Annotated in this window: 47 protein-coding genes (1 of these 47 running past the window's edge); 34 read left to right on the forward strand and 13 right to left on the reverse strand. The window is 41.0% G+C overall.

Translation table 11 applies throughout. The features are described from left to right. Positions 1-1,152, reverse strand: the 5' portion of a protein-coding gene (locus IFO69_RS13240) for a purine-cytosine permease family protein (protein WP_192010599.1). Its footprint begins 297 nt before the window's first position; only the first 1,152 of its 1,449 coding nucleotides appear in the window; the start codon lies at positions 1,150-1,152; the stop codon falls past the left edge of the window. A gap of 94 nt (positions 1,153-1,246) precedes the next feature. Next, positions 1,247-2,296: a GntR family transcriptional regulator gene (locus IFO69_RS13245; protein ID WP_192010600.1), complete on the reverse strand. Its 1,050-nt coding sequence runs from the start codon at positions 2,294-2,296 to the stop codon at positions 1,247-1,249. Between the two features lie 562 nt (positions 2,297-2,858). On the opposite strand from IFO69_RS13245, the gene IFO69_RS13250 reads away from it, so the two are divergent. Further along, complete coding sequence (locus IFO69_RS13250; protein WP_192010601.1) at positions 2,859-3,437, forward strand: YdeI/OmpD-associated family protein; 579 nt, start codon at positions 2,859-2,861, stop codon at positions 3,435-3,437. A 384-nt stretch (positions 3,438-3,821) separates the two neighbouring features. Here IFO69_RS13250 and IFO69_RS13255 read toward each other — a convergent pair whose 3' ends face one another. Continuing rightward, the gene (locus IFO69_RS13255) at positions 3,822-4,208 is read right to left on the reverse strand and encodes a heme-binding domain-containing protein (RefSeq protein WP_192010602.1); all 387 of its coding nucleotides are present in this window, start codon (positions 4,206-4,208) and stop codon (positions 3,822-3,824) included. Positions 4,209-4,442: 234 nt separating this feature from the next. Between IFO69_RS13255 and IFO69_RS13260 the strand changes: the two genes are divergently transcribed. The 12 genes from IFO69_RS13260 (at position 4,443) to IFO69_RS13315 (ending at position 14,516) form a co-directional block, all read left to right on the forward strand. Beyond that, positions 4,443-5,093, forward strand: a complete 651-nt coding sequence (locus tag IFO69_RS13260; protein WP_192010603.1) for an outer membrane beta-barrel protein — start codon at positions 4,443-4,445, stop codon at positions 5,091-5,093. 200 nt (positions 5,094-5,293) lie between these two features. After that, positions 5,294-6,031 carry a helix-turn-helix domain-containing protein gene (locus tag IFO69_RS13265; protein WP_192010604.1) on the forward strand — a complete coding sequence of 246 codons (738 nt, stop codon included), beginning with the start codon at positions 5,294-5,296 and terminating at the stop codon, positions 6,029-6,031. 72 nt (positions 6,032-6,103) lie between these two features. Then, positions 6,104-6,637 (forward strand): dihydrofolate reductase family protein, encoded by a 534-nt coding sequence (locus tag IFO69_RS13270; RefSeq protein WP_192010605.1) that lies wholly within the window; start codon positions 6,104-6,106, stop codon positions 6,635-6,637. Between the two features lie 573 nt (positions 6,638-7,210). Beyond that, positions 7,211-7,864, forward strand: a complete 654-nt coding sequence (locus tag IFO69_RS13275; protein WP_394354473.1) for a DUF6266 family protein — start codon at positions 7,211-7,213, stop codon at positions 7,862-7,864. Positions 7,865-8,150: 286 nt separating this feature from the next. After that, positions 8,151-9,044 (forward strand): polyphosphate kinase 2 family protein, encoded by an 894-nt coding sequence (locus tag IFO69_RS13280; RefSeq protein ID WP_192010607.1) that lies wholly within the window; start codon positions 8,151-8,153, stop codon positions 9,042-9,044. A gap of 488 nt (positions 9,045-9,532) precedes the next feature. Then, positions 9,533-9,673, forward strand: coding sequence for a GxxExxY protein (locus IFO69_RS13285; protein WP_192010608.1), 141 nt, complete (start codon positions 9,533-9,535; stop codon positions 9,671-9,673). Then, positions 9,663-10,244: a Crp/Fnr family transcriptional regulator gene (locus IFO69_RS13290; protein WP_192010609.1), complete on the forward strand. Its 582-nt coding sequence runs from the start codon at positions 9,663-9,665 to the stop codon at positions 10,242-10,244. The genes IFO69_RS13285 and IFO69_RS13290 overlap by 11 nt, the downstream gene beginning before the upstream one ends. A 55-nt stretch (positions 10,245-10,299) precedes the next feature. Further along, entirely contained in the window at positions 10,300-10,638 is a 339-nt protein-coding gene (locus IFO69_RS13295; protein WP_192010610.1) for a hypothetical protein, read from the forward strand. Positions 10,639-10,654: 16 nt separating this feature from the next. After that, positions 10,655-11,233: an NAD(P)H-dependent oxidoreductase gene (locus tag IFO69_RS13300; protein ID WP_192010611.1), complete on the forward strand. Its 579-nt coding sequence runs from the start codon at positions 10,655-10,657 to the stop codon at positions 11,231-11,233. A gap of 213 nt (positions 11,234-11,446) precedes the next feature. Next, positions 11,447-11,875, forward strand: a complete 429-nt coding sequence (locus IFO69_RS13305) for a YIP1 family protein (RefSeq protein WP_192010612.1) — start codon at positions 11,447-11,449, stop codon at positions 11,873-11,875. Positions 11,876-12,327: 452 nt separating this feature from the next. Continuing rightward, the gene (locus tag IFO69_RS13310) at positions 12,328-13,119 is read left to right on the forward strand and encodes a hypothetical protein (RefSeq protein WP_192010613.1); all 792 of its coding nucleotides are present in this window, start codon (positions 12,328-12,330) and stop codon (positions 13,117-13,119) included. Positions 13,120-13,139: 20 nt separating this feature from the next. Further along, positions 13,140-14,516 (forward strand): hypothetical protein, encoded by a 1,377-nt coding sequence (locus IFO69_RS13315; RefSeq protein ID WP_192010614.1) that lies wholly within the window; start codon positions 13,140-13,142, stop codon positions 14,514-14,516. Between the two features lie 252 nt (positions 14,517-14,768). Here IFO69_RS13315 and IFO69_RS13320 read toward each other — a convergent pair whose 3' ends face one another. After that, positions 14,769-15,077: a helix-turn-helix domain-containing protein gene (locus IFO69_RS13320; protein WP_192010615.1), complete on the reverse strand. Its 309-nt coding sequence runs from the start codon at positions 15,075-15,077 to the stop codon at positions 14,769-14,771. A gap of 415 nt (positions 15,078-15,492) precedes the next feature. Between IFO69_RS13320 and IFO69_RS13325 the strand changes: the two genes are divergently transcribed. The 6 genes from IFO69_RS13325 to IFO69_RS13350 all read left to right on the forward strand — a co-directional run bounded on the left by IFO69_RS13325 (position 15,493) and on the right by IFO69_RS13350 (position 21,511). Next, positions 15,493-16,290, forward strand: coding sequence for an RNA polymerase sigma factor (locus IFO69_RS13325; protein WP_225444133.1), 798 nt, complete (start codon positions 15,493-15,495; stop codon positions 16,288-16,290). Position 16,291: 1 nt separating this feature from the next. Beyond that, entirely contained in the window at positions 16,292-17,389 is a 1,098-nt protein-coding gene (locus tag IFO69_RS13330) for a hypothetical protein (protein ID WP_192010616.1), read from the forward strand. A 358-nt stretch (positions 17,390-17,747) separates the two neighbouring features. Further along, complete coding sequence (locus tag IFO69_RS13335; RefSeq protein ID WP_192010617.1) at positions 17,748-18,116, forward strand: hypothetical protein; 369 nt, start codon at positions 17,748-17,750, stop codon at positions 18,114-18,116. 492 nt (positions 18,117-18,608) lie between these two features. Next, positions 18,609-19,817 carry a hypothetical protein gene (locus IFO69_RS13340; protein ID WP_192010618.1) on the forward strand — a complete coding sequence of 403 codons (1,209 nt, stop codon included), beginning with the start codon at positions 18,609-18,611 and terminating at the stop codon, positions 19,815-19,817. A 6-nt stretch (positions 19,818-19,823) separates the two neighbouring features. Continuing rightward, positions 19,824-20,201, forward strand: a complete 378-nt coding sequence (locus IFO69_RS13345; protein ID WP_192010619.1) for a hypothetical protein — start codon at positions 19,824-19,826, stop codon at positions 20,199-20,201. A 347-nt stretch (positions 20,202-20,548) separates the two neighbouring features. Continuing rightward, on the forward strand, positions 20,549-21,511 hold the full coding sequence (locus IFO69_RS13350) for a hypothetical protein (protein WP_192010620.1): 963 nt from the start codon (positions 20,549-20,551) through the stop codon (positions 21,509-21,511). Between the two features lie 334 nt (positions 21,512-21,845). On the opposite strand, the gene IFO69_RS13355 is transcribed toward IFO69_RS13350, so the two are convergent. Next, on the reverse strand, positions 21,846-22,268 hold the full coding sequence (locus IFO69_RS13355; RefSeq protein ID WP_192010621.1) for a helix-turn-helix domain-containing protein: 423 nt from the start codon (positions 22,266-22,268) through the stop codon (positions 21,846-21,848). 282 nt (positions 22,269-22,550) lie between these two features. Next, positions 22,551-23,555: a helix-turn-helix transcriptional regulator gene (locus tag IFO69_RS13360; protein ID WP_192010622.1), complete on the reverse strand. Its 1,005-nt coding sequence runs from the start codon at positions 23,553-23,555 to the stop codon at positions 22,551-22,553. 474 nt (positions 23,556-24,029) lie between these two features. Here IFO69_RS13360 and IFO69_RS13365 point away from each other — a divergent pair, with 474 nt between their 5' ends. From IFO69_RS13365 to IFO69_RS13385, 5 genes are read left to right on the forward strand one after another with little or no spacing between them, the layout of a single operon-like run. Then, positions 24,030-25,199: a reverse transcriptase family protein gene (locus IFO69_RS13365; RefSeq protein ID WP_192010623.1), complete on the forward strand. Its 1,170-nt coding sequence runs from the start codon at positions 24,030-24,032 to the stop codon at positions 25,197-25,199. Further along, the gene (locus IFO69_RS13370) at positions 25,200-26,423 is read left to right on the forward strand and encodes a hypothetical protein (protein WP_192010624.1); all 1,224 of its coding nucleotides are present in this window, start codon (positions 25,200-25,202) and stop codon (positions 26,421-26,423) included. Then, the gene (locus IFO69_RS13375) at positions 26,420-28,648 is read left to right on the forward strand and encodes a response regulator (RefSeq protein WP_192010625.1); all 2,229 of its coding nucleotides are present in this window, start codon (positions 26,420-26,422) and stop codon (positions 28,646-28,648) included. Before IFO69_RS13370 ends, IFO69_RS13375 begins: the two co-directional genes overlap by 4 nt. 51 nt (positions 28,649-28,699) lie before the next feature. Continuing rightward, a complete protein-coding gene (locus IFO69_RS13380) occupies positions 28,700-30,907 on the forward strand; it encodes an ATP-dependent DNA helicase (protein WP_192010626.1) in 2,208 nt (735 codons plus the stop codon). Continuing rightward, complete coding sequence (locus IFO69_RS13385) at positions 30,897-32,408, forward strand: DUF7017 domain-containing protein (protein WP_192010627.1); 1,512 nt, start codon at positions 30,897-30,899, stop codon at positions 32,406-32,408. The genes IFO69_RS13380 and IFO69_RS13385 overlap by 11 nt, the downstream gene beginning before the upstream one ends. A gap of 202 nt (positions 32,409-32,610) precedes the next feature. Here the strand turns inward: IFO69_RS13385 and IFO69_RS13390 are convergent, their stop codons facing one another. Both IFO69_RS13390 and rhaM read right to left on the reverse strand, forming a co-directional pair. Further along, positions 32,611-35,412 carry a glycosyl hydrolase gene (locus IFO69_RS13390; RefSeq protein WP_192010628.1) on the reverse strand — a complete coding sequence of 934 codons (2,802 nt, stop codon included), beginning with the start codon at positions 35,410-35,412 and terminating at the stop codon, positions 32,611-32,613. 162 nt (positions 35,413-35,574) lie between these two features. Beyond that, on the reverse strand, positions 35,575-35,889 hold the full coding sequence (gene rhaM, locus IFO69_RS13395; RefSeq protein WP_192010629.1) for an L-rhamnose mutarotase: 315 nt from the start codon (positions 35,887-35,889) through the stop codon (positions 35,575-35,577). A 546-nt stretch (positions 35,890-36,435) separates the two neighbouring features. Between rhaM and IFO69_RS13400 the strand changes: the two genes are divergently transcribed. From IFO69_RS13400 to IFO69_RS13415, 4 genes are all read left to right on the forward strand, one after another. Continuing rightward, positions 36,436-39,597 (forward strand): SusC/RagA family TonB-linked outer membrane protein, encoded by a 3,162-nt coding sequence (locus IFO69_RS13400; RefSeq protein WP_192010630.1) that lies wholly within the window; start codon positions 36,436-36,438, stop codon positions 39,595-39,597. A 19-nt stretch (positions 39,598-39,616) separates the two neighbouring features. Continuing rightward, a complete protein-coding gene (locus IFO69_RS13405; protein WP_192010631.1) occupies positions 39,617-41,131 on the forward strand; it encodes a RagB/SusD family nutrient uptake outer membrane protein in 1,515 nt (504 codons plus the stop codon). Between the two features lie 94 nt (positions 41,132-41,225). Further along, positions 41,226-42,296, forward strand: coding sequence for a glycoside hydrolase family protein (locus IFO69_RS13410; RefSeq protein ID WP_192010632.1), 1,071 nt, complete (start codon positions 41,226-41,228; stop codon positions 42,294-42,296). Between the two features lie 7 nt (positions 42,297-42,303). Continuing rightward, positions 42,304-45,963 (forward strand): DUF4450 domain-containing protein, encoded by a 3,660-nt coding sequence (locus IFO69_RS13415; protein WP_192010633.1) that lies wholly within the window; start codon positions 42,304-42,306, stop codon positions 45,961-45,963. A gap of 208 nt (positions 45,964-46,171) precedes the next feature. On the opposite strand, the gene IFO69_RS13420 is transcribed toward IFO69_RS13415, so the two are convergent. After that, entirely contained in the window at positions 46,172-47,596 is a 1,425-nt protein-coding gene (locus IFO69_RS13420; RefSeq protein ID WP_192010634.1) for an aminotransferase-like domain-containing protein, read from the reverse strand. A gap of 163 nt (positions 47,597-47,759) precedes the next feature. On the opposite strand from IFO69_RS13420, the gene IFO69_RS13425 reads away from it, so the two are divergent. From IFO69_RS13425 to IFO69_RS13445, 5 genes are all read left to right on the forward strand, one after another. Next, positions 47,760-48,827: a branched-chain amino acid aminotransferase gene (locus IFO69_RS13425; protein ID WP_192010635.1), complete on the forward strand. Its 1,068-nt coding sequence runs from the start codon at positions 47,760-47,762 to the stop codon at positions 48,825-48,827. Positions 48,828-48,871: 44 nt separating this feature from the next. Beyond that, complete coding sequence (locus IFO69_RS13430; RefSeq protein ID WP_225444134.1) at positions 48,872-49,660, forward strand: SGNH/GDSL hydrolase family protein; 789 nt, start codon at positions 48,872-48,874, stop codon at positions 49,658-49,660. Positions 49,661-49,875: 215 nt separating this feature from the next. Beyond that, on the forward strand, positions 49,876-50,418 hold the full coding sequence (locus IFO69_RS13435; RefSeq protein WP_192010636.1) for an RNA polymerase sigma factor: 543 nt from the start codon (positions 49,876-49,878) through the stop codon (positions 50,416-50,418). Continuing rightward, positions 50,399-50,668, forward strand: a complete 270-nt coding sequence (locus IFO69_RS13440) for a hypothetical protein (protein ID WP_192010637.1) — start codon at positions 50,399-50,401, stop codon at positions 50,666-50,668. Before IFO69_RS13435 ends, IFO69_RS13440 begins: the two co-directional genes overlap by 20 nt. A 2-nt stretch (positions 50,669-50,670) precedes the next feature. Beyond that, on the forward strand, positions 50,671-51,327 hold the full coding sequence (locus IFO69_RS13445) for a ClpP family protease (RefSeq protein ID WP_192010638.1): 657 nt from the start codon (positions 50,671-50,673) through the stop codon (positions 51,325-51,327). 169 nt (positions 51,328-51,496) lie between these two features. Here the strand turns inward: IFO69_RS13445 and IFO69_RS13450 are convergent, their stop codons facing one another. The 4 genes from IFO69_RS13450 to IFO69_RS13465 form a co-directional block, all read right to left on the reverse strand. After that, positions 51,497-52,531: a serine hydrolase domain-containing protein gene (locus IFO69_RS13450; protein ID WP_192010639.1), complete on the reverse strand. Its 1,035-nt coding sequence runs from the start codon at positions 52,529-52,531 to the stop codon at positions 51,497-51,499. A gap of 298 nt (positions 52,532-52,829) precedes the next feature. Then, on the reverse strand, positions 52,830-53,387 hold the full coding sequence (locus IFO69_RS13455; RefSeq protein ID WP_192010640.1) for a YcxB family protein: 558 nt from the start codon (positions 53,385-53,387) through the stop codon (positions 52,830-52,832). Between the two features lie 111 nt (positions 53,388-53,498). Further along, entirely contained in the window at positions 53,499-54,227 is a 729-nt protein-coding gene (locus IFO69_RS13460; RefSeq protein WP_192010641.1) for an ankyrin repeat domain-containing protein, read from the reverse strand. A 227-nt stretch (positions 54,228-54,454) separates the two neighbouring features. After that, positions 54,455-55,957: a rhamnogalacturonan acetylesterase gene (locus IFO69_RS13465; RefSeq protein ID WP_192010642.1), complete on the reverse strand. Its 1,503-nt coding sequence runs from the start codon at positions 55,955-55,957 to the stop codon at positions 54,455-54,457. A gap of 211 nt (positions 55,958-56,168) precedes the next feature. On the opposite strand from IFO69_RS13465, the gene IFO69_RS13470 reads away from it, so the two are divergent. Beyond that, positions 56,169-57,557, forward strand: coding sequence for a glycoside hydrolase family 88/105 protein (locus tag IFO69_RS13470; protein ID WP_192010643.1), 1,389 nt, complete (start codon positions 56,169-56,171; stop codon positions 57,555-57,557). The last annotated feature ends 114 nt before the right edge of the window (positions 57,558-57,671 follow it).

Consider the following 57,671-nt stretch of genomic DNA (forward strand, 5'->3'; position numbering starts at 1 on the left):
CCCTAATGGCATCAATACCAATCCATAAAGGGCTACAAAATCCAATAACTTCATCATCAAGGCAGGAAAGCAGGCTGCAATAGTCGTAATCATTCCCACAAAAAGGGTGACTTTCCAAGTCTTCCATTTGGGATTGATAGACTGTATGGCCAGTCCTGCCCGGTACAAGGTAGGGTTAGCTGTAGTCCAGCCGGCAATGATCACACAGATGGCACCAGCAATCCCGACAGCCTCATAGGCAATGGGGCCTGGGGCAAAGGTCAAGCTGTTGTCGGATTCCAAAAGAAATAAGGAATAAAGAATACCTGAAGCGATCCATGCCACATAATGCCCTAAGAACACACCCGTGGAGGTCGCAAATCCAGCAGTCCATTTTTTAGCATATCTCAGGATGGACATGTCTGCCATTCCGATATGCATGGCCATATTACAGAACCAAGCAAAGAACATGACATGCCAAAAGGTGAATTTGGTATTTCCTTCCAATGGTACACCTGACCAGATGGTCTCTTTGGCTACCGGCCAGAAATCACCGATAGAATTAATCCCCAATCGAGGCAATACTGTCACTGCAGCAGCAATAAAGATCATGATCATCCATGGGGCTGCGATATTGGCAAACTTCACCACTTGGTTAAAACCAAACATGGCAATAACCGTGGTGATGGCCCCAACCCCAAATACGGTCAGGACAAAACCCAAACTGGTGGGCAAGGTATCGTTCAAAGCAGGCATGGCCATGTCAAATGGAATCCCTACAGCAGTGGCCGCCACTGTGATCATGGAGCCAGCCAAAAAGCAGAAGGCTACCGCATTGACCAGGTTATAAATCATGGTAAATCGACTTCCTGCTATTTTTTCCAATTGGTAATATAAGGTCAGGCGGGTTTTGGTGGCCGCTTTTCCAGTAAAAAATGCCCAACTCAATACTGCAAGGATATTCCCGATCAAAAGTCCTGTAACAATGTCTACGGCACTGGCACCATGCGCCACAAACAAAGGCCCTAAGACAAATTCAGTCCCAGCGGTATGCTCTCCGGCATAGGTGCCCACAAAGCTCTTCCAGCTTTTCAGTTTGCCTTTAGGGATAGGCTCTCTTTCGTATTCATTGACAGCCTCTAATTTTTTGACAAGATTGTTTTTTTGCGACATGATGACTTTAATCGTATTTTGGGTACGAGTGAAATTAAAAAAGTACAGGAAATATGCTGTCCTGTACTGTTATGGATAATGCTGTGCTAAACTATTAAATAGATCCCCGGTCAATGAAGTTGAAGACGTTCTTTACCACTTCTTTTTTGCGCTTTTTGATCATGTAAGCGGCGGTTTCCCCCATGACCTTGAAGTCCGTGGACATCACCGTGATGCCCAATAGTTCTTTAAGTGGCGTATCATTATAGGAGATCACACCCACATCTTCCCCCAGCTCGTATTCTTCGTCCCGAATTTGACGCATCAGGTTGACCAGGTCATTTTCCTCAATGACAATATAAGCATCATTGGGATGGAGCTCCATTTCTGGATAGATGGTATTGATGATCTCAAAGTCGAGGTCAAACTCCACGCAGAACTTCTTGAACCCTTGTTTGATCTCTTTGGGATAAGGGTAGATTGTATTGTCAGGATAAACCAGGATCAGTGTATCGTATTTTTTCAACCTGGCAATTCCCTCTTTCAGTGCTTTATAAATGTCCATCTTAAAATCCTGATAGATGGAAGCCACCTCGTCTCCCAAATCGGGCAGGTAATTGTCCATGATGATGACCTTATCGGGAGAGATTTTTTTCAGGCACTGGATGACCTCATCATTGTAATTGTTATGATGAAGCTGTTCATCTTTGAAATGGGGCATGACCACATAATAGTCATATGCGCCAGCATTTTCATTCAGCAGGTTGAGCAGGTTTTTTGGTTCGCAATGGTAGATGTTCAGGTCTACCTGGGTTTCCGGCCCAAGACTGTTGACGAAGGAGTTGTAAATGCGAAGTTTATAATTGGAGAGTTTGTTCAATAGAAATAAAACCTTGATCTGGGATTGGGAAACATTGCGGGCTACATAATAGCCTTTCCCCTTGACGGATACAATGATTTTCTTCTTCTTCAACAGGTTATACGCCTTTTCTACCGTGTCACGGGAAAGGTAATATTCTTCGCTGATTTCATTGATGGAAGGGATTTTCTCTCCTACGGAGAGGTTGCCCTTTTCGATGTCCTCAATGATGGAGTTCACGATCTGCTGATATTTCGGAATCCGCGACTCCGAATCTATTCGGATGGATGTTGGAGCTTCGATCATTTTTGGGGTTACAGGTTAATTGCGCAATCGATTGTAATATAACTATAACTTGATATACTAAGCAAGTACCGAAAATTATTTTATATAGACGGACATTTTTTAGGTTAGCATAATTTGGTTAAATGGCTCGTCTTAATTCTTATAAGTCCTATATTGACGGTTTTAGGTAAAATATTCTTTGGGAGAACTCCTCAAATAATTTAATGAAATAATATGGGATAATAAAGCCTAGTTAATTTTTTGTAGTCGCTTTAAAATCCAACAACTTTTTATAGAACGTCAGAAAAGCAATTTATTGTGTAATCGATTGCGCATAGGAATTTACTTTTGTTTATTAGTCCGTTACTATGGCCACCACCTTGCTGTTAAACACTTTTCGTATTGGTTGGCTTTAAGTTTTTCACCGAAAGGACTATTCTATTGATCAGTTTAGGCGATGTTTAACGGGAAGTTCGGGATGGCGAAATGAAAATTTTGAACCTGGTTAGTTAATGGAATCAGATTGGTTAATTTAGATGGACAGAACTCCCAGACGGCTGGGGCAATCTAAATGATAAAATAAATGAACGGCGAAATCGAAAGCTTTGATCCTGCAGACAAAAAGGCATGGCGGGAATGGTTGGAGAAAAACCATAAGATAAAGGATGCTGTTTGGTTAATCATTCATAAGAAGGGTTCTTCTAAGCCCAACCTGTCTTGGAGTGAAACGGTTGATGAGGCACTTTGTTTTGGATGGATTGACAGTACCAAGCGGCCAATTGATTCGGAAAAGTATATCCAGTATTTTGGAAAGCGGAAGCCAAACAGTATCTGGTCAAAAATAAACAAAGATAAAATCGAACAACTGATTACATCAGGTCTTATGAGCGAATCAGGCTTGGAGAGTGTCAAAATAGCCAAGCAAAATGGTTCCTGGACCCTGTTGGATAGCGCTGAAAAGCTGGAAATACCAGTAGACTTGGAGGAAGCTTTTGGACAAAGACCTGCGGCCAAAACATATTTCTTAAGTTTAAGTAAGTCTTCCAGAAAGTCCCTACTGCAATGGATAGCCATGGCAAAAAGGCCTGCAACCAGGGAGAAAAGAATCAGTGAACTGATAGAGAGCGCAAGTAAAGAAGAGCGGCCCAAGCAGTTTAGGTGATGAAGAGGCGGCTTATGATTTGAGAGGATGGTTCCTGATGATACGCCCACATTTCAACCGCGTTTGCAACGCGGTTGAAATTTGAATTATAGCGTCCAAAATGCTTAAATTTAGGAGTCCTCGTTGCAAACGAGGACTAGAATGGGTAATAGAAAAACATCGTTCATATCCCTTACTTCTTAGTCGTGAAAAAGTGATAGTAGTGATCAGGATCGGACCCCGCGCTAAACCGCGTTTGCAACGCGGTTTGCTAAATCCGGGCATTTGCAATGCGGCTCATTGAATAATCATGGTGTTGATAAACACATGCCTCCAAGCTGACCCTCGTACATCATGGGGGCCGTATTAGAGGCATGAGCCGAATAATTTATGGATGGCTCAGGCTTACTTCTTTTTAACGGCGCTCCATTTCATTAAGGCAGCGATTTCTTCTTCGGACAATTTCCCTTCAGGTTTATTTTCCAAGAATCTTTTGGGTGGCATATCCCCTTTTGCGAGCACTTCATAGATTTTTGCTTTGGCATCTATCTGCTCAGACTTTTTGGTAGCTTCCAGCGCATCCCAGTCTAACTTGGACTTGGCCTTTTCGCTCTTTGCATTGGCATTGTGGCAGCCATAGCATTTTTCATCGACGATGGCCTTGACCTTTTTGGGCATTTTCTTCATGACGGCATGGAGTTCTGGGCTGTCAGGAGTTTCAGATTTTTGGGTCCCTTGAAAGAACAAAAGGCCGATAATGGCGGCCATAGGAATTAAAAATAGCTTTTTCATATGGTGGTTGAAGGTTTGTACAAGGAATAATAGATAATATTATGCATTAGTGCAATTGTACGATAATTTATTTTGACGCTTTTATATGTATTAATGCTTTTTAATGAATTGAGGTGATGATTTTGTGTTTATGTTTGGCGGATTTAATTGTTGTGCCATCCTTTTCTAAACCACATTTATTTACTGTAGCAGTTGAGCAGAAATTAACGTCTTGGGTAAAAACAAATTTTAGTTATGATGAAAAAGCTTCTTTTACTATCCTTTTTCCTGATCCAAACTGGCCTTTATGCCCAAGAAAAAGGCCAGTGGGGTTTTGGTATTGAGTTTTCAGTGGATAAGATGGATTTGGCCATGGAGCGTTTCCATAACAACTATTTGGTGACGGATGGAAATGTAAATGGATATGGGGTTGATTTTGATCAGTTTAATTTCAGTTTGGGCTTATCAAGTCAATATCATATTCAGAAAAAGTTAAGCCTGTCTTCAGGGATCCTTTTTTCCAACAAAGATTTTTCTGGGACTTATAACTGTGCTTCATGCTTAACACAATTCAGACTTGCTTATCCTGAAGTAGTCTTGGTGAAACAACAATTTTTAACCATTCCCTTGTCCATAAATTATAGCCTTTTAACAGGCAGGTTAAGGCCAGTATTGACGGGTGGATTTAGAAATAATATTGAAGTCAAAAATGACCTTGAAGAATTAAGTAATGGGTATTTTTTAGAAGGTTTCTTTGGCGCAGGAATATATTATGCACTGGCAGAGAAGCTCGATGCAGGAATCGGCTATCGCTATCAAACCGCCCTGTCAGACCTGTACAAGACCGATGAATTTAATCTAAGAAGTAATAGCATCTTTTTGCAGGTGAGTTACTCTTTAAGGTAGGGGGCATTATTTAGGCTTTTTAAGCCATGTTTGTATCAGGGGAGGAATTCATTGCATTTGGAGTAGGGTGATTGAGGTGAACTTATGACCTTGAAAAGCCGGGATTTAATCGTCCTCCTTGCAAAAGAAGAGGAAATTGAGATAAATAACTACAGGTTACCATCCCCAGGATATTCACCATTATTGTGTATTATAAATAGATGAAGTACCAAGAAACAAAACCGTGTAATCAGTTAAAGGATCATGTACATTCTTTTTGGGAGCTAAAGGGCGAAGAAAATGATAGTGCTTGGGAAAGAATATTTCCTGATGGATGTCCAGGCCTAGTGGTCAATCTTGGAGATAGTTGTATAACTGATAATGGTGAGCTTGCTATGGAGTATGGAAAAACCTATGCAGTGGGAGCAATGACAACTTTCAAAGAAAGTTTTGTGGATGAGAATACACGTCTAGTCGGCGTTTGTTTCAAGCCTTCTGCATTTTCATCTTTTTACTCTTACGCATCTTTAAATGACCTGAAAAATCAAACGGTCCTATTTGACCAAAGCCTTTCTTTTGATAAAGATAAGCTTTATGATGAAAATCATTATGCTTATTTAAACCGATTCCTGCTTGAAAGAATGAACTGTAAATACAATAGAATAAATCCTTTGTTACAAGATATACATCAGTCAAAGGGCCGTTTAAACATTGAAGAATTATCCAAGAAAAACCATATCTCAATAAGACAGGTAGAAAGGATATTTAAAGAGTTTGTTGGGCTGACACCAAAGGAATATTCCAAAATCATCCGGTTTCAAAGCGCCTTAAGGCTAATTCAATCTTCAAGTGAGCGTCGAAGTATATTGGATATTGCGTTTGAATGCGGATATTATGATCATTCCCATCTCAACCATGAAATCAAGCGTATTACTGGACTTGCACCATCACAGCTATAATTTGTCGCTTTTTTACAAAGTACCGATAATGCTCAAGTGTTACTTTTGTAATATCATTAAAACTTAAGAGACATGCGTAAAGTATCCCTTTTCATTGCCAGCAGTTTAGATGGTTATATTGCCAAGCCCAATGATGATCTCAGCTTCTTGAAGCAGGTAGAAAAGGAGGGTGAAGACTATGGGTATGCCCAATTCACTGAGACCATTGATACCTTGATTATCGGTAGAAAGACCTATGATTATGTACTTCGAGAAATAGGACCATCTCACTATGATAATGGACAGCGAGATGTATATGTCATCACCAGGACCCCAAAAGCAAAAATAGGCAGGACATCTTTTTATACAGGAAGTTTAGTGGAATTGGTGAAGGAGCTAAAGTCTCAAAAAGGGAAGCATATTTATTGTGATGGAGGTGCGGAGGTAATCAATGAACTGCTAAAAAATGATTTGATTGATGAGTTGATCATTTCTATCGTTCCTGTGTTACTGGGCCATGGAACGAGATTATTTAAGGACGGAAGGCCCGAGCAATTGCTTGAATTTATAAAGGCAGAAACATTTGATACAGGACTGGTCCAGTTATGTTACAAACGAAAAAGGTAGAGCCTTTTCTAAGCCGCATTTTCAATGCGGCTTTGGGATAAATTATGGTTTTAGAAACGCAAAGATTTATAAGTCCTCCTTGCAAACGAGGACTAGGTTTGGTTTTTCAGTCTAGCGTCACACATCTTTCCCTACCCTCGCTAACCCGTGTTTGCAACGCGGGTTGCTAAATTAGCGCATTTGTAATGCGGCTTTAGGATAAATTATGGCGTTAAAAACGCAAGGATTTATAAGTCCTCGTTACAAACAAGGACTAGAAGTGTGAATTGTGCCCCAGGTATATTTTAGTATTTTTTTGGTTCTATTTTATTCCCCCCAACTCCCTTATAGTCCTTACACATCCTTTACTTCCATTTGGGTGAAAACAGAATAATCTTCGGATCACTCAGGGATCTCCTTCGGATCACCTTCGGATTAAGCTCGGAAATACCCGAGTGAAATCCGAAGATAATTTGGAATTGTTCCTTGATCAATCCAGAGGAAGTGTAACGTAAATACTTGACTGGTGTAAGGTAATTGCTTAACTTATTGAGACTTATTGTTAGCCAGTTTTAACTTTAACCTTTTTTAATGATGGCAAAAGCAGATGGAATATTCAGTAAACTCAGGGGGAAAGTAGGGGGAGTTGTTTTTTATGTAGTGGACGGAGAGACCTATGTCAGGGAGTATGTAGAGGAACCCAAGGTCGGTGAGCCTTCCCCCATCCAGCAACTTTACAGGAACAAATTCGGCATGGCCTCCCATTTTCTCCGGCCCTTAAAAGTGCCCGTGGAATTTGGTTTTCAAGATTTCCGTAAGGGTATGCGCACGGGGATGAACGCGGCCATAGGGCATGCGGCGAAAAATGCCTTTTATGGAGGAGGTGTGGATCCACTTCAGCTGATCCCTGCCCAATTGAAAGTAAGTATGGGGCCACTGACCGGGGCGAGAAGTGCCCAAGTGAGCTGGTTGGATGATGAACATGTCCGCTTTTCCTGGGAAAACAACATTGGCGAAGGCAGTGCCAGACATTTTGATCAGGCTATGCTTGTCCTCTACAATGCCGAAGATCAAAGGGTAGAATATGTCCTGGAAGGAAGTTATCGGTCTAAAGAGCATGAGGATGTCAAGGTCTTAAGAGGCAAGGAACATGAGGGGAAACTACATGCCTATATCAGTTTCCATCATTATAGCCGCAGGACCAAGAAAAGAACTTTTTCCGATAGCGAGTATTTGGGATTGGTGTAGGGGGCGGTCTAAATTAACCCTTCCTAACCCGCGTTTGCAACGCGGGTTGCTAAATACTAGTATTTGCAATGCGGCTTTTGGGCAAAATGTGGCGTTGAAAACGCATGGATTTAGGAGTCCTCGTTGCAAACGAGGACTAGGGTATGATAGCTGTTTAGCGGTGGCTTTCCTCCTTAGGTGGACAAGATTTGGATAGATAATAACGGTGAAATCATGCTGATAAAACCAATTTTAGCATCTATTATACATCATATAGAACAATATCATTTACCTTAAATCTAAGATCATGAGTAAAAAGGAACATAAACTCGATCATGCCCATTTTTTGGTTCCTCCAGGAAAAAAGGTAAATCTCAAGGATTATGCCCCTGGGTTTACTGGAGGATTTCACGGTAAAAAGGAAGCGAAAAGGGCTTTGCTGGAAGATGTTTCCGAGTTGGCAGAAGCGCAAGAGCTGCTTTGGGCCAGTGCCCAGAAATCTGTGCTGATCATTTTACAGGCCATGGATGCTGCAGGAAAGGATGGGACTATCAAACATGTTATGTCAGGAGTGAATCCACAAGGGGTTGATGTACATAGTTTTAAAGCCCCCAATGAAGCAGAACGTTTGCATCATTTTTTATGGCGGTTTATGCAAAGGTTGCCGGCTAGGGGAAGGATTGCGATTTTTAACCGGTCCTATTTTGAGGAAGTATTGGTCGTGAGGGTACATCCTGAATTTTTAGAGACCCAGCATATTTCCTCCAAGCAGCAAAATATACCACTGGACCAACTATGGCAAGAAAGGTATGATATCATCAATGAGTTTGAAAAAGTAATAGATCGGCAGGATGTGTGTATCATAAAATTCTTCCTTCACCTATCCAAGGATGAACAGAAGGATCGATTTCTCGATCGACTGAACGATGCAGATAAACACTGGAAGTTCTCTGCTGCAGATTTAAGTGAACGCAAATATTGGGACGATTATCAAAAGGCTTTTGAAGATATGCTTAGCGCCACAAGTACGGCACATGCACCATGGTATATTATTCCTGCCGATCACAAATGGTTTTCTAGGGCGGCGGTAGCAGATATCATTACGGCACGTATTCAGGAAATGGAGCTCGAACCTCCTCAAGTTGACGATGAACAACGTGCTTTGTTAAAAATCGCCAAACAAAAGTTGCTCAAGGAGTAAGCTTTAATTTTAAAAATGACTATTCGCAATGTTGCACGTAGCTATATTTTCTTTGGTTTATGCTTTTATGATTCTTTTTCTGTCCTTTTATTCAGGCATTGTTTTATTTTTAATGGTCTTCATGAATACTCCGTATTTCCATTGATGAAAAGGACCAAATCCCGATAGCTATCGGGACTAGGCCGGTGGTGCGGCATTTAAATTGGGTATACCGATTTATCTTTAATATAGGAATCCTTTATCCCTTGCTAACCCGCGTTTGCAACGCGGTTTGCTAAATCCAAGCATTTGCAATGCGGTTTTAATACGAATTGTAGCGTTTAAAACGCTTAGATTTAGGAGTCCTTGTTAAAAACGAGGACTAGAGAGGGAATGATGTAAGGGTATTCCTTCACAAATGGGGATTTTTAGAATTAATTGAACCACATAGACACAATAGCAATCATAGTGTTCTCTGTGCCTCATGCGGCTAAAAAAATAATACAGATATGCGAACCACACAGAAAGCGATAGATGAGTTGACCTACAAAATCATTGGTTGTGCTATTGAAGTGCATAAGCAGATTGGGCCGGGTCTTCTAGAAAGCGTATATTCACTTTTCAAAGCAAATTTGAAGAATGGACGCTGAAAAAGTCATCAAGAATATTGAAGAAATATATGCTCCCTTATCCACCGAGTGCCGGCAGGAACTTATTGCTCATTTAAAAATTGGCAAATATAAACAAGGAGAGTTGGTAGTTCGTGAAGGACAACTTTCAAAGAAAGCATATTTAATTGCAGAGGGCTGCGCTAGGGCATATTACTTAAAGGACGGCAAGGATATTTCAGATTGGTTTACCTTTGAAAACCAGTTTATGGCCCCCGTCGTCAGCTTTTTTAGTGAAAAACCAAGTCCACATTACGTTGAGTTTGTTAAAGATTCGACGGTTTTTGAGTTTTCTAAAGATTTAGTGGATGAACTTACGAATAAGCACCACGATTTTGAGCGTTTTATTAGTAAAGTGGTTACTGAAACCATGTTGGGACTCTGTGAAAGGCTTTACACTATCCAATTCAATAAAGCAGAAGAAAGATATAGGCACCTGTTAAGTTTATATCCTGACATAACCAATCAGATTCCTCTTACCCACATTGCCTCTTATTTAGGAATTACATTGGAGACCTTAAGCAGAATAAGAAATCCCAAGTACCAAATTTGATCTATATCAAATGATAACTCTTCCATTTGAAGAACCTTTGTGAAAAGGATAAAAAATGGAAGAAAATTACCGACAACTAGCGCCAATTTGGGGAAGTCAGTGGCAAGCTGTGAGAAAATGGTTTTACCCTGCCTGGCTTATTTACGAAACATCATATCGTTTTTATGATTACTCAATATCCGTTTATAAATATATTGAGGGGTATCAAGAAAGTGTTTTCCCGATTCTTGGAGAAACTGGTACTCCTATATTAGCCGCTTTTTGTGGGATGGTCACCTTTGCCATCTGCACGTTTTTTTTAACAGTGCCTAGCTCTTTTATGCTGTATACATTTTTTAAAGAGGACAATTTAACGGAGACCAGATTTGAAGAAAAATTAAAAAGACTACTATAATTTTTGAAAATCGATAATGAAAAAGACACTGATTATAAACGGACACCCAGATAAAGAAAGTTTCAGCTTTGCACTTGCAGCAGCATATAAGAAGGGACTGGTAAAGTCGAATGCTGAAATAAAGGAAATTAATATCAGGGAGTTAGATTTCAATCCAAACCTTCAGTACGGATATCGGAAGCGAACAGAACTCGAACCGGATTTATTGGATGCCCAAGAAAAATTGAAATGGGCAGAACATCTAGTTTGGGTTTATCCAGTTTGGTGGAGTTCAGTTCCTGCAATCATGAAAGGTTTCTTGGACCGGGTTTTACTTCCTGGTTTTGCCTTTAAGAAAAGAGAAAATTCCTTGTTTAGTGATAAGTGCCTAAAGGGAAAGACAGCGCGGATTATTAGTACCTTGGACCAACCTGCCTGGTATTATAAGTGGATTTATAAAAGTCCGAGTCATAATGCGATAAAAAAGGGGACATTACATTTTATAGGTGTAAGAAAGGTAGGGATTACGACTATTGGACCGATAAGGCTATCTAAAGAAGCGTATAGGGAAAAATGGCTGCAGAAAATTGAAAAATTAGGGGAAAAGAATAAATAATGGCAGACAAAGGTGGGATAGGGTTTTAGGGGTAATTGAGGTAAATTATTGGTGAATTTTGTTTTTTGCAATTGTAAATCGGCTAGGATATTAGGGTGTAATTGCAAATTACCCCCAGCCGCCATAGACAGTTTATTCTACACCTAGGTGGGGAGGAGCATAGTTGGGTAAATGACTTTTTGATAATTATGATCATTTGGACATCTTTGAAATATGAATGTATATAGAACTATCTGGTTAAAACCTTCACCTACTTTTGAAGAGATAGCCAATAAGAAGGAGCAATCCCTTCAGGCCTTACCGATAATTTTATTCGGTTTGGTATTTGGCTTGGATATGTACCCAGATATGATCTTGTTATTGGGCGAAAAAGCAAAAATATGGGCTTTGGTTTTGGGCTTATTCCTTGGAATAGGATTCTCATTTCTATCTCTTGGATTGGTAATGCCCGGCCTGATTAGAATCTTTGGTAAATTATGGAAAGGCAAATCATCGATGAGACAAATGGTCAATATTTGCTCCCTTTCGTTTTTGCCATTAAGCATGGTATTGGTTTACCAAGTTTCCATTTTTATTTTTGGATTGGAGCCAACGATCTACAACCTTAATGCAGGAATTGTTTATCTATTATGGCTTTGGTGATTTGGATATCTAGTAATTGGCGTGGCTAAAGTCCAAGGATTTAAGTATGGTATGGCATTGCTCAATATATTAATGAGCTATTTGCCAATTTTACTTTTGAGTCTATTAAGTGACTGAATAGGAAAGGTAAAGTACTCCTTTCTAACGTGTGTTTGCGACGGGGTTGTTAAATCATAGCATTTGCAATGCGGCATTAGAATAAATTATGGCGTTGATAAACGCAGGGATTTAGGAGTCCTCGTTGAAAATGAGGTCTAGGGCTGGGTGTAATTGCAAATTACACCCAGTCACCATAGACGGTTTATTCTACACCTAGGTGGGCTTACTTAATGCGGGTTTTGGTGCTAAATTGGGAGTAAATGAATATTAATAAACATATCGCTATGCCTAAAATAAAGTGCTTCTAAAGCCCGCCTGCTCATAGCCAAACCGTTAGCAAGTCGCTACAACAATTGAACGAGAAAGAAAATATGGAGCAGAACTATTTCTCAAAAAAAATGACACCAAAGTCTGATTCAGAACTGATTGAGATAATTTCAAGTGATAGTTTTGTAGCGGAGGCAAAGCAGGCAGCTGCTTGGGAGTTGGATAAACGGAAAATCGAACATGACTACAAATTTCCAGAACCAAAACAGATTAGGAATGATTTTGAAAAAGATTATGATTTTAAACCCAAAGAAAGTAAAGGGTGGAAAAAGTATCACGAGAATAGACTGTTGTTTTTTGGATTAGCTTGTTTAGTAAGTGCGATTTATATAATTGCACCGACAATTTTTACGTTTAAAACCTCTTTGACACGCATTGATGGTAGCCTACAAAGTGCTGACATTTTGATTGAAGAAGTGTCTAGTCGCAATAGAGTTGGATATGAAGCTAAAAGTAGAAGAGCAACGCTATATTTTTCATTGATTGGAATTAATAAGAGATTTGAGTTAATGGAAAATATTGGACAGGATTATCGGCATGAGAAATTTTCTAGTATAAAAAAGAGGCTGAGAAATTCACAACAAATAACTGTATGGATAAAAAAAGGAGAAAAGGAAATTAGTAAACCAAAAGTATTTCAAATTGACGTTGATAGTAAAACAGTTCTGAAATTCAATGAAGTAAAAACTGAACATACTGGGATTTTTGCTTTTTTACTAATTCTTGGATTTGGAAGTACAGGATTTGTATTGTGGAGAAGGTATCCAGATAAATTTGAAAGGATTTTCAATGGAAAGCCAGCCGCTAACAATAATTAGCAACCATATAAAACGACACATTGAAAAGAATTACACCACTTAAAATATTAGGATTCCTTTCTGTTATTCTCGGACTGACAGTTGCTATTCTGACAGGTGGTTATCTCATTATTCTTGGTACGTGTTTGATTGGATTTGCTCTGCTGCTTTTCCTATTCGATTGGCTGATTAAGAATACTAAAACCAGCAAGACATTTTGGATTTTACAGGCTGTACTTTCGCTTTCATACATTGCCTTCTTGACTTTCTCATATTTAGATTGGAACAAACACAACCTAATTGTTTTCCCGAATGAATTTCAGGGAGATGGTGGAATTGTCTTTGGAATTGAAGGTTATCCTGAACTACCTGAAATGAAATATTGGGTAAGGACAATTGAAATACCCTCAAATGGGGTACTGATTACATCAACCAAAGAAGAAGAGTTGCCAAACAATTTCCAATTTCAATATAAAGATGGTAGTAGTCTTGATTTCATAGATTCCACTTGGATCTTCTCTCACTCAACTGAATTCCCTTGTATTCTTACCAGTTCGATAGTAAAGCATTACTCATTTAAGATTGGTAACAACTCAAGCTCAAATTTTCAGGAATTACTCTCTAATCTTTGCGACTCAATAAATCAAGGAAAACTTGTAACTGCTTATGTTTCGGAATATTCACCAATAGTGAAAGAAGTCGAAATACCTTATTTGAATTTGCAGAACGAAGGGCTCTCAAAATTGCCTCAGAATATCAATACTCTTCAAGTAAAGGAAATCATTTTGACAGGAAATAATTTTACAGAGTTTCCAACCGAAGTGTTGAGTATGCCACAACTTGAAGAACTTCTAATTGGTCATAATCCTGTTTCCAAACTGCCTGACAACTTGGAATCCTTCAAAAACCTCAAAAGACTTTCGATAAATAATACTCAAATAAAGGAGTTTCCATCTGACTTATCAGCACTTGAAAGCCTTGAAACAATCGGGTTAGACCATAACGAATTCAAAAAAGTGCCAGAGCCAATCCTGACGATTCCAAACCTTAAACGACTTGGACTTAACAACAACAAACTGACCAACTTGAAGTTTATCGATGAACGTCTTGAAAGACTTGAGTCAATTTATTTGTACAGCAACGAATTAAAACAAATTGACTGCGAAATTAAAAACCTGAAGGGTCTGAAAGAACTACTAGTTTTTGACAATGAAATCGATTCAATACCTGACTGTATCGCGTCATTAACAAATCTTGAAAGATTAGAAATATGGAGCAATCCAATAAAATATGTTTCACCTGAAATTCAAAAGCTGACTAAACTGAAATCTATGCGAATGGAAAAAGACGATTTGACAGAAGAACAAATGGAAGAAGTAAGAAAGTGGCTTCCTAACACAGAAATAAACTTTCAATGAAAGAAAAAAATACGTTTGCCAATAACTAAGCATTCTGACAGCTTGAAGGCTTCCCCCACTGGGTGAATATTGGCGGAGGACTAGGTGTAGATTGTGCTTTACCATAGCAGAAGATTTAACATCAATACCCCTAGGGCCATATGAAAATCGGTCGAAAAACCGTAAAAAATAGCGAAATAAGCGAATTGTCAACAGGGCATATTTGTCTTAATCTCGAATGAACGCCTATTTAATAAATCACATAAAGTATTTCTATCTAATAATATTCTCTTTTTTATTCTTGCTTTTTTTAGCTAAGGATATATACTTTTTCATGTCAAAGTTATAGAGCTCCTTTAAAGATACTTTTACTTGTAACGATATTTTTAAGAGGGTTTCGTAGGTAGGATTTGTATTACCTCTCTCAATCTCACCAATTGTTTTTTTTGCAAAACCGGTACGATAACCCAATTCTTCCTGTGAAAGTGGTTTATTTGTTTCAGCGTCAATAACTTTCTCTCTAAGTTCTCTAATTCTATACCCTAAAGCCTCTTTCTCTTCTTTGAAACTATTCTCTTTCATGAGAATAAAATTCCTGCTTTAAAACCGAAAAAAAGGATACATATATGTATCCTTTAAATATTTTTTTTATCTTTGATATGAATACATATATCTGCAATTCTTCAAATAGAAAATACTAGAAGCAATTGCTTTGAGTCTACAATCGGAAAACTGGCACTTTTCTTTTAGGAACGAGATGATAAGCAGATTTGCTCACGACCCGGGCGTGGGCTCTCTTATCGTTCCAATGGTATGCCAGTACCTCCGATTAGATAAGTAGAGTTCCACGCCTTCCTATTTTATAATCCATGGGTGTTCGGAATGTGCTTCTCCTCCAAAGCAAAGGTTTCTGCATAGGATCATTATGAAGTCTTGCAAGGGAATTCTTTAACCTTAAGTATTCCAAAACAAACGCTATCTGCAAAACTTTATGCTTATGAAAAGTATGCACAAGCCCTTGGAAAAGTATTACGAATTATTAAAAAAAGGCGAGCCTTCTGCTTTAGAAAAAATTCATACCCAATATCGTGGCATCGTCTTTTGGGTCGGTAGAAGAATACTGAATGATCAGTTTGCAATAGAAACTTTAGTTCAGGATACTTTTTTAAAATTATGGTTTTATAGGGACAGAATAGAAAGACCTGAGCATATTCTCTATTTCCTGAAGTTTGTGATGAAAAGGAAATGCATCTCCTACTATTATAAGCCCAAAAATAAGTTTTTAAGGGAAGTCAATTCATTAGAGGATTATGATAATTACCAGAACTATATGGCTGGGTACGACCCGGAAAGTGTGTCTGAAAATCTGAAAGACCAGGAATCGGAACAAAAAGCCTTCGACCGAATCCAAACTATATTGCCATTGCTCAATGCAGAAAGAAGGAATTTGATTGCACTCTGTTTAAAATATGGCTTTCAGTATAAAGCCATTGCCCAGGTTATGGGAAAGGGTATCACTGAAACCAGTAATGAGATAAAACGGGCTATTCAGGACATTAAAACCATTGTACATCATGGCGATACAAGCGCAAATAAGCAAAAATCTCCTGGTAGTGATATAAAAGGTCCAGAGGAGATGACCGAGGAACAGGAAAGGATATTGGAACTCAGATGCCATATGAAGTATTCCTTTGCGCTAATTGCCGAAGCGCTGAACCTGTCTCAAAAGGAAGCTCACAAAGAATTTGTTACCGCTTATAAACTATGGAAGAAAAAACAGTTCGAATCCGTTTAGCATGGAAAACCCTACACTAAAATTAACAAGGAAGATCCAGTTATTGGTTGACCTGCCCACCAAAGAAGAAAAGAAGGAGGCATTGAGTACGCTTTACCGATGGCGGAATCGATGTTTTAGAGCAGCCAACCTTATCGTTTCTCATTTGTATGTACAAGAAATGATTAAGGATTTTTTTTATCTCACAGAAGGGGTCAGGTATAAACTGGCCGATGAAAAGAAAGATGTAGATGGCATCTTGGAACGTTCCCGTATCGGTAGCACCTATCGGGTGGTGTCAAATCGCTTTAAAGGCGAAGTGCCTACCGATATCTTGTCATGTATGAATAACACCTTACTTTCTACTTTTAATAAAAATAAATTGGAATATTGGAAAGGTCTACGTTCTCTGGAAAACTTAAAACGAGACATCGCTTTTCCATTTAGGCCAAGGAACATAAAAGGGCTATCCTATGAAGAAGAAAAAAAAGCTTTTTGCTTTCATTTATTTAAAATTCCATTTAGGACCTATTTAGGTGGAGATTTTACCGACAAAAGACAACTATTAGCGCGTTTGCTAAATGATGATATTAAGCTATGCACTTCACATATCAAACTCGAAGATGGAAAAATCTTTTGGCTGGCAGTATTTGAAATTGAAAAGGAAGAGCACGGCCTGAAACCCGAGGTAATAGCAGAAGCATCACTCTCCCTGGAATGCCCCATAGTGGTAAAAACCGGTAAGAAAAAACTTACTATTGGAACCAGAGAAGAGTTTCTATACAGGAGGTTGGCCATACAAGCAGCCTGTAGAAGGGCACAGGTGGGCGCTACCTACTGTAAATCAGGAAAAGGGCGTAAACGAAAACTTAAAGCGGTGAACAAGTTTCACCATATGGAAGCTGATTATATACGTGATCGCATACATCAATACAGCAGAAAACTCATTGATTTCTGTATTAAACATCAAGTTGGAACACTCATTTTATTAAATCAGGAGGATAAGATCGGAATAACTAAGGAGGAAGAATTTGTATTACGGAACTGGAGTTATTATGAACTCATGACCAAAATAAAGTACAAAGCTGAGAAAGCAGGGATTGAACTTATTGTAGATTAACAAATGTATCGAGGGTGCTTGTTCACCCGTAAAGTGAGGTCTACGACACTCACTAAATGCAAACAGCATATACAACAAAAACCCGATCTAATTAAATCAGCAGGGGCTTCTACTTAAGTTTATCCTGAGCTAAGTCGAAGTGGCTCAGCCTGAATCCCTTGCTAACCCGTGTTTGCAACGCGGTTTGCTAAATCCAAGCATTTGCAATGCGGTTATAATATGAATTGTAGCGTTTAAAACGCTTAGATTTAGGAGTCCTCGTTACAACGAGGACAAGACAGGATTGAACTTATTGTAGATTAACAAATGTATCGAGGGTGCTTGTTCACCCGTAAAGTGAGGTCTGGACACTCACTAAATGCAAATAGCATATACAACAAAAACCCGATCTAACCCGGATCATGCATTAGCAGTCGTAGTGAGGGCTGAAAATGCAAGAAAATCAGGCTGTTTGGAGACTGAGGCATCCGCCATGGCGGATGGTGAACCTGTCTACCATCAGGTAGAGTCGAAAACAGCAGCAAAGCGGCTGATTTTAAAGCATTTTAAGTCCGTAATAGATAAGCTAATGCATGTTTCGGGTTTAACTAAATTAGCAGGGACTTCGACTTATCTACTTTTTTCCCCCGAAAGTTTCTTGGATCGGCTATTGATGAAAAAAGTAGCAAAACCCCAAAATGGGTTAGGAATCCGTCATTGCGAGAGGTCAACATTTTATCAAATATAAAAGAGTTGAATGACGTGAGCTTCAAATCGATGTCATGCTGACGATAGGAAGCATCTCTTCCAGTAACGATTAGGAAAAGAGATCCTCTCGCCGCGGCGAGTGACTTTGATTCACGTCACTGTCAATGGTAACGAAGAGAAACGTAGTGAAGCCTGCCCTCCCCTGGAAGGCAATCTCAAATATAGAATCCTAGACGTTTTAATATTTAGGCATCTCAAAATGAATTGCTCAAGAACAGATCCTCCTGTTCCTCCTTTCTACTCCTAAATTAAAAGTCCAACCACACTAAAAGACTGAAATTTTACCAATTATATCTAAAAATACCCCATCTGGGGTATTTTTAGTTTTACAAGGAATGGTTATGTTTGGGATTAGTCAATTTTCAAACGTTTATAAGTGAATATAAATGCTTGAAAATGGGAAAAATATAAGAGATATAAACGTAATGCGTTTATTCACTCCTTGGCAGCAAGCTAAAAAAGACAAGACATTATGATGGGAAACCTGTTCAATAAATACTATTTGAGTGAATTTATAAAAGCCTACCGAAAAAAACTTCAAGAGGATATTGATAAAATTGAAGCGACAGACACAACAAATATTGATGAGTTGGTTGAGAGATTGAAAGCACGTGCGACAATTAGTACAATTGAACTACAAGATCCCAGACCATCCGAACCGAAAGAAACCACCAGACCGAGAAAAAATATGTTTGGGGAATCTTACAATGAAAAGGTTTACGAAATCTATGTTACAATTCCGTTTGAAGGAAACAAAGACCTTTTTTATTGCAGTCCTTCAACTTCAACAGTTGTTTATTTAGATAAGAATTTCACCATAAATTCCAGTTCAGTTACAGGGACAATAGTTTTAACTGATTTGGACGCAAACACCTATAATTCAGAAATAAGTAAAGTAGTTGGAACTTTAAAATCAAACCTCCCAAGAGTTCATGCTGAAATCAAACCTTGGAATGATGGACTCGAAAACCTCATTAGACAGTCCTTGGAGTGCAGGAAAGGAGTTGTGGCAAAAAAGCATGACTTTATGGAGAAAATCGGGCTTAAAGTAAATCCAACTTCTGACGATTACTTAGTACCGAATCCGGTTGAAAAAAGAAAAATACCAAAGCCTGTTGCTAAAAGTACAGCACCAACAAAAAAGGAACTTGTACCGATACTTCAAGAAGAGGTTTATAGGGATATAAAGGAAGTGTTATATAATGTAGGAGAAGCAATAGAAAGAAAGCCGTCATTATATAAGGACAAACATGAAGAGGATTTAAGGGATGTATTTCTTCTTTTTCTGGAAACACGATATGAATCTACTTCAGGTGTTGGGGAGGCTTTCAATAAAAAAGGAAAAACAGACATATTGCTCAAATACGCTAAAGATGGAAGTAATCTATTTGTAGCTGAATGCAAGTTCTGGAAAGGACAGAAGAAATTCTTAGAGGCAATTGACCAACTTTTGGGATATCTAACGCATCGTGACTCTAAAACCGCATTAATGGTATTCATCAATCAAAATGAACCTTCTGCATTGATTGAGACCGCAAAGACAGAAATTAAAAATCATCCTCAATTTAAAAGACACATAAAAGATAATCATGACACGTCAATGAGTTATGAAATGACATTGCCAGATGATTCGAAAAAGATAATTCAAATGGAGGTGATGTTTTTTCATTTCCCAAAATAACTCGTTATGGCTACATTATTCGACATTAAAATCTTATGGACGGTCTTTAAAGATGTAGGCTCGTATATCACGGGACAAGCTTCCAAAAAGAAAGAAGGTATAGCAAAGGCGCACAATTCAATCAATCAAGCATTCATTAGAACTTATGACTACTTGCGAAATAATCAAGGTGATTATCTTCCAAAGCCTGAATTAGCAGAAGTTTGGAGTCAAGCAGCTACGGATGTAATGAATATTGACCGTGGACTTGGAGAAATGCTTTACAATAAATCAAGATTTTGGCTTGACCCTGAATTATATTTCAATTTGAACAGACAATCTGAGATTATTGAATTGAATCAGCTCGTTGACGAAATGGAACGTTTAAGAATGAAACTAAAATAAAAAGCCAGCTGCCAACAATGGCTTCCATGAATAACCTTTAGTTCCCCGTATCCCTTTATTTTTTCCTTTTTAGGCGTTTTTTGTCATTAGCTATGGATCCGTACCGTTCGGGGCAGCCAAGAATGGGCAATGCGGGGCAATGCGGGCGGATTGCCCACCTTTGGTCGGCAGGCCCACTCGTCTTGTTCTTGACGGGGACCGAAAAGGCCCTGGCTAACTCGCCTTTGCAACGCGGGTTATTGAGTCAGCGCATTTGCAATGCTGCCTAAGTCTAAATTATAGCGTTAAAAACGCAGATTGGTAGAGAAAAGTATAGTTATAGTCATTATTTATTACATTTTCATTTTATGGATACACATACTCATCTTTTTGAAAAAAATAAAGAGGAATTAATAAATCTTATATCAAGAATACTTGAACTGGATTTTGACAAAGTATTAAACCTTAAACAATTAAAGAGAGGGACTCAATCATATAGTTCTGATGAAATAAAACTGATTGTTAAAGACTTCATATCAACAATTGAATCCATTTCTTCACATAAGGATAAAGTTGAATTTTTATCATATGAAGATTTAAAATCTTTGAATATGTCATTAAAGAGGTTTTCTAACAACTATCAAAAAACCATATTAAATGAGGCTAATCCAGAAATCTCAAATGTTTTTGGTGCTTTTGATGCCATTAGGGAGATTAACTCGATTATTAGATCCACGGGACTATATAATTTTATTTACCCAAGTGGAAATATTATTGATTATGAAGGTAAACTAGATCAATTAATTGCATCATCAGAAGATATTTTAAATCAAGCCACATTAAATGCCAAAACTATTCGTAATCTTATACCAGAAGCGGCAGCGAGTTCTCTTTCAAATACTATTTCTGATAGGGCTGAATTAATCAAAGGAAATGTTAATAAATGGCTTATAGGTACCATTGTATCTGTAATAGTGTTTTTTCTGGTTTCTTTAGTTTTTTTATATGGAAATGGAGATGATGACTCAATTGAATGGTGGATAAAAAAAATAATTACCTTGTCCCCTTTAATTTATATTCTGATATTCTGTCTTAAACAATACAATAGGGAAAGGAAACTTTTGGAAATTTATGAACATAAAAAATCCATTAGTCAAGCCTTGCCAGCATATATTGAACAAGCTCAAACAGAAGAGTCAAAAAATGAAATATTGTTGAGAGGATCATCTATGATTTTTACTTTACCGGAAAATCCAGAAACTCCAGTTCAGGGAAGTGATGGACTAGATCTAGGAGAAATTGAGAAGATCGCTAAAATCATTAAGTCTTAAATTAATTTTGATTTCCTAATGATTCATAATTGCAGAAAAAATGAACCCAAGCAATATTAGTAAAAGTATCTATAGACAAATTATTTAAAGATTTATTCCAACTAGGTATGAAAAATGGCGGGGAAGTTTTAGATACATTCATTGAAACAGGATGTCATTTACTGTTTAAAATTTAGCTAATTTCTGAAGGTTAAAGAATTGAACTTCCCTTGCTAACCTACGTTTGCAACGAGGGTTGCCAAATCAGAGCATTTGCAAAGCGGCTTTAGCATGAATTTTGGCGTTAAAAACGCAAAGATTTACAAGTCCTCGTTACAAACGAGGCCTAGAGCCCTTACTTCATCATCAGCTTTTCCAGCCTTGCGATCATCTCACCTTTTTCCTTTAGCATACGCTCATATAGGACGATTTTCTCTTCGTGTAATTTTTTGATTTCTTCTAAAGGATTAATGTTGAAGGTTGGTTTTGAATTACCAATGTATGCTTCCTTTTCAATATTAAAAGTATTCGCAATAATATTTACCGCCTGTTCTTCATCAAAATTCTGGAAGGCTTCTACCGGAATATGGAGAATTTCTGATACTTGACGCAGGATATCCTCTTCTATGGTTTCCTTTTGTTCGAGCAAGGAGATTTTCTTTTGGGACCAGTCATCACCCAGTTCATGGGCGAGCGCATCTTGTTTGATGCCGAGCATTTCACGGAAGCGTTTGATATTTCGGCCTTGGTGGATATTATGTGAAGCGGAGTTTGTCATATTGATGGCTACTAAAAAACTAAAGGACAAGTTACATAAAAAGTCTATAATAGGAAAGGGGAGTGTTTAGAAGGAATGTTTGCTATGCTGGAAAGGAGCTATAGGTTCTTGGAGCTAAGGTCTTTTTATTAACTGGGTAACTCTTTCCAACCCGCATTTGCAATGTGGGTTGTTAAATCAGCGCATTTTAAATGCGGCAATTGATGGGATGAACTATGGCGTTGATAAACGCAAAGAATTAAAAGTCCTCCTTGCAAAGGAGGACTAGAGAGGGATATAGTTTCAGTAAGAGCGAATGGCCGAATTGAGTCGATGAGCAATACGTTCTTTGAAATCTTGAGGAAATATTACTTCAACTTGTTCTCCGAACGACAGTACCAATCGTTCTAATTCAAAATTTGGAATGACTTTGATTCTGACATCAAGACCTGAAGGATCATTTTTATGCTTTTGACTTGGGTGAATTGGTTTGGTTATGACATAAGACGAAACTTCGGGTGTAAATTTCAATACAATTTCCTGTAACTCGACACTTTCCGGACGAGTAACTCCGACTAAATCATAAAAATACTCTTCCCAATCTGTTTTGGATGGTTTATACTTCAAACTCGTTTCTGATAAAGATTCAATTCTATCCAATGCGAGATTCCAATTGGGTACCAGATTATCAGAATTAAGTCCAAATGCAAACCACCGATTGTTGTACTGTTTCAAAAAATAGGGGTGAAAAGTTATTTCATAAGGTTCTGAGCTTTTAAAGTCCTTGTATGTGACTTTCAAAACCCGTTCATTAATTATACTATTAAATAATGGTGTTAAGAAATGAAGTCCTTTCAAATCTATATTGCTTTCAAAGCTTATGACCTCATTTTTACGCTCAATCAAGCCAAACTTTGATTCTAGCATGGGGATCATTTCATTGACCCATTCAAATTGGGGAGTGCCTGAGAAACGAGAAAATATTTGAAGTGCTGATTTTATCTGTTCTGCTTCCGAATCATTCAACGGTTGGTTATTAATGGAGAAAGATAAATCGTTATACCGGTAATAGACTTTCCGACCATCACGAATTCTTTTTAATGAAATAGACCAGCCTTGCTCGCTCTCCATAAAACGAATATCATCAAACAGCTGTCTTCGCTGTATGCCTACACTACTTGAATCAAAATCAGCTAAAGCTTTATTACATTCTTCCAAAAGATCTTCCCAAAAATACTTTCGCCCATTGTTGCGGAAGCACCTATCCAATACTTGGTAACGAATAAGAGCATTTTTATTGATAGACATTTCTAAAATTTTCGATGCTTTAAGCTATATATTTAGGATAAAATTACTTGTATTAGCTGATAATGCAAGTAATAGAATTGAATTACAACTTAGGTTTTCAATACTAATTTAATCAATATATTTACAGTGCAGAAAGAGTGCATAGACACACTCTACTTTTGTTGAAGTTCTTTGAAACACCTGTCCGAAGATATTGATTCGTGGATGCTGGCTTATTCATTTAAGTATGGATCGAGCAATGATCGGCATCTTTTCCCTACCATTTGGGTTGGCCAGCCCGGTAGGGAAGAATGTTTCTACTTGAATAATTAATGGTTTTCATCTTTAGTTATATTAGCTATTGAACTTGACTGTTATTATTTATGATATTGATGTATTTTCTGGAGTTTAAGCTAATTTATTTTAGCACAGAATCATCATCCTTACAAAAAGAGTATCCGACAGGTGTTTTCAAAGTCTTTTACACTTCATATTATGAATATAGAACCTTTTCAGAAAGAACAAATAAGGAAGAATTTTGCTGAACTGCAGAATAAAGAAGACTTGGTAAACATTTTAAGCGATGCCCAACGTATGCTTTACGGTGAGAATTGTAAGGATGTTCAATTGAAATCCTTGACCTACTATGCCAATCCGGAAATTTGCAAGATGCGATACCAAACCTTTACCATCAAGAAGAAATCTGGTGCAGACAGAACCATTCATGCACCTGTAAAAGGGTTAAAATCTATTTTGCGCTCACTGAATTTTGTGTTCCAATGCATATCAGAACCTCATGAAGCAGCAACGGGATTTGTCTTGGACAAGTCGATCGTAGATAATGCCAAAAAGCATGTTGGGAATCATTATGTTCTCAATATGGACTTGAAAGACTTCTTTCACTCGTTTGACCGCAACAGGGTGAAAATGGGCTTAATGTATGAGCCTTTCAGTCTTGGCGGAGACAAGGAACCATTGGCTTTTTTGCTGGCAAGCTTATGCACCCACCCTTTTGAAATTGACGGAGAAGTAAAAACTGTCCTTCCGCAAGGCAGTCCAACATCACCCACTATCACTAATATTCTATGCAAGAAGCTTGACCGCAGATTGAATGGGCTTGCCAATCGGTTTGGAGCAACTTTTACCCGTTACGCAGACGACATTACTTTTTCCTCACCGCATAACATCTACAATGATGAAACATTCATCAAAGAATTGAAGCGAATCATTGAGGAAGACCAAAACCTGGTAATTAATCCAAAGAAAACACGATTACAAAAAGCAGGCTACCGACAGGAAGCAACAGGATTGATTGTAAACGACAAGGTCAATGTCCGCAGGAGATATGTAAAGCAAATCCGAATGTGGCTGTACTATTGGGAAAAGTACGGGTACGAAAAAGCGGAACAGATTTTTAAACGGGATTACATGGCAGATAAGGGCCATGTGAAAAATGTGAATGCTCACTTGGTCAATGTGCTGGATGGAAAATTGGAATTTCTGAAAATGGTAAAGGGTTCTGAGGATGGGACTTATCAAAGGCTCAAAGAGAGATTTGATTTCTTAGTTGGTTTTACAGAACCAATAAATGATGTATTGGATATTTGGGAGAAATATGGAATTGACAAAGCTATGGATGTTTATTACAAAAATAAATTGGGGTAAATGGCAAAGAATAAATATGATTTTATAAAAGAACTTCTCGATGATAAAAAACTCAATCAAAGTCAACGAGAAAGAATTCTGGCACTAGCATCAAAGGAAATTAGCCTTGAAGGAAGTCTAGAGGAGCGTGTTCAAAAAATTGAAGAAATCATATACAATCAGTCTAACGAAACTAGGGTGCTTCAAACTGAAAAACTAAGTAAGTCTGAAGGTTTGAGCCTTCCTAAATACATTGACCCATATCATTTATACAAATTTCTTTTTGAATATAACCAGAACCCTGTTCTTCGCTCTACCTGCCATGATATTGATTCGGAAGAACTGAAAAAAATCAATGAATACTGCGAGTCAGAGTCTTATGACTTTAAGAAGCACCGAAAGAATATAATAGAAGCTTTTATTGAACATGAAAAAAAGTTCTTTGCGCCTGGAAAAGCAAAAGCTCTTATTAGAGGATACTTAACTGGAAAAGATTATAAAGGCAATCCACTCAAAAAGGGATGGAGTTTTACAGACGAAATTAAAATCAATTGGTCTTCAGATAAATTATTTGAGTGGGTTACTAAAAACCCAAATACTCCACCCAACCTTAATGAGAACATAGCAGCAGATCAAGAGATTGAGCTTTTTAATATAGAGCCTCAGATCGATTCACCAATCACAAATGAACCTATTCAGAGCTTTACTCAACTAGTCTTGCATTTTAAGAATTTATTTCATTTAAAAAGCGGTAGTCAGGGTTTACGAGCAATATTGGAAAGAGTAAATTCCATGGAAAAATGGAATGAAAAAGTTGAGTTTGATATTCCTAATAAGGATTTCCCAAATAATCTTGAGCATTTTACTGACGTAGACAAGCTGGTTACAGCATATGACAGCCTTCTCCGACTAATCATTCAGCAACACCAGCGTGATGAAAGACCAAAAGTGAAACTCCGACTTTATCAAGAGAGTCAGAAGGTATACTTATCTATTCACCATCTAAATGGACAGTATAATAAGACGGTTCAAAATTGCATAGACCGCCCTCATGGACGTGACTACAAAAACTTAATTAGCTTAAAAATCAACGGTTTATGCAACCTTTATTTAAAAGCAGATTTTGGTAATCAAGAATTTGCAACGATCAATTTATGGAATGGAAAAGAACTTGAGGCACAAAAGCTAAATAGATTCATAGGAGTTGAACACATACTAGAATTTCCAAAAATCAAAGAATCATGATTTACCTGATAGACGATAAAAAGACAAGGCAAAAAGATTTTGGATGGACTGAGGAAAAGTTTGCTCAATATGCTAGCTACCTTATACCTCTTTACAATATTGATGATGTTGCCAACATTGAAGAGAATCTTTATAATGATGGAAATATAATTCTATATCATGAGTCTTTCCTTGATTTTACAGGTGATAAAGATAAGGCTGTAGGACAAAGAAATAAACTAACAGAAAAAGCTGAAACTATTAAAGGCCTTTCCGTTGCTTTTTTTAGTGGAAGCCAAAGCTCCAGATCTCTGCATGATAATGTGGCTTATGTACCGGTAGCCATTGTATACCAAAATCTAGAGGTCTTGATTCAGCAATACAAGCAACAAAGCAAGCATCTTAAATACCTTCTATTTGGAGAGACTCCAGAGATTGAGGAAAAGCTAAACGAAAAACTTGCTCAAGCAAATAGAGAGATAGAAAGCGATGCTGCAGTTATATCTGGCAACAATTTATTCATTCGTCCAAATTCGAGATATATACAAAATGCAATTGGGGGTACAACAGAGGTAACGATATTTACGGATGTTTCAGATGAAAAGCTCTCAGAGAAGATAAATGATTGGTTAGGAGAAAGAGAATATGACAACATTTTCATTCCTCTTTGTTTTGGACAGACTTTATCTGATTACAATGGATTAAGACTAGCTACTTATATCCGTTGCACCGAAACACCAAATCAGGTAGCTCGAATTTTTATTTATGGATTTGTCGGATTAGATTTTTTGATAGATAATGAATACTTCAATATTCTAAAAACCAAAAATGTTGAATTAATACCTTACAGCAAAAAAGCACTTGCTGAAGCCGCAAATGGAGAGTTTAAAGAACTCAAAGAAGAAGAGATGGCACAAGAAATCGCAAAGCTAAAACTTGACCCTCCATTAAATTATACTGATTCCCACTCAATAGCTAATGAATGGGCAATTCATCAATGGGCAAAAACAATTGGGTGTGACGAGACAGATGAACTAGCAAAGGTTTTTCAAAATATTAAGACTAATCTTTATTTCAAATATCTAAGAACGATAAATCCGATATCAGAAGGTGACGAAATTTCTCCTGAGAACTTAAAAATCAATCACGAGGACAAGCCAAAAGTTCTTTTAATTGATGATGAAGCGGAAAAGGGATGGTATGAAATTTTCGCATATCTATTGGGTGACCTTAATGAGATTTATACCGATTATCTCGGTGACGATTTTAAAAACCAAAGTCAGGAAGAGATCATTGATAAATCAATAAAGAAAATCAAAGAAGATGATATAGATGTAGTTATCCTGGATTTCCGACTCAACCCTAACGATTTTATAGGCTCAAACCCAAAGGATATTTCAAGTATTCGATTATTAAAAAAAATCAAGGGGCTTAACCCAGGTATCCAAGTCATTATTTTTTCCGCAACCAATAAAGTATGGAATTTACAAGCCTTGCAAGATGCGGGTACTGACGGGTTCATATTTAAGGATGGCAGCGAAAATATTCATCAAACCATTAATAGTCTTATTGCAAATTTGAAAACTACTCTTGTAAAGGCGTCTTGGTTGAAGCCGATTTACAAATCTTTCGATAAAATAAAGACCAATGCCAAAGATTTAAGCGATCACTTTAAAGTAAGCTTAGAAAACAACCTTTCAATTTGCTTCGAACTACTTATCAAGTCCTTTGAAACGGAGAAATATATAAACTACGCCTATCTCCAGTTATTTCTTATAGTTGAAGAGTTCATTAAGGAAGATTCCATATTTGAAAGGGGCAATAATTGTTATGTAGTTACTCCTTCTTTACGTTATTTAGTTTTATCCAAAAAGGATCCCACTAAAGAAAACTCGCCATATAAGTCGGCTTTAACATGGGCGAATGGACACTATAAAGTAGGTGAATCAGAATATAAGAGACGAATTGATACGAATTTTATGATGTCCTCTATACTACTTTTTCGAAACGGTTTACCAACATCTGGAAGCGAAAACTGGTCTAAGATTTACTCTATTCGCAACAAAAAAGCTGCCCACCCTGAAGTTGGTATAGTTGAACTTAGAGAAATTAATATGCTGTCTAAATTTTTGGAATTCATCCTTGATGAATCGAATATTAACCCCATTGAATCAAGCCATGCTTTGGAGGAACAATCACGAGAAGAACAGGTAGAAAATTTAAAAAAAATTTGGGGAGCTAGGTAATGCAGATACACCGCACAGATAAAAATAACCTTTGTATTAAATAAAACAGTAATGAAAATCTTTGACCATTTCCAACATATCACCATCACCAATGACCAGCGCAATGCGTTGGAGAAGCTTCAAGCTTTTATAGAAAGTGATGATAGGGTGTTTATCCTACAGGGATATGCAGGAAGTGGTAAGACCACCTTACTAAAAGGCTTTGTTGAATACATTCTATCCATCGAGAAGCAATATCAATTGATGGCTCCTACTGGAAGGGCTGCAAAGGTCATCAATCAAAAAACAGGCTTTGAATCTACCACCATCCACAAAGGTATTTACAGCTTTGAGGAATTGCAGGAAATCAAACAGGGTGAGGATGAAAATGATGTTTCGTTTTTGTACCAATACAAAATTAGAAACAATCCAGAGGTTCATGATTCGGTTGTGATAGTGGATGAAGCATCTATGGTCAGTGATATATTGAGCCAAGGCGAGTTTTTCCGCTTTGGAAGTGGGCATTTGTTGCGAGACCTAATGACCTATGGAAGAATTCAAGAAGCTATCGCAACCAGTAAAATCATTTTTATTGGTGACCCTGCACAGCTGCCACCAATTGGAATGAACTTCTCTCCTGCACTTGATCAAAATTATCTTAGTGAGACTTACAAGATTTCTGTTTCGCAAGCGGAAATGAAGGAAGTGAAACGTCAGGATGCCAATAATGGCATTTTGATTTCTGCCACTAAAATCATGCAGTGTCTTACATCCGGCTATTTCAACGATTTTGATTTAAGAGAAAATGGTGGTGATATTTTTAATCCGCCTTATCAGGATTACTTAGAAACATATAAGGCCCAAAAAGAGCAGAAAATCATCATTTGCTGGAAGAACAAAACAGCACTTGATTTGAACCGAGCTATTCGGAGAGACAAATTTGGAGATGATTTACCCATACAACCATCAGATACTGTTATCATAGGAGGAAACAATTACCGCTTAGGAATCATGAACGGTGAATTTGCGGTTGTTTCAGAAGCCAGTCCTTCAGTTGAAAGCAGAGAAGTAAGTTTTTACTTTGAAAAAGGAAAAACTAAAACTGTAAGATTAACTTGGAGAGGAATTAGCCTTGTTTTACTTGATGAAAATAATCAGCCCAAAACCGTAAACGGCTTCATTTTAGAGAACTACCTATGCGGTGATAACACCTTAACCCCCCAAGAGCAAAGGGCTCTTTATGTAGATTTTAAAAACAGGCATTCAAAACTCAAAAAGGGTACAGAGGAGTTTATGGAAGCTATTATCAACGATAAGTATTTCAACTGCATTCTTTTGAAATACAGTTATGCAGTGACCTGCCATAAAGCCCAGGGTGGCGAATGGGCAAATGCCTTTGTTTTTTGGGATAGAGGAACACAAGCCAACTTCAACTTTTATGAATCGGAACATAATCGTTCAGGTAAGACGAATTCAGAGTTTTATCGTTGGGCATACACAGCAGTTACCCGAGCGTCCAAGAAATTGTTTTGTATCAATCCGCCGTATTTCTCATCCTTTTCAGGCATGAACTTTATTGACGTCAATGTTCAACAGGCTTTCAATCAATTGACAGGGCAATCAAATCTAACTAGTGAAATCAATATCAGTGAGGCTTTGCCAGAATTAGAAAAATTTGGCTTAGTTGATGCACCATTGACCGTTCAAGATCATTTCATTCACAGATGGTATAATCTGCGAGAGCAATACATAGCTATTGAAGCATGGCAAAAAGTTGGGTATGAAATCCGCTATATCTTTAGAAGAGAAGGTCAAACAGCAGCATTTAAGTATTGGGTAAACGGGAAGAACATTTTTAAACCTAATTTTCAAAAGCTTCCTGCCCAAACTAATTCGAATGAATTATTTGAAACAATTTCAAAGATTTTTGAAAATCCTCATCAGGTTATTGTAAACAGAAATAATGTGGAAGGAATTTTGACCCAGATTGGATTTGATGTTGACTTGGAAGAAGAAAAACCATTTTTAAAGACCCTATTTGATCAAGTCAGCCAAAATTTAGATGAAGGTGAAGTCATTTCAGATATTCAACACCTTAACTATCGGGAGCGTTATACCATAGAAAAGGATTTAATGTCATGTGTTATCGACTTTGAGTACAACAAAGATGGATTCTTTGGGCGAGTACTTCCTTTAGAAAACAAATGCAACAGTTCTGAAATCCTTGAAAAAGTTAAGGCTATTATTAACCGCCTAAAAGAAGATGATTATGTCGTTTAGAGAGATAAAGGAGCTTCGAAAAACCGGAAAACTTGAAGAAGCTTTAGAAATGGCAAATCAGGCTTTGGAAACAGAACCGGATAACATCTGGAATAAGCGAGTTGCTGCTTGGTTGTATTATGATTATCTCAAAAAGTCTTCTCAACCTGATTCATTTGATGCATTCAAGGAAAATCTATTAAAGATTAAAAGTTTGCAATTGCCGGAAGATGAAAAAATGGTATTTGATAATTCAGCCTGGCAAATTGGGAGCATGGTGTTTGGCTTACATAAAGAAGAGCATGTTGACTATGGAAAAATCAATGAGTTGTTTGAAGTCATCAAAGAATTTCATTTTACAAAACCATCAGAAGCATATTCCTTTTTATATAAAGCTTTTCATAAGGGCTACCAAAACTGGTCGGGATATCTTGATTTTGCTGACTGGTGGAATTTTGAAAACTTCCGTTCGGAAGACTACTTGAAGGATGAGTTTAACGGCAAAAAGATCATGTCTATTGCTGAACAGGCATATATAGCCTATTCAAAAAAGCTCTTAGAAAATGAGTCGATCGATTTATCTGGACAACAAAGGGCTGATGATAAAGAAAAAATCCAATCTTTCCTTCCTCAATTAGATGCCATCATTACCAAATATCCCAACTATCAATACCCTCCCTATTTTAAAGCTAAATTATTGTTGGCATTAGGTAAAGACGAAAATGTCCTTTCAACATTTTTACCATTCGCCAAACAGAAAAGAAATGACTTCTGGGTTTGGGAATTGATGGCAGAAATATTTCCAGAAGATAAAGACATTCAGTTTGCTTGTTACTGCAAAGCATTGAGCCTGAAAACACCTGAAGACTTTTTGGTAAAACTGAGACAGGCTTTTGCGGGAATGCTTGTGGAAAGGCAAATGTATAGTGAAGCAAAAGCTGAGATTCAGCAAGTGATCTCTATCCGTGAAAAACACGAATGGAAATTACCCAATCAAATAACGCAATGGACGGAACAAGATTGGTATAAATCGGCCCCCGCTAAGAAAGGTAACAAAGACTTGTACACACAATACCTAAAAAAGGCAGAGGAAATATTGTATCAGGACATTCCGGAAGAAATCATTGCAGTGGAGTTTGTAAATGAAAACAAAAGCATCCTTAACTTTGTGAAGAACAAACGAAAATTTGGATTCTTCAACTATTCAGGACAGATAGACAAACCACAAATTGGGGACATACTAAAGGTTCGCTTCAATGGAGATGGCCAAGACGGTTTTTACAAAATACTATCTGCTAAGAAGGCTGAGTCAAATTTGACATCAGAAGCAATTAGAGATTATGAAGGGACGCTAAAAATAATCCCTCCACAGAACTTCGGATTTGTAGATGATGTCTTTGTTGAACCTAAATTCATTCAGGACAACAAGCTAACTGATGGGCAGTCTTTAGCTGGAAAAGCGATTTTATCATTCAACAAAAAGAGAAATGAATGGGGATGGAAAACAATAGAATTAAAGTAGTGTCACATTTTTGATGTTTTCTTTTTCCCTAAGGAAGTTCAAAGAATGCTTTGACCTTTCCATCTATTAAGCCTTACTCAGTATCCTCAGGCAAGGACTTTAGATGAATAAAAAGAATCTCTGCCTTTCAAACAAGAATTAAATAAGTCCCGCGTCAGAGACAGCGGGACAACTAATTTCGTTTCAGTCTCAAATCTCCCATCTATTCTTCATAAACCTCAAGCATCACTGGCCCTTCTATCCCTGAAGGCATGACCTTCCAGTTGGAGGCATCGAAAGGTTTATAGTTGATATTGACAAAGTTGATCTCGTGGTAATTGCGCCATTCTAGGCCTTGCTGGTCCATATAGCGGATGCGGTTGGCCATAAGGTTGGCGACCTGGATTTTGATTTCGTTTTCACCGTCTTTGAGGAATTCCCCGATCCTTAGCTGGTAAGGAAGGCTCCAGGCATAGCCGGCTTCCTTACCGTTGATCCAGATTTTGGCACTTTCATGGACCTTGCCCAGTTTAAGCAAATAGCTCTTTCCTTCCTCTTTTTGAATAGTAAAGGTGCTGCTGTAGGTGGCCTGTCCGGAGAACTGGTCAGCTATTTCATCCCCCTGATTGGTCCAGGGCTGAATGGTCGCCATGCTTTGATCTTCTGGTAGCTCTGGGCCACCCTGGTCGAAATGGAGTTTCCAAGGTCCTTCTATGGTGATTTGCTTATTCGTGGTGTCAAGGTATTTCCAAGCTGGGATATCATTATGCGCTGCTTGGCTGGCCTGCAAGATCAGGCTTTGCCCGGATGCCAAATGAACCTTGACCATGGTCTTTTCTCCTTCGATGCGGCTTTGTGCCAAGCCTGTTGCACCGCTCAGTGGATCCAGGATGCTTATGGTTGGGGCGTTTATGTTCAGTGGGATTTCTCTTTGGATGGGCTTGTCAGTATGGTTGACCAAGAAATAGTATTTGTCCTGGCCCAACGCCCTGCGGATAAACTGCAGGCCTGTATCGGCCAGTTCTTCGCGTTGTATGCTTTCAGCTTCCAAAGCAGTTTTAAATTCAGGATTCAGGATCACCTTGCCTTTGCCATGGGCGGCAATGCCCTGTTCATCAAAGCTAAGTTGCTCCCAGGCTTTGTTCAGGGCAGCTTTTCTTTCTTCTACTTGATGGAAACCCGGTACAGCTTTAGGCTGTTCCTGGAAGATGACTGTAGCCCCTTCCTCGGCCAATGCTAAAATGCTTTCCAAGGTGTTGACCGGCAGGTATTCCATGGCAGGGATTAGCAGGGCCTTGGCAGGCGATGCTTCCGAATGGGTGGTTTGGACTTTACCGTCAATGACTTGTGCTCCTGCCAATAGCTTATCGGAGGCAAAATCCACCGCATAGCCTTGTTCCATCAAGGTGGTGGACTGCTCATAAAACTGTGTGGGGTGCAGCCAGTGGTCGATATGGTGCACGGAGATCATCTGGAACATATTGCCCTTATCCGCCCATACATCATATACCGGCCAGTACATGATCAGTTCATTGTCCGGCTTTCCGGCCTGTAGTACAGATTGGCAGCGGGCGATATATTCATTAAAGCTTTTGAAATGTGGCCAAAGGCTATTCTGTTGTGTTAGATTCAAGGAGGCATAAAACAACCATCCCGGGAAGTCCACATCCTTAGGGGAATAAGTCACCCCATGGTAGAAGACATGGTTGATGCCTGCCAAGAAGGCTTGGTCCACTTCCGGCTTCATCTGGGAAAAGGAGCTTTTGAAATGCTCGCCCAGCCAGGTGAAGGTCTCGCAGGAGATCAGTTCTTTTCCGGCCAGGTGGCCAGCTGAAGAAGCAAACTTCAGCATAATGGGATCGGGGTCCACGTTGCGGATGTCTGCACTGTCCCTGCGCAATCCCGGAATAGGGAAATAGCTGGAACCAAAGGTTTCGCACTCGGGAATGTCCACGGCGGCATAGAGGTCGATCAGGTTGCCCGGTGAGCCATGGGCCTGGTTTTTGGTCAGCTTGCCTTTATTATGCGCCCAATCGGTCCATCTTTGGGTAAAGTGTTCCAAGAGCAGTTCATGCAGGGTCTCCCGGTAGTCGGACTTGATCCTTCGGGCCTTTTCACTGTCTGATTTGCCAAGCAATTCGGGCATGTGAGGCTTAAGGTCATAGCCCCTACGTTCTTGGAATTCCTCTAAGAAGTCTTGGGTAAAATTGGCCCCATAGACTTCAAAACTGTCATTATAGAAGCTGCGGATGCCTGGTGTTTGTTGGTTAAATGCGCTATCAAATTCCCCCAAATAATCTTCAATGGCTTCTTCCGCGAAATGGTCCAAGGTATAGCCTTGACCACCCGGAGCAGCACGCTTTACTTTTTGACCGGTTTTGCCATTATAGATGGCCAGTATTTTCCAGCTTCCTGCTGCTTGCCAACTCAATTCACCATTTTCTGCTACTTGGTTTGTAATGTCTTCGGTCTTTCCATTTTCTCCATAGGCCATGACAGCCAGTAATTTTGGCGAAAGGTGAGGGTTCTTTTCATTGATGATATTCAAATCGGCCTTAAAAGTCCCATTGCCATCAAAATCAAAATCCTTGATTTCCAATTTGGAAGCGGCAAAATGGGGTTCCACAAAAGGCCCTCCAAATGGCCATCCAGTACCTTGGGTCAGGTCCACGCCCATGCCCAGGCTATCGGCCACATCCACGGTATAGTGCAGCATGTCCAGCCATGGTTTGGAAAGGAAATCCAAATAACGATCCTCATAACCTTTGGCCCCATAGATCGGGGCGATCTCCACGCCACCAAGTCCTGCATCAGCATACTCGTGCAGGAGATAGTTGAGGTTTTCCTGATCCACGGCATTGCCCATCCACCACCAGCGGGTCCAAGGTTTGGCGGTCTGGCTGATCTCTGGCCAGCTGCCTGCTTGTATTTGGGGGCCAGTTTGCGTTTCGGTGTTTTGCTGGCAGGAAAAAGTAAATATTGCTGTGGCTAAGCTTAAGGAAAAAAGGCCTGTTTTGAGTTTCATGAATGGGTTATTTATGGTCGATTTTGGTTTTATATGTTTGGTTCGCAGTTCGTCGAGACTGCCACTCCGCCACAGCGGACGGGACAACAACTACCGTTTACCTTGAGGGATCGATTTCGTAACTTTTATCGAAAAGTCCTCCTTAAGGGGGATTTAGGGGGCTTAAAGCGTAAACACTTCCTTCAAGGGCACACTTACCGGGGAATTGTCCGGGTGGGTTTCCATGATATCGGCCATATAGGCCCACCACTTTTGCACGATCTCCGTGCTGCCCAAATCTTGGGAAGAGCTGTCACCCGAAATGGTCTGTACGGCAAATAAGGAGGAGGTCGCTTTGTCCAGGTAGATGGAGTAATCCACCACACCATTGTCCTTGAGCAGTTGGACCAGCTCCGGCCAGATTTCTCGGTGCCTTTTTTCATATTCTTCCTCATGCCCCGGAAGGAGTTTCATACGGAAAGCTACTTGTTTAGTCATATTTTGATTACTTGTTAAAGTAAATAACAAGAAAATGATTTCTCCTGAAAAAACTGTTATGAACTGACAGGCTAATCAAAATGGCCACCTTTGGATTTATCCAAATGGAGGGCTTCAGGAACAGGATAGTCCATCATAGTTAGGCAGGTAAGAATAAGTCAATAGATACCTTTAATAGTATAAATATTGAGGTGTTTTTAAAGTAATATAAAAGACGGTGCATTATAAATTTTAATTTTTTTGACTTTTACGTTGGGTATTTTTGGAAATGAAAACGTTTGAAAAAGGCGATTTCCATGATAGTACAGCACAAATATGAAAAACCTACCACCTAACTTGGCTTTGTCTTGAAACCGCTGTCCAGACATTGATCTACTTCTACTCACGCTATTTTATTGGAAAACTTTATTGATCAATATGGATAATTGGTCGAAAGACGCCATAAGTGAACAGTGATCAGGTGGCTTAACAAGCTTCAACGAAAAGTGTAATCCGGAGCTGAAGTAAACGATTTCAGTTTCCATAACAAACCCTTATTAAATAACCATGAAAAAGCAATTTACCCTTAAGTACCAATGGGTCAGGGGAAGTTTATTCCTTTTGGCCATGGCTAGCGGTACGGTGACTAGTGCAAGTAGTCATTCGTTTATTGTCAATGAGTCCCCTAGGTCCATTTCATTGGATCAATTAGAAAAAGAAGTAACGGGAACCGTTATTTCGAGTGAGGACAACCAACCCCTCCCCGGGGTAAGTATCCTGCTAAAAGGTACCGGCACCGGAACGGTAACCGATATTGATGGCCAGTTTACCATTGAAGTGCCCGATGAAGGGGCAGTGCTGATCTTCAGTTCTATAGGCTTTGAGAAACAGGAAATAGCAGTGGGCAACCAAAGCACACTTGATGTGACCATGCAAGTGGACATGCAGCAGTTGGGTGAAGTGGTGGTCGTGGGATATGGTACCCAAAAGAAAGCGAACATTACGGGCGCCATTGCTCAGATTGAACCAGAAAACCTGACCGAAAGACCCATTCAACGTGTCGATCAGGCCTTGATCGGCCAGATGGCCGGTGTTCGGGTGAAGCAAACTTCCGGCGTTCCGGGTAGGGGCTTTGACATTCAGGTAAGGGGTGTTGGCTCCATCACGGCTAATAACCAGCCCTTGTATGTTATTGATGGTTTTCCTCTGGAAAGTGCTGGGGGGAACCCCATGGACAATTTAAGTCCCAATGACATTGAGTCTATTCAGGTGTTAAAAGATGCTTCCGCAGCGGCGATTTATGGTTCCCGGGCATCCAATGGTGTTGTGATCATCAATACCAAAAGCGGTAAATCCGGCAAGGCGCAAATCAGTTTCAATGCCTATACAGGTTGGAATGAAACCGTCAAAAAGCTGGATGTATTGAGTCCGACAGAATGGATCGACCGTGCTACTGAAATGATCAATACCCAATGGGAAAATTCCGGTGAAGGCAGGTCTGCTTCCCAGTCGCTGGCAGAACGTGAGGCGATCTTGGGGGGATTTGATCGAAACTATATGTATGATGAACGCTGGATGCAAGAAGGTTATCCCGGCTTGATGCTGGTCGATTGGCAAGACCACCTTTTCCGCAAGGGATTGGTGCAGAATTACCAATTGAATGCTTCTGGAGGCAATGATTTTGTGAAATATTTTATCTCTGGAGACTATATGGACCAGGAAGGCATTGCCGTAGGCGTTGACTATAAACGTTATTCTGCCCGTGCCAATGTGGAAGTACAGGCCAGTGACAAGTTAAAATTTGGTATGAACCTGAACCCATCTTACTCCTCTTTGGATGATCCTGGGGTAGAAGGAAAAGATGCCATTACCCACACTACGGTAGGGATGGCTCCTGTGGTAGAAGCTGATGCCGGAATCAACACCGGGGTAGGCGATATTCCACTTTACACTTGGGCAAGTTCTAGGATCAGCCCCATTGCCTATGCCAGGGAAAGGCTGAACCAAACCACCATTTTCAGGAATTTGTCCACCATTTATGGGCAGTATGATTTTATCGAAGGTTTGGCCTTTAAGACCACGGTGAATGTGGACAACGTGGACCAGCAGAATAAGAATTACACGCCTGCTCCTGTGACCAGAAACAATCAGACTACAGGAGGTTTTAACGGATACCGCAAGCTGACTTTTGTGAATGAAAACACTTTGTCTTTTAACAGAACCTTTGATGAGGTGCACAATGTGAGCGCAGTTGCAGGGATGTCCTATAACTTCAACAAGCGCAACACTTATCAGATGAGTGGTAACTTTGATGTGGACGGCATCACTACCTTAAATGCTGCGGTGATCAATGCGGGAAGCACCAATACGACGGAAACACAAAGTACCTTGCTGTCCTATTTTGGTCGTGTTCAGTACGATTATAATGGGAAATATTTGATTTCAGCTTCTGCCCGTCGGGATGGGTCATCTCGATTTGGTCAAGATACCAAATGGGGTTTCTTTCCTTCGGTTTCCTTGGGATGGAGACTTTCAGATGAGGAATTCATGAAAGATCTCAATACATTGAGTGATTTGAAGCTGAGAGGTAGCTGGGGGCTTTCCGGTAACAACGGCATTGGAGATTATTCCCATATTGCCACCTTGGATTTTGCGAACTATTCCTATGGTGGAACTTTGGTAAACGGGTTGATCCCAGGAAACTTCCCGAACCCTGAATTGGGCTGGGAGGAATCCGAGATGATCAATGTTGGTTTGGACTTGGGTTTATTACAAAACAGGATCTACGCTTCCTTTGATTATTATACCAAGACCAATACCAATTTGCTATTGAATATCCCGGTACCTTCTGCGACAGGTTTTAGCTCTGCCTTGACCAATATTGGTGAGGTGGTGAACAAAGGCTGGGAACTGGAGTTGACCACCCGAAATATGACGGGTCAGTTTACTTGGTCTACCAATTTCAATCTTAGCCACAACACCAATGAGGTGAAGCAGTTGGGGCCTGAAAATACTCCGATTCTAGGAGGTAGCTTTGATATCAACCATAACATCACCATGGTCGGTGAACCTATGTACAGCTTGTACTTGGTACAGAATATCGGTATCCTGACCCAAGAAGAAATCGATAATGGCGCAGCGCTTTATGGAAACCAGGCCGAAGGTGATCCTCAGTATTTTGATGCCAATGGAGATGGCGTAATTGATCCTGATGATAGGATCCTTTCCGGACATCCCAACCCTGATTATGTATGGGGGATTACCAATAATTTCTCCTACAAAGGTTTTGACCTGAATATCTTGATCCAAGGCCAATCGGGTGGTTTGATTTATTCCACTTTTGGTCGGGCCATGGACCGTCCAGGGATGGGGTATGTTGAAAATACCTTGGGCAGACATCGTAACCGTTGGAGATCTCCTGAAAATCCCGGTGATGGGGAGACCGGTAAAGCCGTATCTAGCTTTGGTAGAATTAAAAATACCGACTGGTTATATTCATCTGACTACTGGAGAATCCGAAACATTACCTTAGGTTATGATTTGGGTAGGTTGATCACTGATGGGAAATTCCTTTCCAGCGCACGGATCTATACGACTGCAGAGAACTTCTTTGGCGGGGACAAATACACCGGTGGGTTTAACCCAGAAGCCGTGAACAATGACGGGGATGACTATGGTGCCTTTCCGCTTTCCAGGTCTATCGTATTCGGTGTAAACCTGAAGTTTTAACTCCTAAAAGACCAACATCATGAAAAAGATAAAAAATCTATATATCGTCTTGATTGGCTTGGCCGCAGGTGTCATGACTTCCTGTGAGAGCAAGCTGGATCAATCGCCTATTTCTTCTTTAGGCTCCAATGGGTTCTATCAAAATGAGGCAGACTTTATCAAAGCCCTGTCTGGGGTATATAATGGCTTGAATGCTTATCCGATCAACCATTTTGAACTCAGTGAAGTACGTTCGGATAATATTTATACCCCCGGGACAGCCGGGGTGCGGGACTACAACCTGATCAATAATTTCAATACCAACTTGGCTACCGCGGGCATTATGAATTCCACTTGGAATGGTCTTTACAATAACATCATGCGGGCCAATACCATCGTGGACAAACTCAGTGCGGATGTGGTGGCGGATGACAATACGAGGACAAGAATCGAAGGAGAAACCAAGTTCTTGCGTGCCCTGTATTACTTTGATCTGGTCAGGTTTTATGGAAAAGTACCATTATTTGACCGACCTGTGACGCCTTTGGAAGCACTGGAAATCCCGAGAAGTCCTGTGACGGATGTGTATGACCTGATCATTGCTGATTTGCAATTTGCCATTGCCAACCTTCCTGATGAGTACAGCAGTGCCACCGACTTGGGAAGGGCCACTTCGCATGCCGCCAGGGGACTTTTGGCCAGGGTTTACATGACCCGCTCAGGCACACAATTGCATCCCGATGGTCCTGTGCTGGGCACCAATGAATGGAGTCAGGCTTTGACCTTATTGGATCAAATCATCAATAGTGGTCAGTTTGATTTGGTGGACAGTTATGCCGATATCTTTGCCTATGACAATGAGAATAATGAAGAAATTGTTTTCGATATCCAGTTTTTGAGTGGCGGTCAAGGTGTCGGTGGAGAGTATGTCCAATACCATTACCCAGAAGCTTTTGCCAGAACCAATGGGATTCCTTTTGCAGGGGGGACTTTCCCTGATGCACCCAAAACTGTATCGGCGGACTTGATGGCTTCGTACCCGAGTGAGGATGTGCGGGATGATTTCTCCGTGTGGATCAACTATGATGATGGAAATGGAAACATCACGCAAGACCGTTTTATCAAGAAGTATTTGGACTTGGATAATCTCGGCGTGGATCGCTTTGACTTTGAACTGAACTTCCCGGTGATCCGATATGCCGATATCTTGTTGATGAAAGCAGAGGCCTTGAGTAAAAGTGGAGGCTCCCAATCAGCAATAGATGCTATTGTCAATGAAATTCGAAACCGCGCTGGAATAACTGCTCCTGTTGCGAATGTTACTTATGATCAAATCATGGAAGAGCGCAGAAGGGAGTTTATCGGTGAGGGCCTGAGATGGCATGACTTGGTACGCTCAGGAATGGCGATCGATGTGATGTTAGATTGGATAGCCGAAGAAGATGCTGCCAATAAAATCTCTACCGATATCACTTCAGATGACCTGATCTATGCCGTTCCGATCAATCAATTGGATGTAAAGGAAGGTTTATATGAGCAGAATCCGGGATACTAAATGAGATACAGTTAAGGTTAATAAATCGGTTAAAACCATCCGTCTAAGGCGGGTGGTTTTTTGGCATTTTATTCAGGATTAAAATAGTAAAGATATGGATCGAAGAATTTTTTTAAAGTATTCCGCCATGGTACCCTTGATAGGGTCATTTCCAAGTGGTCTTTCCTGGTTTCAAAAGGATAAAGTATCTGCTTTTGCCAAGAACTTGATTCCTTTGCACAGACTCTTGGAAACGAAGGATTATTACGTTTGGGGAGCCAGTCCCATTTATGACGATGAAGGCAAAGTCCATGTGTTTTATTCCCGTTGGAAGGCCAAGTTTGGAATGGGGGGCTGGATTCACCAATCTGAAATAGCTCATGCCGTAGCGGATCGACCAGAAGGCCCATACCAATTTAAAGAAGTGGTTTTCTCTCCAAGAGGTGGTGATCATTGGGATGCGACCACCTGCCATAATCCTCATGTGAAATCCTTAGATGGCCAATTTTATCTGTTTTATATGGGGAATAGTAACAGGCGAACCAATACCAAGCGAATTGGTCTGGCCACGGCGATGTCTTTGGATGGGCCATGGGAAAGGCCAGATCAGCCACTTTTGGAAGCCGGCGAGGAAGGGCGTTGGGATGATCACTGTACCACCAATCCTTCCTTTGTTCGTCATCCAGATGGGCGCTGCTTTCTTTATTACAAGTCATGGAATACCTATGAATACGAGCATTATTCAGATCCCAAAATCCGGGGCAATAGAAAGTACGGTTTGGCAATAGCCGAAAAACCAGAAGGACCGTACCGCAAATTTGAAGGCAACCCAATCATAGATTATTCCAGTAAGGGAAATAATATTCAAGCGGAGGATGGCTTTGTTTGGTATGAATCGGGAAAGTTTCGCATGTTGATGCGAGACATGGGCATTTACAATCATCAGTATGGATTGTACCTTGAATCCAAAGATGGGATTCACTTTAGTGATCCACCCGAAATTGCTTATTATGAAACAGCTCACTATTTCAGTCAAGGACCCAAGCCAAAGCATTTATCCAAATATGGCCGATTTGAAAGACCGCAGATTTTATTCAAAAATGGTCATCCTGATTACCTGTTTTTGGCCAGTCAAGGCGGTGAATTCATGACTTCCAGTACCTTTCTTTTTAAAATTAAAAACTAACACCAACATGTCACATTTGTTTTCTGCGCCCAGTAATGTCCTGAGAATTATTGTAGTGGCTCTCCTATGCAGTTCGGGTGCTATTTCCCCCCTTTTGGCCCAACAGTTTTGGCATGATGAGCCCAGGGAAGTGCGTTATACTTCCGATGATGGAGACTTTGTTATTGTCAATGGGGAGCGCAGGTACAACCGGGCCTTGTATGGCTATCATTCTGACTTTAGGACAGAGGCAGGAGATCAACCGTTATTTTCTTTTTATTTACCTGGAATGGGAGGGCATATTCGCTTTGGCATTCAGGAGGGAGAGCAATCCAAATGGTTGCACGAGGCCGAAAAGATTGAGACCAGGTATCGGGCAGGGATGATGCTGTATGAAATTACAGATCCTTTGCTGGGCAAAGGGAAAATCCAACTTCAGGTGATGCCGCTGAGAAGTCAGGAAGGAGCTATTTTTAAGGTGGAAGGGGAAGAATGGCCGGAGGATGTGGCCTTGGTCTGCCTTTATGGAGGCGTGACTGGAAAGAAGTTTCGCAGGATGGGAGACCTTGGTGCGGATCCTCCCTCCGTTTTTGACTTGACTCCTGAGAAGAGCCAAGGCAATGACATTCATTTCAATGCGCAAAATGAATTGGAGCTCTTCTATGGAAAGGCCAATGACCAAGGCCATCGATCCAAAATGCTAGGTACCTTTCCTCCTTCTGCCCAACTTCAGACTGCAGATCCGAGTCAAATGGACAGTCCACTTTCTTTGTTGGCCGCGGAGGCTAGCGAAACAGTGGTGCTGGCCGGGAAAATGAAGTTGGCAGAGAATCCGCTCTACTTTGCGATATACCGGCCGGGATTTGCTCCTCTCACCTATGAGCAGCTGGAAGGGGCTTACCAAGAAGCCGATCAAGATCGAAAACTTTTGGCCAATAGAATTCAAATCAATACTCCTGATTCCTATATCAATACTGTAGGAGGAGCTTTGGGCATCGCAGCTGATGCCATCTATGATGCCCCTTCTTATGTACATGGGGCGGTAGCGTGGCGCATGCCCTTGCCGGGATGGCGGGGTGCTTATGTGGCGGACTGGATGGGTTGGCATGATCGGGCCAAGACCCATTTTGATGGGTATTTGGCCTCTCAATATTTAGAGCCGGAAGGCTTTAGAAATGATCCAGATACCGCCAAACATTTGGCCCGTCAAGTTGAAAAAACCGGAAAATCCATTTTTAATAAAGGGTATATCAGCCGTCGACCGGGGGCGCCTTCTTCTCCACATCATTATGACATGAACCAGGTGTTTTTTGATCAGCTGATCCGGCACTTTGATTGGACGGGGGACCAGGAGTACCTGAAAGCTGTGTGGCCTTCGATCGTCAGGCATTTGGATTGGGAAAAGCTGAATTTTGATCCCGATGGTGATGGATTATATAATGCTTACGCCAGTATTTGGGCCAGTGATGCCCTGCAGTACAACAGTGGAGGGGTGGCACATGCCTCTGCCTATAATTACTTTGCGAACAAGAAAGCGGCAGTCTTGGCCTCTTTTGTAGGTGAAAGTGGTGATAAGTATGAACAGGAGGCTGAAAAAATCCTTCACGCGATGAACAAAGAACTCTGGTTAGAGACTGGTTGGTTTGCGGAGTACAAGGATTTCTTGGGGGCACAGTTGGTTCACCCTCAGGCGGGTGTCTGGTCTGTTTACCACACCATAGACAGTGAGGTGCCAGATGCTTTTCAGGCTTGGCAGATGACACGATACGTGGATACGCAGATACCACATATCCCATTAACGGCGATAGGTTTGCCAGAGGGCAAATACGAGACCCTTTCTACCACCAACTGGATGCCCTATACCTGGTCGGTAAATAATGTGGCCTTGGCTGAAGTGCTGCATACGAGTTTGGCTTATTGGCAGGCAGGTAATCAGGAAGAAGCTTTCAGGCTTTGGAAAAGTGCCGTGCTGGAAAGTATGTATTTAGGAGGAAGTCCGGGAAATTTTCAGCAGTTGTCCTTTTTGGATGCCATGAGAAGTGAGCTCTATCGGGACTTTGCTGATGCTGTGGGAATGGGAGCGCGTTCCTTGATTGAAGGACTGTTCGGTGTGAAGCCAAGTCTTTTACAAGGTGTTTTGGAGATTAAGCCAGGTTTTCCAGCTGAGTGGGAGCATGCTTCCTTATCCACACCTGATGTCCTTATTGATTATAAAAGAGATGGAGACAAAGACCAGTATATGATCGAAAACCGCTTTGGAAGAGACTTACAGTTGAAATTGAATGTACAGGCCAGAAAGGAAAATATTCGTCAGGTAAGTGTAAACGGAAAACCGGTAGCATGGCAGCTTGTGGAAAACCAAGTTGGTTGGCCAAGGGTTTTGATCAAAGCGGACTTGGCTGCTTCGGCTTTAGTGGAAATAGATTGGCACGGGCAAGCTTTATTGACTTTCCCTTTTCCAGAAAAAGTTGTGACAGGGCAAGCAGTAGAAGTTGATGCCCCTGATGTGCAAGTGCTAAAACTAAATGATCCAGAGAAAGTCTTTGCGATGTCTGCGGCTGTTCAAGGACAAACTGACTTTCCGGAAAAGGTTGGTGAATGTCCAGGGGAAAAGAGCTTTTTCGTACAATTGGCGCAGGGAGAAATGAGTTGGTGGCAAGCGGTGGCAGTCAATGTATTACCGGCATTTGACATTTTTTCTGTAGGGGGCTCGTCTGAAGAACGCTTGGAGTTTAGCCTAGTAAACAATACCCAAGAAACGGAAAACCTCCTGATAAACATCAATGGGAAGGAATGGAAAACCAACATGTCCATAGGTGGAGGTGAAAAATTGAAGCTTGGGCTCTCTGATTTGGATTTGGTACGGATGGGATCCAACAGGGTTTCCGTTTATAAAAACAAGCAGTTGGTTGCTCAGAAAAATGTGATTAACTGGAACATTCCTGCTCATGTCAGGTCGATGGAGGCTGTGGATATTTCGGGTTCATTGAATGATAAGGTGACCCGTATTTTTAGGAATGAATATGTGAGCCCTCGGTCACCTTATCCTACGCTTCAGATACCCATTCAGGGTATGGGTGATTGGGCGTCTTATGGTGCTTATATGGACATTGATGATGGGGGTTTGAGGGCATTGGCAGGGAAAAAGAATCACTTCACGGTTCCTCAAGGAGTTCCATTCCAGACTTCAGGAGACAGCAGCAAAAACAACATCCTCTTTGTCTCCCAATGGGACAACTATCCCAACAGTGCTAAGGTGCCTTTGGCAGGAAAGGCACAGCATGCTTACTTCTTGATGGCAGGCTCAACCAATCACATGCAAAGCCGAATGGAAAATGGTCAAGTGCTTGTCCATTATAAGGATGGCAGCCAAGACGTCCTTTCATTGAAGAATCCTGAAACATGGTGGCCGATTGAGCAGGATTATTATATCGATGGTCATGCATTTGACATTGATGTCCCGAGGCCTATTCGTATCCACTTGAAGACAGGAAAGATCAGCCAAAAAGCACACGACAATTACGTTGGGATTGATCACTTTACAAATTATGCGATTGAAGGAGGGGCGGCCACAGTTTTGGATTTGCCTTTGGATCCAAACAAGGAATTGGACTTCTTGGAAGTAAAAGCCAGTACCATCGAGGTCATTATTGGTCTAATGGCGGTTACCTTGGAAAGAGGGGAGTAACCTCAGTCCGATTTTAAAAACTGTTACTTATAGGCCTAGGGGGAGATTTGAGCGGTGGAAGCCGTGGCAGTCTCAGTATTTCGGGATTGCCATACCCTCCCAAAAAGGATTCGCAATGACACATTGATATTTATTTCATTAGCGAACTCAGGTGAGTAATAAAAGTTTAGGAGCTGACTTGCAGTTCAGGGGAAGATGGGGGCATTGATCAGTAATGTACCAACTGATGTTGGAAAAGCAGGCCGAGCTTAGTGAGGGCATTGGCGGTGTTTTCATCCCAATCCAAGCCAAAGCTTAACCTAAGGCAGTTTTTGTACTGATCCCTGAGGGTAAACATCCTACCTGGAGCATACTTGATGCCCATGCGCAATGCCGCCTCATAGAGCAAGGTGGTATCGATCCTGGGATCCAATTCTACCCAAAGCTGGAAGCCTCCTTTCGGAAAGGTAACTTTCGTATGGATGGGGAAATATTCCTGAATAAGCTGAAGGTATTTGTGAAGATTGTGTTGAAGGGTGATTCGCAATTGTCGGAGGTGTTTGTCATAACGTCCTTTATCCAAAAAATGGGCCACCACCTCATGGGTAAGTGAGGGGCTGGATACATTATGGTACAATTTGGTTTTGATGATTTTGTCCTTGTATTTTCCTGGGGAAATCCAACCCACCCGATAGCCAGGGGCCAAGGTTTTGGAAACAGAGCTGCACCAAAGCACCATGCCTTCTTTATCAAAGCTTTTGCAGGATAAAGGCCTTTCTGACCCAAAGTATACATCACCATACAGGTCTTCCTCGATCAAGGGAACTTGATGATTGGTACAGATCCTGACCAAAGTCCGCTTGCTTTGGCTGGACATGCTATATCCCAGCGGATTGCTGAAATTGCTGACCACAATGATGGCAGCAATCTGCTGTTGTTTTAGCATCTTTTTGATTTCTTCCAAATCCATGCCATGCTCACTGTGTGTAGGCATTTCGATAACTTTGAGACCTAGGCTTCGGGCCAGCTGGAGGGTGCCAAAATAAACTGGCGTTTCGGTGATAATACTGTCACCCTTTTTGGTCAGCGCCATCAATGCGGTGGCCAAGGAATTCATACAGCCACTGGTCGTGATCAGGTCGTCCGGGGATACCCCATGTTCCCAGAGGGAAGTTCTTTTGGCAATTTGCCGCCTAAGCTTGAGGTTGCCTACAATCGGCTCATAGGATACCAGGGCATCTGAGGTGTCCAGCATGGTCTCTCTGACTATTTTCTTCAAACGGGCCACGGGCAACATTTTGGCAGAAGGCACACCGATTGCAAAGTTAACCAGACCTGGTTCTGCACTGATTTGACCATATACCTTTTGGATAAAATCTTCCATATCTCTCCTTCCCGCTTTTTCTGTAGGTTGGTAGATTCCCGGGCGCGGCTGGTTTTTTGGGGAATGGTAGGTGATAAAGTAGCCTCTTTTAGGCTGTGCTTCAATTAAGCCTTTGGCCTCCAGTACATACATGGATTGAAGTACTGTGCTGATGCTCAGTCCTGTTTGTTGGTGCAGGCTCCTTACCGAGGGAAGTTTGTCCCCTATTTGATAGGCCCCATTTCGGATTTGATTTTCCAGTTCCTCAGCAAGTTTTTCGTATAAATTCATGTTTTGATTCAGTTTTAGGTGCCAGAACCCAAGCAGCATCTCCATGCTCTCCCTTATGTTTTCAACTGTTATGGTCAAAATTACAAAAACTGTATCTGTAATGGTTGTTGGTTGTTGTTTAATTTTGAGGAGAATCAAAACAATTACCTGAAATAAGAAGGTTATGGAAATCAAATTGCAACTAAAACAGAATAATTCAGTTGATCAATTCAATTTTGATCAATTTCAATTTGGAGTGGAAGCCACAGATCACATGTTAGTGGCGAAGTACAAGGACGGACAGTGGGAATCAGCCACTATACGGCCTTTTGAATCACTTCAGATTTCACCATTGGCCATGTGCTTACATTATGGACAGACGGTGTTTGAAGGCTTGAAGGCATATAAGCAGGTCAATGGAGACCTAAGCATTTTTCGCTTGGACCGACATCATGCGCGGATGAATGAGTCTTTGAGGCGGATGGCGATGCCAGAGCTTCCTGAAGCACTTTTTTGCGAAGGTATTAAGCAATTGGTAGGCCTGGAGCAAGATTGGATCAGTGATCTCGAGGGCTATTCTTTGTATATCCGACCCTTTATGATTGCCACGGAAGAGCGCTTGGGGGTAAGTATTTCCAAGGAATACCTTTTTATGGTAGTTTGTACGCCCATGGCAGCCTATTATTCAAAGCCTTTGAAGGTAAAGGTAGAGCGTCAGTATACGCGTGCGGCCAAAGGTGGTGTGGGAGCTGCTAAAAATGGGGGGAATTATGGTGCTGCTTATTATCCTGCCAATTTGGCCCAACAAGAGGGCTTTGACCAAGTTATCTGGACCGATGGAAGAGATCATGAGTATGTAGAGGAGTCGGGGACGATGAACTTGATGTTTATCATTGATGGGAAATTGATCACCCCGCCAGTGGGAGAAACCGTGTTGGCGGGCGTTACCAGGGATGCGCTTTTGACCCTGGCTAAGGACTTGAGGTGGGATGTGGAAGAGAGGCCAATCAGCTTAAGCGAAATCAAAATGGCATTTGAATCGGGAAAGAAAGTGGAGGCTTTCGGGGTAGGAACGGCAGCAGTTATAGCTCCCTTTGAGCAAATCCACATGGATGGGGTGGATTACTTTCCCTCCGTGGACGCAGATGCCAAAATGTTCCAATTGAAACAACAACTGACAGCCATTCGCTCTGGGGAGCAGACAGACAAATTTGGCTGGAATACCCTTTTGAACGCACCGGTATTGGGTTGATTTGTTTGCCTTGCGCTCAATCCTTAAATTGGAAAAAAGTGGCCATGAGTAATTCATCCAATAGAAGAAATTTTATCAAGTCTGTCACCTTTACCGGGCTAGGGATGGGCATGATTCCATTCGAAGTACTGTCCATGCACACTTTGACCAAGCCCCAATTAAAAAGCGATAAATCAGGCATGAAAGTTTTATTTCAAGGAGACAGCATTACCGATGGCAACAGGGGGCGAACCGAAGACCCGAATCATATCATGGGGCATGGTTATGCCTTTTCTGTGGCCAGCAGAGTTGGGGCTGATTTTCCAGAAAAGCATTGGGAGTTTTTCAATAGGGGGATTTCAGGAAATACGGTGGTGGATTTGCAAGAAAGGTGGGCTAAAGATGCCTTGGCGTTGAAGCCTGACTTGCTCAGTGTCTTGGTCGGGATCAATGATGCAGGCCAGCATGTCAGAAACCCTGAAGAGGGGGCGCAAATGGCGTTATTTGAAGAGACTTATCGTGATATCCTCCAGCAAAGTCGCGAACAAAACCCCGATTTAATGATTATTTTAGGCTTGCCTTTTGTCTATCCCGTGGGGAAAAGGGTAGAGCACTGGTCTATTTACGAAAAAGATGTCCTTCAACGGCAGGAAATTGTCAAACAGTTGGCGGGTGAATTTGGGGCACTATTGGTGGATTATCCTGCCGCTTTTGACAAGGCCATGGAGAAGGCGCCAGCGGAATATTGGATTTGGGACGGGGTGCACCCCACGGTGGCTGGCCATGAAGTCATGACCCAAGCTTGGTTGGAAACCGTGGCGGAGAAATTTCCCTTTTTAGAGGTTTATGGTTAAGGTTCACAATTTTTTTATGGCGATTATTTAAGTCCTGGTTTATTAATAAAATGCCAAAGTTAAACTAGAATTACTTTCGCTACTTTCCTTATTCTAAAGACTATTAAAGCAAATTTATTACCTTATCACCACTAAGGTTAAAAAAAAATCCTTGAGTAAAAGGTGATATTCTTCCCTAAAGAGCCACATCTTAATAGAAGACCAACAATACAGCCATGAAAGATCAATTGACAAGTCCAGCTGGCCGGGAACAGTTTTTCCTACGGCTTTATCAGGAATCCTTTCCGGATTTGGCCAAATACATCCAAAAGAGAGGCGGAACCTTGGCCGATGCCAAGGATGTTTTTCAGGACAGTTTGGTTATTTATTATGAACAACTGACAAAAGAAAAGCCTATCGCAAATCAGAAACAGCAAGCCTATTTGTTTGGTATCGCCCGGCACCTTTGGTTTAAACGCTACCAACAGCAAAGCCGGTTTCTAAATGAGGTTGATGGAGTGGGTGAAGGGTTGATAAGTGACCAAATACCACAGGAACCAGCTCATCGGGATGTCTGGCAGTTTTTGGAGCAGGCAGGTCAAAAATGTATGGAAATGCTCAAGGCGTTTTATTATGACCGACTGTCCATGGAGCAATTGGCCGGACAGTTTGGCTATCAAAGTACCCGATCAGCCACAGTACAGAAATACAAATGTTTGGAAAAAGTAAGGGATCAGGTCAAACAAAAATCACTGACACATGAGGACTTCATTGGATGAAATCAAGCAGTTGGAAGCATATGTTTTCAAACAGCAAAGCCCAGAAGAAAGCTTGCTGATGCAGGCCCAGTTGCACTTGGATAAGGGCTTGGCAGAAAGGCTGGAAGACCAAAAAAAGGTCTATGGATTGGTACAGCAATATGGACGGAAACGATTGAAAGAAGAAATCAGCCAAGTGGAAGCGCAGCTCTTCGGAGAAGCCAAGCACAGAAGTTTTAAAGAAAGGATTTTCAAAATATTTAACCTGTAGACATGTTTCAAGCGAATTCATCCCAAGTGATCCCCGTGGTCATCGACCAGCATGATTTCAATGGTCGGGCCTATGATATTTATAGTTTGTTGCTGAAGGAGCGGATTATTTTTCTGAGCAGTCCCATCGATGATCAAGTGGCCAATCTGGTGGTTGCGCAGTTACTTTTTCTAAACAGCCAAGATGCCAAAAAGCCTATCGATCTTTATATCCAAAGCCCTGGTGGAAGTGTCTATGCTGGGCTGGCCATTTATGATACCATCAAGATGATCTCTGCACCGGTGAGTACGGTGGCGGTAGGTTTTTCTGGGAGCATGGCCACAGCCTTGTTGACCTCTGGTGAGAAAGGCAAAAGGCTGGCGCTGTCCCATGCCACTATCCATATGCACCCTACCAGTGGTGGGGCCAAAGGGTACACGGAAGATGTCCGGATAGCGACCAAAGAACAGGAGCGTTTACAGGTGCAGCTTTTCCATATCATCGGCAATAATACGGGCCACTCTTGGCAAGAAATCGAGGAAATCTATCTTCGGGATCGTTTTATGAGTGCACCAGAAGCCAAGGATTTTGGTCTGGTGGATGAAGTGCTGGGAAGCACAAATGATATCATCCAAATCCAAGATATGCCCTTTGGCGTAAAGTTATTTGGGGAGAATTAAGGAAATTATTCTGTTTGGTTCAGCTTTGATTTTTTATGTTAGCTGCTGATAATATCAATTATTGATATGGAGCATTGCAAATGCTAGGACTTAGCAACCCGCGTTGCAAACGCGGGTTAGCGTTTTAATTAAAAAATCACCTATTTGTATTTGACTAATTTCATCATTTCTACCCATGCCCATTTCTGACGATTTTGACAATGCGACTGTAGATGATTTCGGATAGGTTCCAGTTGTATCCATCGAAATTGGTAGTGTTGGTAAATTGGATGATTACCGTATCCATGTCTTTGTGGTATTTGGCAATGCTCTGGTAGCCAGGGATCAGGCCTGTATGTTCATACCCATAAATGGAGGAGTAGATTTCCTGCTCCCCTTCTCTGAAAAGGGAGCCATCGTTCAAGGCCCTGATAAAGATGCCCACATCCTCAGCGGTTGCTAACATCCCCTGCTTGTCGGTCTTTAAGTCAGCATCATACCCCACATAGTAACCGCTCATCACCTCATCAATATTGACTTCTTTAAGCGATCCGAAGGTGTTTTTAAGGCCCAAAGGCATCAGGATTTCTTCTCTGATGTATTGGAAATGGTCATAGCCCAAAGCTCTGTCCATCAGCTCCGCGAGCAATAAATAATTTGTGTTGGAGTATTCATAGTCTTCCCCGGGCTCGAAGTTGGCAGGCAGATCAAGTACCAGTTCAAGCCTTTCTTGATAGCTTTCCTTAGGCGCGGCCCAGTAATTAAAGGTGTCAGTATAATTGGGAATACCACTTCGGTGTTGCACCATCATCCTGACAGTGATCTTATCCGCATTTTCAATCCTTCCCACCAGTTCCGGAAAATAATCGGCTACCGTTTTATCCAAGGATAAGCGTTGGTCGTGCACCAATTTGGCAATGGCCACAGCATTATAGAGTTTGCTGATACTGGCCAGCTTGAATAAGGCGTTTGGTTTGGCGGGTATTTTGTTTTCGCGGTCATGCCAGCCTGCTGCATACAATGCTGGGTTTTTGCCAGACTCATCCACATAAACAATAATGCCGTCAAAACCATAATCGAGGGCTTCATTGACCTGTTCTTGCACGGTGTCCGGGATAGGGACGATCCAGGCTTTTACCAGAATCCATGGGACAAAAAACAAGGAGATGACTGTTCCCACGAATAAGACTATTCGGATGATTAGTTTGGACTTTTGATTGGTCATGTTATTTCAGGTTGGAGCACTTTAGGGATTTAATTAGGGCTTGAAAAATACAATTTAATACTAAATGTTCCTCATGACATTATATGCAATTAGATATAATGTCATGAATTTTCGAGGAATTATATTCTTTTGCATTTAAAATAGAGATGGGAAGCGCTGCGTCTACCTTTTCTGATGAAGTAAGTCCAATTGCCTATTTTCGGAAAAGGTAGATGTAGCATGTGACGATGAATGTCGGTAAGCCTATTCCCAAAAAGTTTTGGAGAGCAGTTTGAGATTTTATGGGCTGATTACTCGACTACCAACTTTTATTCCAAGTCCACTTTGTGTTATCCATTATGGTAAGACCAAGTGATTTTGCTAATTGATTCAGGTCGGACTCTAACTGATGAAGATTATTTGTTTTTTGCTTGGGCAATATCAGGGTTTGACCTCCATCAAGTCTTATCAAATGATGTTCAGGAAGCTCATGTATTGATTTTACTGATTTCAGATTGATTTTGGATTCAGATTCGTTTTCATCAAATGCCAAAATGTAGTCCTTTTGAAATTCTAATGAAGCTTTCTTTCCAAAATTGCTGGCAAGATGCTCCCTGATATGGCTTAAGAAGTGTTTTTTGTACTTCCATCTGATATAGAATGGATAGAATATGAATGAAATGATAGAAAGTACGCCAAAGTAGATACCCAGAACCTCATCTTTGTTATTGTAGGTGACAAATGCCAGTAGAGCAAAGGCTCCTGTTACTAAAAGCCAACTCCTACGTCTGTTCTTTAAAGACTGTTTGGATGTGGAAGAGTTAAATAGCTGATATGTCAGATAGTCAGATTCATCCAAAGAAAATGTGTATACCATGGTTTATTTGTGAATAGTAACTGTTTGGATTCGCAATAAAAAACTGAGCAATATATTAATATTATGATGAGTGACCGTACTATAAGGGTACATTATGTGTTTTTTAGCCTTTTAATCGGGCAGATAATTTCCAACTAAATTCCAGTCCATTGTGTTTCCCCAGCCATGTCCATGGTCACTAATATTTATCTTTTTATGCCCTTCTGATATTCTGTAATTGTCATAGGCCAGTAATGCTAAAATCCTTCCTGGTCTAAGGTGTTGGCTAGCCCAGCTCAAAGGCGAATCGCCATTGATATCTTTTGCCTGTTTGTCCGCTCCATTTTCAATCAAGAAAGAAATGGTTTGTTCGTCAGCATAGGCAGCAGCTCGATGAAGAGGTGTTTCTCCTTTTGTACGGACATCACGCATAAATGCCCCTGTTTCTATGCCTGGAGTTGTCTTTGCATTGATATCAGCTCCTTTTTCAACCAATAATCTAACCACATAAAAATAGTAAGGCCGACCTGCTTTGGCCAACGAATTATGAAGAGGTGTTTCTTTTGTTTTGTCAACATGGTAATTCACATCTGCTCCTTGGTTAATTAAAAAGTTACAAATTTTCCAGTGTCCGAAAAATGCAGCATTTCCCAATTCGTCATTAATATTTATACTACCCAAAGTTCCTCCATTCATAATGACGGCTCTTAATCCTGTTAGATCATTATAATAAACGAGCCATTGAAGAGGTTTGACACTTCCTTTTTCTAGCATATCCTTCCAGTCAGGTACTTTCATCAGGTCAATAATGTAATCTGTTCTCCCAAGACCGATTAGTTCAAGGATTTTTGAGGGTTCCATTGTTTTGAGGTTTAGGATTGAGGATAAATTGTTTAGATGCCTGACTAAAATAACCAATATCTTCTAAGAAGGGGAATTAAGTCAGTTTTATTGAATGGACCAATGACCACTTCTTTTACCAAACTCTTCTGCTTTTCTCCAAAACCAAAAAAGCCGGAGGCGAAACCCCCGGCCTTTCAAACCTATTAAACCGTATTGTTTACCTTAAAATCATCTCATATCTTCAACTATTTTAAATAGTTTTTCAAATCGCATTGCTCCAGTCCTTTGATGCCCTTGACCACTGCCTCCGCATTGTATTGAGCGCCTTCCTCAATGGTATGGGTATGGTCTTTGTCATTGAAGTAGTGGGCTTTGACATAATCCTCTCCCAGCTGATCATAACCATCTGCGATGAGCTGGTTGAGGTCAATAAAATAAGCTTCCCTGGCCTCGGCGGCCTGCCTGGCCCAAAGTCCATAGCTTTCGTCAGCACGGTTGACCTTGCCTTCTTTCCAGCTGTTACGGGGAATCAAGGAGCACACAATGGGGGTAGCGCCTGCTGCCTTGATCTGTGTGATCATTTGCTTGAGGTATTGACCGTAGGAATAAACCGTTTCATGTTGTTTGGTAATAGGGTTGTAGATTTCTTTTGCTTCTGTACCTGCACTTCTGATGGTGCCCCTGGCGCGGGCTTCATCATCCAAGGGACTGCTGTCATTATGGCCAAATTGCATGATCACATAGTCGCCTGGTTCCAGCTTTTGATGGACTTTTTCCCATAATCCATAAGTTTGGAAAGTACGGCTGCTGGTGCCGCCCAGCGCATGGTTTTGTACTTTGATTTTGTCCAGATCAAAGAAAGGAGCCATGAAATCTCCCCAGCCCCAGAGTCCACCAGCCCCATCTCCTTGACCATTTTTGACGGTGGAGTCACCAATCAGATAGAGGGTTGGCTTGTCTTTTTTCAAATATGCCTTGAGTTCACAATCCTCCAATTCTTTTATCCCTTGCACTACTGACCAAGCATTGATACGCGCGCCTGCCTCATTGGTGTGGGTATGGTCTCTCTCAAACAAGGCCTTGACCACTTCAGGGCCCCACTGGTCATACTGGTCAGCTACGATATTGTTCAAGTCGATAAAATAAGCTCCTGTTCTACGGGCCACAGCTTTGGCCCACTTGCCGTAATCTTGGTCAGCCCTTTCCACTTCTCCATTTGGAAATTTGTTTCTTGGAATCATAGAGCAGATGATGGGGGTGGCACCTTTTTTCTTGGCTTCGGTCACGAACTTCTTCAAGTACCAGCCATAGGTATGTACCGTTTCTGGCGTGCCATCCGGCCAGGTAAGTTCCACTGTTTCATCTCCTGTGCCACGAAGGACCCCTCGGTATCCTCCCCGAGTGGTATCGGGTCTGCTGCCTTCATTGTGGCCAAACTGCATCATGACAAAATCTCCAGGCTTGAGTTCATCCAGTACCCTTTGCCAGCGACCTTCTTTGACAAATGTCCGGGTACTCCTTCCGGCCATCGCCTGGTTGCTGACTTCCAGCTGGGTGCTGTCAAAAAAATCATCTATAAAGGTACCCCAGCCCCATTGTCCAGGGCCACCATCCCCGCGACTGTTACGGACAGTGCTGTCTCCGATGATGAATAAGGTATGTTTTTCTTCTTTTTGAATAAAGGCCGTCAAGGCCAATGATGCCAAGCAAAAAAGGGCGAGTAGGCTAAATTGGAACTTTTTAAACATGATCATAATGGTGTTTATGGCATCGCTTTTTCTATTGAATAATTTTAAGCGAAGATCATTTAAAGCTACATAGATCAATCAAAAAACCTGTGCTGTAGTATATGGTTGATTGGGTTTTGCCCCACACTACAGCACAGTAATTTCTTAAGGAAAACTAATTTTATGTTTTTAATTCAATAATTTAATAGATCAAAATTTTATTACTGATCCTATGAACATCCAAAAGACCTTATGGAAACCTGGAATCTTGGGCATGATGAGCTTGGCCTTGGCCTGTTCTCCGCAAACCCCATCAGACCAAGCTGTTTCTGAAGCCCCTGAAGAAAAAATCACCGATACCAATACGCCTTTGCACTTATTGCAACCTGACTATCCCGTACCTTATGGTGTACCCGAAACCGCAGAAGTCAAAGCGGTCATTGACCGGGTAAGGGATTATTTGGCGGCTACTACCCCAACTGAAATTTTGACTGAAGGTGGGGAGGCCATTACTGATTTCAGTCAGGTAGATGAAAAATCGGTGCTGAAACAAGGTGATTTCAGGCTGTTGAGTTATGAATGGGGGGTGACTTATTCAGCCATGCTCTTGGCAGGAGAAGTTACGGGTGATGAAAAATATACCAACTATACCAAAGATAGGGTAAAGTTTATCGCTGATCTTTATCCACATTTCCAAAGCGTAGGGAGTAAGGAACATGCTTTGCATTCCGTGCTATACCCAGGAGCCTTGGATGATGCGGGGGCACTGTGTGCTTCTTTTATCAAAGCAGACAGAAGCGGACTGGATGCTGATGTTCGTCCGGTGATTGAGAATTTTATGGATTACATCATGAACGGGCAGTTCCGCTTGGAGGATGGTACTTTGGCCAGGAACAGGCCACTGAAAAACACCCTTTGGCTGGATGACCTGTACATGAGTGTGCCAGCTATTGTGCAGATGGGCAAATATACTGGTGAAAAAAAATATTTTGATGAAGCTGTCAGGCAGATCAAACTCTTCTCTGAGCGTATGTTCAACGAAGAGAAGGGCCTTTACATGCATGGCTGGGTGCAGGGGATGGATGTTCATCCACAGTTCCACTGGGGCCGTGCCAATGGTTGGGCGATCCTGACCAAAGTAGAAGTGTTGGATGCCCTTCCTGAAGATCATCCAGGAAGGCCCATGGTATTGGAATTGCTGAGAAAGCACATCAGGGGACTGGCCAAGCTCCAGTCTGGATCGGGTTTTTGGCATCAGTTGCTGGATCAAAATGATTCCTATTTGGAGACTTCTGCCACAGCAATTTACACCTATTGCATCGCCAAGGCCATCAATGAAGGTTGGGTGGATGATCAGGCTCATGCCCCTTTGACCCTTTTGGCGTGGAATGCGGTAAGCACGCAGGTCAACGACCAAGGCCAGGTGGAAGGAACTTGTGTGGGTACAGGAATGGGTTTTGACCCTGCGTTTTACTACCACCGTCCGATCAATCCCTACGCGGCCCATGGCTATGGTCCTGTGTTAGCGGCAGGCGCTGAAGTGATCAGGATGTTGGAAATGCACGACTTTGAGATCAATGACAGTTCTGTACAGCTACTGGACGAATCTTCAAAGAACTGATCACTATCGATATTCGGTATAAAAAGAGAGGGCCTGTGAAAGCAGGGCCTCTTTTTTTGTTTCAACTTGCCAATCCCAAATTACTTATCAAATACTACCCCCATTCCAAACATT

The sequence above is a fragment of the Echinicola arenosa genome, from assembly GCF_014841125.1.
GTDB classification, from domain to species: domain Bacteria; phylum Bacteroidota; class Bacteroidia; order Cytophagales; family Cyclobacteriaceae; genus Echinicola; species Echinicola arenosa.

Coding starts and splice junctions, on each gene's coding strand:
- IFO69_RS13375 (WP_192010625.1), top strand. CDS start 26,420: ATGATTTACCTGATAGACGATAAAAAGACAAGGCAAAAAGATTTTGGA.
- IFO69_RS13450 (WP_192010639.1), bottom strand. CDS start 52,531: ATGACCAATCAAAAGTCCAAACTAATCATCCGAATAGTCTTATTCGTG.
- IFO69_RS13265 (WP_192010604.1), top strand. CDS start 5,294: ATGAAGTACCAAGAAACAAAACCGTGTAATCAGTTAAAGGATCATGTA.
- IFO69_RS13270 (WP_192010605.1), top strand. CDS start 6,104: ATGCGTAAAGTATCCCTTTTCATTGCCAGCAGTTTAGATGGTTATATT.
- IFO69_RS13345 (WP_192010619.1), top strand. CDS start 19,824: ATGGCTACATTATTCGACATTAAAATCTTATGGACGGTCTTTAAAGAT.
- IFO69_RS13455 (WP_192010640.1), bottom strand. CDS start 53,387: ATGGTATACACATTTTCTTTGGATGAATCTGACTATCTGACATATCAG.
- IFO69_RS13445 (WP_192010638.1), top strand. CDS start 50,671: ATGTTTCAAGCGAATTCATCCCAAGTGATCCCCGTGGTCATCGACCAG.
- IFO69_RS13410 (WP_192010632.1), top strand. CDS start 41,226: ATGGATCGAAGAATTTTTTTAAAGTATTCCGCCATGGTACCCTTGATA.
- IFO69_RS13350 (WP_192010620.1), top strand. CDS start 20,549: ATGGATACACATACTCATCTTTTTGAAAAAAATAAAGAGGAATTAATA.
- IFO69_RS13330 (WP_192010616.1), top strand. CDS start 16,292: ATGGAAAACCCTACACTAAAATTAACAAGGAAGATCCAGTTATTGGTT.
- IFO69_RS13365 (WP_192010623.1), top strand. CDS start 24,030: ATGAATATAGAACCTTTTCAGAAAGAACAAATAAGGAAGAATTTTGCT.
- IFO69_RS13280 (WP_192010607.1), top strand. CDS start 8,151: ATGAGTAAAAAGGAACATAAACTCGATCATGCCCATTTTTTGGTTCCT.
- IFO69_RS13360 (WP_192010622.1), bottom strand. CDS start 23,555: ATGTCTATCAATAAAAATGCTCTTATTCGTTACCAAGTATTGGATAGG.
- IFO69_RS13465 (WP_192010642.1), bottom strand. CDS start 55,957: ATGTTTAAAAAGTTCCAATTTAGCCTACTCGCCCTTTTTTGCTTGGCA.
- IFO69_RS13385 (WP_192010627.1), top strand. CDS start 30,897: ATGTCGTTTAGAGAGATAAAGGAGCTTCGAAAAACCGGAAAACTTGAA.
- IFO69_RS13260 (WP_192010603.1), top strand. CDS start 4,443: ATGATGAAAAAGCTTCTTTTACTATCCTTTTTCCTGATCCAAACTGGC.
- IFO69_RS13425 (WP_192010635.1), top strand. CDS start 47,760: ATGGAAATCAAATTGCAACTAAAACAGAATAATTCAGTTGATCAATTC.
- IFO69_RS13460 (WP_192010641.1), bottom strand. CDS start 54,227: ATGGAACCCTCAAAAATCCTTGAACTAATCGGTCTTGGGAGAACAGAT.
- IFO69_RS13285 (WP_192010608.1), top strand. CDS start 9,533: ATGCGAACCACACAGAAAGCGATAGATGAGTTGACCTACAAAATCATT.
- rhaM (WP_192010629.1), bottom strand. CDS start 35,889: ATGACTAAACAAGTAGCTTTCCGTATGAAACTCCTTCCGGGGCATGAG.
- IFO69_RS13255 (WP_192010602.1), bottom strand. CDS start 4,208: ATGAAAAAGCTATTTTTAATTCCTATGGCCGCCATTATCGGCCTTTTG.
- IFO69_RS13430 (WP_225444134.1), top strand. CDS start 48,872: ATGAGTAATTCATCCAATAGAAGAAATTTTATCAAGTCTGTCACCTTT.
- IFO69_RS13390 (WP_192010628.1), bottom strand. CDS start 35,412: ATGAAACTCAAAACAGGCCTTTTTTCCTTAAGCTTAGCCACAGCAATA.
- IFO69_RS13435 (WP_192010636.1), top strand. CDS start 49,876: ATGAAAGATCAATTGACAAGTCCAGCTGGCCGGGAACAGTTTTTCCTA.
- IFO69_RS13340 (WP_192010618.1), top strand. CDS start 18,609: ATGATGGGAAACCTGTTCAATAAATACTATTTGAGTGAATTTATAAAA.
- IFO69_RS13380 (WP_192010626.1), top strand. CDS start 28,700: ATGAAAATCTTTGACCATTTCCAACATATCACCATCACCAATGACCAG.
- IFO69_RS13420 (WP_192010634.1), bottom strand. CDS start 47,596: ATGAATTTATACGAAAAACTTGCTGAGGAACTGGAAAATCAAATCCGA.
- IFO69_RS13405 (WP_192010631.1), top strand. CDS start 39,617: ATGAAAAAGATAAAAAATCTATATATCGTCTTGATTGGCTTGGCCGCA.
- IFO69_RS13440 (WP_192010637.1), top strand. CDS start 50,399: ATGAGGACTTCATTGGATGAAATCAAGCAGTTGGAAGCATATGTTTTC.
- IFO69_RS13305 (WP_192010612.1), top strand. CDS start 11,447: ATGAATGTATATAGAACTATCTGGTTAAAACCTTCACCTACTTTTGAA.
- IFO69_RS13470 (WP_192010643.1), top strand. CDS start 56,169: ATGAACATCCAAAAGACCTTATGGAAACCTGGAATCTTGGGCATGATG.
- IFO69_RS13295 (WP_192010610.1), top strand. CDS start 10,300: ATGGAAGAAAATTACCGACAACTAGCGCCAATTTGGGGAAGTCAGTGG.
- IFO69_RS13415 (WP_192010633.1), top strand. CDS start 42,304: ATGTCACATTTGTTTTCTGCGCCCAGTAATGTCCTGAGAATTATTGTA.
- IFO69_RS13290 (WP_192010609.1), top strand. CDS start 9,663: ATGGACGCTGAAAAAGTCATCAAGAATATTGAAGAAATATATGCTCCC.
- IFO69_RS13250 (WP_192010601.1), top strand. CDS start 2,859: ATGAACGGCGAAATCGAAAGCTTTGATCCTGCAGACAAAAAGGCATGG.
- IFO69_RS13325 (WP_225444133.1), top strand. CDS start 15,493: ATGAAAAGTATGCACAAGCCCTTGGAAAAGTATTACGAATTATTAAAA.
- IFO69_RS13245 (WP_192010600.1), bottom strand. CDS start 2,296: ATGATCGAAGCTCCAACATCCATCCGAATAGATTCGGAGTCGCGGATT.
- IFO69_RS13400 (WP_192010630.1), top strand. CDS start 36,436: ATGAAAAAGCAATTTACCCTTAAGTACCAATGGGTCAGGGGAAGTTTA.
- IFO69_RS13300 (WP_192010611.1), top strand. CDS start 10,655: ATGAAAAAGACACTGATTATAAACGGACACCCAGATAAAGAAAGTTTC.
- IFO69_RS13355 (WP_192010621.1), bottom strand. CDS start 22,268: ATGACAAACTCCGCTTCACATAATATCCACCAAGGCCGAAATATCAAA.
- IFO69_RS13335 (WP_192010617.1), top strand. CDS start 17,748: ATGCAAATAGCATATACAACAAAAACCCGATCTAACCCGGATCATGCA.
- IFO69_RS13320 (WP_192010615.1), bottom strand. CDS start 15,077: ATGAAAGAGAATAGTTTCAAAGAAGAGAAAGAGGCTTTAGGGTATAGA.
- IFO69_RS13370 (WP_192010624.1), top strand. CDS start 25,200: ATGGCAAAGAATAAATATGATTTTATAAAAGAACTTCTCGATGATAAA.
- IFO69_RS13275 (WP_394354473.1), top strand. CDS start 7,211: ATGGCAAAAGCAGATGGAATATTCAGTAAACTCAGGGGGAAAGTAGGG.